Raw genomic sequence first — 57,671 nt, forward strand, 5'->3', positions numbered from 1 at the left:
GATCAAGAATTAAGTGAAGCGAAAGACATCATCCATGGGCATCTGCTCGATTACCGGGAACAATTAGAAAAAATGAAATGACGACGAAAAACTGCTGTATTCCTTATTCTTTAGTAGGAATACAGCGGTTTTTGTGTAAAATTATTGGCGTAAAGACTGGACGACATCTGGATCTGGCGTGACGTAAAGCGTCGTTTGATCCGTATAAATGACGAATCCAGGTTTCGCACCACTCGGTTTTTTGACATAGCGTAGTTCCGTGAAGTCAACGGGAACTTGGCTTGATTCCCGTGCCTTCGAGTAGTAAGCCGCGACGATTGCTGCTTCCTTCAATGTCGTCTCATCCGGTGTATCACTTTGAATGATGACATGGGATCCCGGGATATCCTTCGTGTGTAGCCATGTATCGGATCGGCGTCCAAATTTGAACGTCGCGTAATCATTTTGTTTATTATTCTTTCCGACGAAGAACGAGAGACCGGTCGAAGAACGATATTCTTCGAGTTGTGGGAGCTGTGGTTTCTTTTTCTTCTTTTGACGTTCGCGTAGATATCCTTCTTCGACGAGCTCCTCACGCATTTCCCGAATATCTTCTGGTGATGCGACATCGAGTTGGGCAAGCAAACCTTCGAAATACGCAATCTCAGCCTGATTCTTCTCAAGCTGGCGCGCGACTTCGACTTTGGCGGTTTTTAATTTGTTATACCGTTTGTAATAACGTTGTGCGTTCTCGTTCGGTGAAAAACGAGGATCAAGCGTGATCGTGATTTCAGCACCATCTGGATCATAATAATCAACGACGGTCGCTTCTTTCATTCCGCGTTCGAGCTGATAAAGGTAGGTCGTCAGTAGTTCCCCTTTATGCTTCCATTCGTCCATCCGTAACGTCGCTTCTAAATCTTTTTCGAGTTTTGATCGCTTTAAGATATTCTTATCGTACTCACTCTTGATGAACCGTTCGAGATCAGCCGCTTGTTGTTTGACACGATCGCGATTTGCTTTTTGATGGAAGAATGCGTCGAGGACTTGACCACTCGTCTCGAATGTCTTCTCATCGATGACCGATCCTTCCGTTAAGCGGACCGGTGCAAAGCGTTCCTTGCCGCCTTCCATCCGTTGCAATACATAAGGGCCGTTTAGTTCTTTTAGGACGTCCTGGAAAGCGGTAGCAAGATTCATCCGGTTCGCAAGACCTGCCCGCGTAACGACTTCCTTTGCAATTTGTGGAGACAGACCACTGAAGAGACCAAGTAGCTGTCGATCTAGTTTACCGGCGTTCCAGTCAATCCGGTGGAGTGTCTTTTCGATATCTCCCGTGAGTGGATCGACTTTATCCTGTGCCGGTGGGAGTTGATAGGTCATGCCTGGCATGATGGTTCGGAATGTATTTTGACTGAGGGGCAAGTGTTTGATTGCATCGAGAATCTTATCCTGCCCGTCCGTCAAAATGATGTTTGAGTGACGTCCCATCAACTCGACATAGATTTTTTTCGCTTCCTCATCACCGAGTTCGTTTCGGGAGCGGACACGCAGGACGATGATTCGGTCACGTTCCAGTTGTTCGATTGATTCAATGAACCCACCTTCGACATGCTTACGGAGCATCATACAAAAGAGCGGAGGTTCACTCGGGTTGCTGACTGTTTCCGATGTAATGTGCATCCGTGCATACATGGCATTCGCAGAGGCGAGCAATAATATGTTTTTTCGCTCGGCCCGGATCTGGAATACTAAATCCAATGTATAAGGTTGGTATACCTTATTGATCCGTCCTCCGACGAGCGGTTGGAGTTCTTCGACGACACGTGTCGTCATCAATCCGTCAAAAGCCATACGATTACCTTCTTTCTTGATTTCGTTCTCACTTTCTAAAGGTAACAGAAATGGCATCGTTATGGTATGATAAAGCAGTCGAGCTAAAAAAAGATGACTTGCGAACTTCCCGTCTCTACTGCTAATATGAAACAATGTGAAGTTTGTGAGATGGAGGGGTTTTGAAGTGATTTTCAAAGAGCGTGGCTTATTACTCGTATTATCTGGTCCAAGTGGTGTCGGAAAGGGAACGGTCTGTCGTGCCTTGCGCGAAGATCAGGATAACGATCTGCATTACTCGGTATCCTGTACGACGCGCCAACCGCGCGAAGGAGAAATAGATGGTGTCCACTATTTCTTTAAATCGCGTGAAGAATTCGAAGAGATGATTGCGAACAATCAACTCTTGGAATATGCTGAATTCGTAGGGAACTATTATGGAACACCAGTTGAATGGGTGAACCAGATCCTAGATGAAGGAAAAGACGTCATTCTCGAAATCGAAGTTCAAGGGGCCATGCAGGTCAAAGAACATTTTCCGGAAGCTGTCTTCTTATTCCTTGCACCTCCAAGCCTCCAGGAATTACGGAACCGCCTCGTAGGGCGTGGAACGGAATCGGAGGAAGTCATTAAGCAACGTCTTCTCGTCGCTAAAGAAGAGATCGAGATGATGGATGCGTATGACTATGTCGTGACGAACGACGAAATTCATAAAGCCTGTGATCGTATTCAAGCAATCGTCACAGCGGAACATTGCAGTCGGGAACGTGTCGCGTCCCTATATAAAAAAGCCATGGAGGTTAAGTGATATGTTATATCCATCAGTTGATAAGCTTCAAAAGAAAGTACCATCGAAATATACGATCGTTACAGTTGCCGCTAAGCGTGCGCGTCAAATCCAAGACGGGAAACGCGTGAAAGTCACGAACCCAAAATCGCATAAACCGGTCGGGAAAGCTTTAGAAGAGCTTTATTTCGAAGAAATATCCGTCACGAACCAACCGCAAGACTAATTTTGAAGCAGCCACTTGTCATCGTGGCTGTTTTTTTCAATAAGGAGGATACCTACATGTTAACCAACCGAAACATCCTACTGTGTGTCGGCGGTGGAATCGCTTCCTATAAGTCAGCTGCACTCGCTTCAAAACTCGTTCAAGCAGGCGCACATGTCCAAGTCGCGATGACGCGCAATGCCCAACAGTTCGTCGGGAAGACGACATTCGAGGCACTGACACGAAAAGCGGTCTACGACAATGTCTTCATCGAGCACGATCCTTCAAAAATCGCTCATATCGATTTAGCGGACGAAGCGGATTTGATCGTCGTCGCACCAGCGACAGCGAATTTAGTTGCAAAACTCGCACACGGAATCGCGGATGATTTCATTACGACGACGATTCTTGCAGCGACGTGTCCCGTCATCGTCGCACCAGCGATGAATGTTAACATGCTTGAACATCCTGCGACAGTCCGGAACATTGAACAATTGAAGCAGGACGGTGTCCAGGTGATTGCACCGGGAGTCGGCAATCTCGCATGTGGTTGGGTCGGAAAAGGACGTCTGCCTGAGCCTGAAGATTTGGTTGCCACATTATCGACCTTCTTTGAAGAGAAGTATCTAGCCGGACGAAAAGTCTTGATCAGTGCAGGACCGACAGTAGAACGGATCGATCCGGTTCGTTACTTAACGAATGACTCTTCAGGGAAAACAGGGATTGCGCTAGCGGAAGCGGCACGAGATGCAGGGGCTGATGTCACGCTCGTCCATGGTCCACTTCGGATCGGGTTACCGACTGGTATCGCAACGATTGCCGTTGAGTCGGGAGAAGAGATGCTCGAGGCTATGTTACGTGACTATGAGACGCAAGATATCGTCATCATGTCCGCAGCCGTTGCTGATTATCGACCATCTGTCCAATACGATCAGAAGCAGAAGAAAATCCACGGACCACTTCGAATTGAACTTGAAGAGACAACCGATATTCTGAAGACGCTTGGTGAGCAGAAACAACATCAGCTATTAGTCGGATTTGCGGCTGAGACGACCGATGTCGAGATGTTCGCGAAACAAAAGCTCGTCCGAAAGAAAGCCGATTTCATCGTCGCGAATGATGTGTCACGATCTGATATCGGATTCGTCAGTGATGAAAATGAAGTCGTCGTCTTTGGAAAGAACGATTCCGTCACGCGTTATGACCAGCAATTAAAATCGACGCTTGCGAAAACACTCATGCGTCAATTTGCAGAGGCGTTGGCATGATTGCCGAAGTCATCGTCGACGTCGCAGCAGCAACCGTCGATCGTCCGTTTGATTACGCTGTTCCGGAACTCTGGCAAGAGTTGATCGTTCCCGGGATGCGCGTTGAGGTGCCATTCGGTCCACGTGCGTTGCTTGGGATTGTCGTCGGAACGAAAGCGACGTCTGATTTGACAAACGTCAAATCAATCGTGCGTGTTCTCGATGAAACGCCAACCTATACGGAGGAATTGCTCGAGTTATCCGCTTATCTATCAGAAACGACATTGTGTTTTCAAGCGACGGCATTACTCGCGATGCTGCCTGCTGCCTTAAAGGTGAGTTATGATAAACTGGTCATGGTAGAATCAGGTCCCCTGCGGATCTATCACGGTAAGAAAATGAGTCAATTACCAACGGAAGTGCAGCAAATCGTTTTGACGGCAGCGAAGCAAGCTGAAGTGACACTTCAACCGGTCATTCGCGAAAAAAAGACATCTAAAACGGATAAACGAATCCGTCTTCTTGAGGAACAGGCAACCTTTACGAAACAAGCGAGCCAACAAGCGGCGCTTTATACCTATATCCAGGAATTCCCGAACGCCCTGTGGAGTGAAGTGAAGCAGGCAACAGGTGCAACGAGTGCGACATTGAATGCACTGGAGAAAAAGCACATCATTCAAGTCGAGACGATCGATGTGCGACGGAATCCGTATGAACATCTCGTCCAAGATATCTTTGTTCCATCCTCTTTAACAGAGAAACAACAGGAAGCTGTCTCGTCGATTACCGCTGAAGCAGAGACCGGAACGTTCTTGTTACACGGTGTAACAGGAAGCGGGAAAACGGAAGTGTATCTTGAGTCGATTCATGCCCAACTTGAACGCGGTAGACAAGCGATCTTGCTCGTTCCTGAGATTAGTCTGACACCAATGATGGTCAAACGGTTCAAACGTCGTTTTGGCGAACGTGTTGCCGTCTTGCATAGCGGATTATCGCTCGGAGAAAAATATGATGAATGGCGAAAAATTGCTCAAGGGGAAGTCGATGTCGTCGTCGGGGCACGGTCCGCCGTCTTTGCACCGCTAACGAACATCGGAATCATCATTCTCGATGAAGAACATGAAACAACCTATAAACAAGAAGAAAATCCACGCTATCACACGCGAGATGTTGCGAAGTGGCGAGCGGCCTATCATCGCTGTCCGGTTGTACTCGGTAGTGCGACGCCATTACTTGAGACGTATGCACGGGCACAAAAAGGGGTCTATCGCTATTTACCGCTTCGGGAACGCTTCGGTGGGGAATTACCGCCTGTCGACATCGTTGATATGCGTAAGGAACTGGAGCGGGGTAATCGTACGCCGTTTAGCCTCGCATTAGTCGAAGGGATCAAAGAACGCATCGAACGCGGTGAACAGACAGTCTTACTTTTGAACCGTCGCGGGTACACGACGTTCGTCTTATGTCGGGATTGTGGGGAGACGTTGCAATGTCCGCATTGTGCCGTCAATTTAACGTATCATCAGCATGAAGATCGGTTGAAGTGCCACTATTGTGGGTTTGAAGCCGCGATGCCCAAGACTTGTCCGTCCTGTGAATCGACGAAAATTCGTCAGTTCGGAACCGGTACACAAAAGATTGAGGAAGAGTTGGCGCATTTGATTCCGGAAGCGCGAATCATCCGGATGGATCAGGACACGACGTCGCGTAAAGGAGCGCATGAGAAGTTACTCGATGCCTTTGAACGCAAAGAAGGAAACATTCTGCTCGGAACACAGATGATCGCAAAAGGTCTCGACTTTCCGAACGTTACACTCGTCGGGGTGATTGCTGCCGATGCGACGCTTGGTATTCCAGATTTTCGGGCAAGTGAGCGCACGTTCCAGTTGATCACTCAAGTATCCGGTCGTGCCGGACGAGGTCAACTCGCCGGACAGTCGATCATCCAGACGTATAATCCGGAACATTACGTCATTCAAACTGCCAAACAGCATGATTTCGAAATGTTCTATAAGCGAGAGATGCAGTTGCGCAAGCTCGGCGGGCATCCACCGTTTTGGTTCCTTGGTCTGATTACAGTCTCAGCAGCGCATCCGCTCGAAGCACAAGCAGAAGCGCAGCAAATCGCTTCCGAGCTTCGTGCCTTTGAATCTGAGGATTTAGTCGTCAATGGACCGTTTGATGCACCACTCGCTCGACTGAAAAATATGTATCGGCAACAGGTCTTAATTAAACATAAAGGACAGGAGGATGTCCGGACACATCTCCGTGATATCTTATCCCGTCGTCAAAAATCAAAAACACAAGTCGCGATTGACTTGAATCCATTTGTATTCATGTGAGGTGTCTGTATGTATAAAGTAGTAGAAGTACCAAGTGATGTATTACGACAGGTGTGTGAACCTGTCACGAAATTCGATAAGAAGCTCGGTAAGATGATCGACCGGATGTTCGATACGATGTACGAATATGACGGGGTTGGTTTAGCCGCACCGCAAATCAACCAGCCGATTCGTGTAGCCGTCGTTCATACCGATGATGAGACGGGACCAATTGAGCTGATCAATCCGGAAATTATCGAAGCGGACGGTTCGCAAATCGATGATGAAGGATGTCTCAGTATGCCGGGGATCTTTGGACCAGTCGAACGGTTTGACCGTATCGTCGTCAAGTCACAGGATCGTCTCGGACGAACAATCAAAATTAAAGCGAATGGCTTTTTTGCACGAGCGATTCAACACGAGATGGATCATTTAGATGGTGTCCTGTTCACGGATAAACTCGTCGAACAAGAAAAACCGCGCGTCGTCTTCATGGGTACGCCTGAGTTTGCAGCAGGAACGCTGCGTGAAGTCATCGATGCCGGATATGATGTCGTCGGCGTCGTCTCACAACCGGATAAACCAGTCGGACGAAAACGAGAAGTCAAACCGACACCTGTAAAACTCGTCGCGATGGAACACGACATTCCTGTGTTGCAACCGAAGCATATTCGTGATGATTACCAGGACGTGCTTGATCTAAATCCAGACCTCATCATCACAGCAGCCTACGGTCAGATCGTCCCGACAGCTATTCTCGAAGCACCACGTTTTGGGGCGATTAATGTTCATGCGTCACTCTTACCGAAATATCGTGGAGGTGCACCGATTCACCAAGCGATCATTGATGGAGAAAAAGAGACAGGCGTGACAATTATGTATATGGTTGATCGGCTAGACGCAGGTGATATGTTGTCAAAAATCATCGTTCCAATCGAAGAGAACGATACAGCCGGTTCGATGTTTGAGAAGTTAGCGGACGCAGGAGCGCGCCTCTTACTTGAAACGTTACCACATCTATTAGCAGGTGAATTGACACCAGAAGCGCAAGTCGAGGAAGAAGCAACATTTGCACCAAACATTTCACGTGAGCGGGAACGACTTGATTTTACGCTACCGGGTGAGTCACTCTACGATCAAATTCGTGGGATGAATCCATTCCCGAGTACGTATACGATGCTTGGAACAGACCGATTAAAAGTCTTTTTCGCAACGAAAGTCGCAGGAACGGGACGACCGGGTGAAATCATCGCATTAGAAGCTGATGGTCCAGTCATCGCAACGGGTTCCGAGACAGCGTTGAAGTTGATTGATTTACAGCCGTCAGGAAAAAAACGAATGGATGGTGCCACGTTCATGCGGGGGATCGGTCAATCGCTTGAACTCGGACAACAAGTAGGTGAGAACGCATGAATGTACGCGACGCAGCAGTAACGACACTAATGAAAATCGGACAAGGTGGCGCTTTCTCAACAATTACGGTCCACCAAATGCTTGAAAAACGTGCCATCTCGGCGTCGGATGTCGGCTTGTTCACGGAACTCGTCTACGGGACGCTCAGTCGTGAATTGACGCTTGATTATATTTTAGAACCATATTTAGCGAAACAGAAAAAACTCGATCCATTCATGCGTCCGTTGTTACGAATGAGTGTCTATCAGTTGTTTTATCTTGACCGTGTCCCGGATCATGCCGTCATTCATGAAGCTGTTGAAATTGCCAAAAAACGTGGGAAAGTCCATGTCTCAAAAGTCGTCAATGGGGTCCTTCGGAACGTACTACGTGCAGGTATGCCTGATTTCAACGAGATTGAGCCGGTTGCAAAACGGATCAGTATTGAAACGAGTCATCCGCAATGGCTCGTCGAGCGTTGGATCGAACTGTTCGGTCCGGATGAAACGCTACGCATCTGTCAGTTGAATAATACGCCTGCACCGGTCACGGTTCGCATCAATCGGACGAAAACGACTCCGGAAGAAGCAATCGCGCTTCTGCTTGACCAAGGTGTGACGGCAAAACCATCTGCTGTTGCGCCAGACGGTCTCGAAATCGAACGTGGAAGTGTTCAAAAAACCGATTTGATTGAACGGGGATATCTTTCCTTGCAGGATGAGAGTTCAATGCTCGTCGCGCGTGCGCTCGGAGCAAAAACGTCTGATTATGTTCTCGATAGTTGTGCAGCACCTGGTGGGAAGGCAATGCATATTGCTGAAGGCTTGACGACAGGAACATTACAAGCACTTGATCTTCATCCACATAAAATTAAATTGATTGATCAGCAGGCGATGCGATTAGGTCTGACGACTGTCAAAGCAGAAGCGTTAGATGCACGCAAAGCAGGGGAACGCTTCGAAGCAGAATCGTTTGATCGGATTCTTGTCGATGCGCCTTGTTCAGGACTTGGTGTCATTCGGAGAAAGCCGGACATCAAATGGACGAAGCGTCCAGAACAACTTGAACAACTCCCGAAGATTCAACGAGATATTTTGACGTCTGTCTTACCACTCGTCAAAAAGGGTGGAACATTCGTCTATTCGACGTGTACGATAGATCCAGTGGAAAATGAAGAACAGACGGCATTCATCCTCAGTCAGGGATTTGACTTCGATGCGTCCTTTGCTACACGGATGCCAGAATCCGTCCGTCATTTAATTGGGGATCGTGCAGAACTCAAGCTGTTACCGACGACAGTCGGAACAGATGGTTTCTACATCGCGGCCTTTAAAAAACGAGAAGATTGATACGAACGGAGGACTGTCATGGAGTTAGCTCATCTGTCGACTACTGGAAAAGTCAGGACAAAAAACGAAGATACAGTGTTACTCGTCGGGGATATAGAGCGTGGACTTGCCGTTGTTGCAGATGGTATGGGTGGTCACGCTGCTGGTGATATTGCGAGTGCCATCGTTCGCGAGGTGTTCGAGACATCTTTTTCGCGTATGCCCGACCGTCCTATGGAACTATCAGAATGGATTGAACAACGCGTAGCTGAGGCGAATGATCGCATTCTTCAGTTTTCAAAAGACGAGCAGCTCGCAATCGTCGGAACGACCATTGCCTGTGTATGCTGGGTCGAGGAGTTGCTTGTCATTGGTCATGTCGGTGATAGTAGAGTGTATGCTCTTGAAGGAACGACGTTGAAGCAATTGACGGATGATCATTCATACGTCAATATGTTACGGCAAATGGGAGAACTTTCTGATGAGGAAGTCGAAAACCATCCACGCAAGAATGTCATCACACGATCGGTTGGCTCGAACGAAACGGTTGAAGTTGACATCCAAGTTAGAGATGCTCCAGATTATGATCTCGTCCTCGTCTGTAGTGACGGATTAACCGATGAAGTACCGGACGATGTTATCGAGCAAATCATCTTACAAGATGAACCGCTTGAAGAAATTGTCGGACGATTGGTGAAAGAAGCGAATGCTCGAGGAGGCGCAGATAATATTACGATTGCCGCCATCCGGTTCAAAGAAAGAAAGAGGGTCTGAATATGCGATACGGAGATCGATTAAATGACCGCTACCGCATAGAACGGCTAGTTGGAAGTGGCGGGATGGCAAATGTCTATCAAGCCTATGATGAGATTTTAAAGCGTCATGTTGCCATTAAGATTTTACGGACTGAATTCTCGCATGACGAACAGTTCATCCGTCGATTCGAACGTGAAGCACATGCTGCTACCAGCTTGAATCATCCAAACATCGTTGCCGTCTATGATGTAGGCGAAGAAGATGCCATCTATTACATCGTCATGGAGTATATCGATGGTATGACATTAAAGACATTTTGTGAAAATCAAGCATTACCTGTGCCACAAGCAGTCGATATCATCGCTCAAATTTGTGATGCGATCGATCACGCTCATGCACACCGGATCATCCATCGCGATATTAAACCGCAAAACATGTTGATCCGAGAAGACGGTACCGTCAAAGTAACGGATTTTGGAATCGCCGTAGCGATGTCGAATGCGACGCTGACGCATACGATGTCTGTCCTTGGGTCCGTTCACTATTTTTCACCAGAACAAGCTAAAGGTAAATTTGCGGATGAGAAATCAGATATCTATTCCCTCGGTGCTGTCTTATACGAACTTGTCACAGGGCAAGTACCGTTTGAAGGAGACTCACCGGTCGCGATTGCGCTGAAGCACCTCCAAGATACGCCGCGCCGTCCATCTGTCTTGAATCCAAGAGTGCCGCAAGCACTTGAAAACTGTATCATGCAGGCGCTCTCAAAAGCACCTCATGATCGACAACAGTCCGTTGCAGCTTTTAAAACAGATATGGTAACGGCATTGTCTGATGAACGAGCAAATGAAGGCATCCGTGGTGCAGAAGAGGATGAGATGGAAAAGACGATGGTCTTGGCACCAGTACAAGCGCCAGAAGAGTCAAAATCGGAACCGGAATCACCTTCTGTCACTACAGTTCAACCGAAATCATCGGAGAAGAAAAAGAAAAAACGCTGGTGGATCGTTCTCTTATTGCTTTTGTTACTTGGTGGAGCAGCTACGACGTTTGCGATGTGGCCAGATCCAAGCGTCACCGTACCATCTGTCGTCAAAATGGATGGAGACGAAGCGGAAACGAAGTTAGAGAAACTCGGGTTCGTCGTTGAAACGACAGAACGAAGTAGCGATACGGTCGATGAGGGTGACGTCATCAGTCAGACACCTCGTGAAAAAGCACAGGTGAAAAAAGGGTCGACAGTTAATTTAGTCGTCTCTACGGGAAGTGAGCCAGTCGAAGTGCCAGATGTAACAGATGAGGCTGAAAAAGAAGCGATTGCAACGTTAAAAGAAGCTGGATTCGCAAAAGTCGAAGTCGAGCGAGAGAAGTCGGATGAGATAGATCGAGGAAATGTCATCCGGCAGTCAATTTCCGCTGGAACGGAAGTAATCGCTAAAGAACAAACGATTACGATTACTGTATCTGAGGGGACATCCTCTTTCGAATTGAAAGATTTGACAAACTTATCGAGTGATGAGGCAAAAGCTTACTTGGATAAAGTTGGGTTAGACGGAACGTTCGAACAAGAATTTTCGAGTGACGTGAAGCTCGATCAAGTCATTCGTCAGTTTCCGCAAGCAGGTGCCCAAGTCGAACCAAACGACTCAGTGACCGTCTTCATCTCTAAAGGGGAGGAAGAAAAAACAGTAACAGCAACGTTCCCAGAAAAAGTCGTGTACGATGCAGTATCTGAAGAGGACGAAGATACGCCGCCTAAACAAGTTATCCGCATCGAGACGGAAGATGCGAAAGGGAAACGGACTGTCATCGAGGAATCCATTGATCAAGATGAGACGTTCGACGTGCCGGTGACAATTGATCCGGGAGAAGAAGGAAAAATTACGATCTATAAAGACGATACGGTGTATCGTTCAAAAACCATCACGTACAATCAAGCAAAAGACGCACAATGAATGTGATGAAAAAGGAGTGCATAGGATGACGGAACAGCGCATCGAAGAAAAGCGAGAAGGAACGATCATACGGTTGCAGGGCGGCTTTTATGATGTTATGACGCCAGAAGGGGAAGTCCGTTCACGAGCAAGAGGAAACTTCCGGAAACGTGGTATCAGTCCGGTAGTTGGAGACGAAGTCGTCCTTCATATCGAGAGTGAGACCGGGTATATTCTTGAAGTGAAGGAGCGTGACAATTTTTTAGTACGTCCTCCTGTCGCGAATATCGATCAAGCATTGCTTGTCGTCTCAGCAGCAGAACCTGACTTTTCAGCCCATCTGCTTGATCGGTTTCTCGTATTGATCGAAGCGAAGGAAATTCAACCCGTCATCTTGTTAACGAAGATGGATCTGCTCGATGATGTCAAGGGACCGGCTGTCCGAGACGCGATTGTTGCTTATCGGAAGATTGGCTATACGGTCATCGAGACATCGAGTGAGACGTTGACAGGTGTCGAGCAAGTCAGACCATTACTTGCAGGCAAAACAAGTGTTCTTGCCGGACAATCAGGTGTCGGAAAAAGCTCGCTGTTGAACGCACTCGAACCATCTCTTGATCTAGAAACGAGTGCCATCTCGAAATCACTCGGACGTGGGCGTCATACAACCCGTCACGTTACGTTGATGCCGCTTGCGGAAGGATTGATTGCCGATACGCCAGGGTTCTCGAATTTAGACTTTCCTTATGAAATGGAAATAGAGGATGTGCGATGGAGTTTTCCTGAATTCGTGGCTGTGCAAGACGATTGTAAATACCGGGGGTGTTTGCATTTGAATGAACCCGGTTGTGCCGTCAAGGAGGCGGTCGAGGCACAAGAAATCATGTCCTCCCGCTATGAAAATTATGGTATGTTTATAGACGAAATCAAGAATCGAGCCCGGAGGTATTGAAGATGATTAAAATTGCACCATCGATCTTATCAGCAGATTTTGCGAATCTCGAGCGTGATGTCAAAGCGGTTGAGGCGGCAGGAGCAGACTACATTCATTTCGACGTCATGGATGGTCAGTTCGTCCCGAACATCTCATTCGGTTTACCTGTGTTAAGCAGCCTACGTCAAAAGACAGATATGGTTCTTGATGTCCATTTGATGATTGATCAACCCGAACGATTCGTCGAAGATTTCGTCAAGGCAGGAGCCGACATCGTGACGTTCCATGTCGAAGCGACGAATCATGTCCATCGTGTCTTGCAACAAATCAAAGCGGCAGGTGCGAAGGCGGGGGTCGTCTTGAATCCACATACATCACTATCGACGATTGAACACATTCTTCAGGATGTCGATATGGTCTTGTTGATGACAGTCAATCCAGGTTTTGGTGGTCAGGCGTTCATCGAGAGTGTCATGCCGAAGCTCGCAACACTTGCACAAATGAAGGCAGATCGTGGTCTTACATTTGAAATCGAGATTGATGGTGGGGTCAATCCGGAAACGGCAAAGTTATGCATCGATAATGGTGCCAACGTCCTTGTCGCAGGATCAGCGATCTACAATGCATCGGATTATGCGGAAGCAATCACTAGCATTCGTCAAGGGGCTGCCGTATAATAAGAACGAGAAAACGAAATATGATGACCGCAAGGGGTGTCGCTTGAAAAGCGGCTGAGAGGAGTCTTTTGACTTTAACCCTTCGAACCTGTTCCGTTCAAACGGACGTAGGGATGTGGCGCACGCAGGCAGTACGGCGTTCGTCGTACTGCCTTTTTGCGTCCCGTTTTATTCCATGAAGGAGGAAATTATCATGAAACGGTTACAAATGATGATGGAAATTGCCATCTTCGCCAGTCTCGGAGTCGTCTTTGATTTATTGATTCCATTCAAAATGCCACAAGGGGGCTCAATCAGCTTAGCGATGCTTCCCATCTTCGTCATGGCGTTTCGCCATGGTGTCGTCGGAGGTGTCGTCACTGGAGCACTTGTCGGTACGATTCAATTGATGTTCGCCCCACAAGTTTTGACGGTCGTTCAACCACTACTCGATTATACGATTGCATATGGAGTCGTCGGATTAAGTGGGCTGTTTGCACGTCAAGTTAGACAAGCCGCGCGTAACGGACAGAAGAAACGCTTGATGACGTTTGTCCTACTTGCGACGCTTTTAGGAGCGGGACTTCGTTATATCTGTCATGTCATCAGCGGAATCGTCTTTTTTGCCGAGTATGCTGAGGGTCCAGTCATACCATATTCGTTGATTTATAATGCGACATACATGGTTCCGTCTTACGTTCTTTGTGGTGTCGTCGCAGGTCTTCTCTTCACGACTGCACCACGCTTACTTCGCTATTCAGCACGAGGTGTTTAATATGCGGGCGATTCTTGTCTGTGCGGGTCCGCAAGAAGAGGTACCTGACTTACGGACGTTTTGCCAGCCCGGTGATTTCATCGTTGGTGTTGATGGTGGTGTTCAAACGATTGAATCGTTTGGGTTGACATGCGATATGATGATTGGTGATTTTGATTCACTTGGCTATGTACCTGAAGATGCAATCGTCCATCCGGCAGAGAAAGATGAAACGGATCTCGAACTTTCCCTCCGTACCGTATCAGAGATGAAACGGGGTGAGGAGATCATCATCATTGGAGCGACAGGCGGACGACTCGACATGACCGTTCAAAATGTCTATTTGTTAAAACAATATCCTAAGGCACGACTCGTCACGAAACGAGAAGAGGTACGGTATTTGGCAGTGGGGACATATGCAGTTAAGGCAGGAAGCTATCATTATCTCTCATTCATTCCACTTGTGGCGTCGATCCTAAGCTTATCTGGAGTCAAATACCCACTCGATGCGCATTCGGTTCCTGTTGGAGGCTCATTGACCGTCAGCAATGAATGGAGTGCGTCAGAAGCGAAAGTAGAGCTCCATCAAGGAGAACTACTGATGATGCGAACACTTAAGGAATAGAACAAGCATATGAAAAGAGGCCGTGGATGATCCGCGGCCTCTTTTCATATCGTTATTCTTCGAGTTGAGAGGGAGCGACACGGATGTCGCTTTGTGCTGCTAGATGTTTTCCTTTGACGAAGAGATGATAGCTTCCCCACATGACGAGGAAGAATGGAACACCGATGTATAGGGCGATCCGTTGATCCGCTTGAAACGCAAGACTAACGAGGACGACGACGTTTAACGTCAATGAAATCAGCGGTAACACCGGATAAAGCGGTGTCTTGAATTTCAATTCGGATAGATCATGTCCGTTTCGTAAGAACTGCCGACGAAATGCGAGCTGAGACGCAGAGATGGAAATCCAACCGACCTGAGCACCGAGACCGGCTAAGGACAAGAGCCAGATAAAGACGGTATCCTCTGCGAAAAATGCTGTCAGTAGCGAAAGCATCGCAAACATCATTGTAAAGAGTAAGGCACGCATAGGTACACCACGTGCATTCACGTAAGATAATTTTTTTGAAATCATTCCTTCCTGCGACATTGCCCATAACATTCGCGTTGCAGCGTAAAGTCCTGAGTTTCCAACAGATAATAGTGCTGTCAAAACGACGATATTCATCAAATCAGCAGCATACGGGATACCAATCGCATCAAAGACCATGATGAACGGGCTACTGACTCCTCCAGCTGTCTCATATGGAATTAAGGCACCAACGATTGTAATTGATAAGACAAAGAAAATGAACGTACGCCAGACTGTATTCCGAATCGCTTTTGGAATCGATTTTTCAGGTGTGTCGGACTCCCCAGCCGCGACACCAATCAATTCGGTTCCTTGGAAAGCGAAGTTGACGGCAATCATCGTCGTCAAGACACCGAGGATTCCATTTGGAAACCAACCGCTTGCCGTAAAGTTCGCGAACAACGATGTTGGACGATCTGCTTCCATCGGTAACCAACCGAACCAAGCAGCGCCGCCGAGAACGATGAAGAAGAGAATCGCGAGTACCTTCAAACTTGAGAACCAGAATTCTGCTTCACCGAACGCTTTTGCTGAGACGGCATTCAGACCGAATAGTAAGACCGTAAAGACAGTACACCAGACGACGACCGGCACGTTTGGAAACCAACGATCCATCAAACTGCCAGCTGCCGTTATTTCGAGTGCAACCGTCACAGCCCAGCCGAGCCAATAAATCCAACCGACGGCAAAACCGATTCCTGGTCCGATGAAACGGGTCGTATAGGTCTGAAATGACCCTGAGACCGGCATATAGACCGCTAACTCTCCTAAACATAACATCGTCAGATACATGATGGTCCCACCCACGATGTAACTGAGGACCGCCCCGAGAGGTCCCGCTTGTGAAATCGTTAACCCTGACCCTAGAAATAAGCCTGTTCCGATGATCCCACCGAGTGAGATCATGAACAGGTGTCGACTCGTCATCTCTCGTTTGAGTTGCATGATGACTTCCCCCAATTCTGACAAAATAAAGTACCTTCCTATTGTAAGCGTTTTCAATAAAAGCGACAATTAGTTTATGAGAAAAATAAATGAGGGTATAAAAAAACCGGAGGGGAAGATTCCCATCCGGTGTTGCGCCTTATACGCGTTCGACTTTACCTGATTTAAGAGCTCGAGCTGAAACCCAAACCTTTTTCGGCTTACCGTCGACGAGGATACGTACTTTTTGTACGTTGACTCCCCAAGTACGTTTTGTTTTGTTCAATGCGTGTGAACGGTTGTTACCCGACTTTGGCGATTTCCCAGTAACGTAGCATTTACGTGCCATGCGTTCCGCCTCCTTTTATGTTGTTTTGCGTTCGTCCTAATAGACACTTTGCTATCTTAGCATGGTGTCAAGGCGGTTGCAACATAAAAAAAGTAGCTGACAAGAAAAAAACTTGACAGGCAACCTCGAAATTTAAAATAATGGATGAGGATGATGGTAAAAGTTCATTTGACCGCTACTATTTTTCACTTATTCATTGTATAGTCAGTACGGCGACTTTTCAATAGTAGGTCCTTATAGTAGAATTATGAGAAGAATACAATATTCAAAGGGGGCTACTCAGGTGGCGATCGAGATGAAAACGACCTATGGAAAGATTGATGTAGATAATGATGTCGTCGCGCAACTTGCGGGCGGCGCAGCAATGGAATGTTTTGGTGTCGTTGGTATGGCATCCCAATCTCAAATCAAGGATGGTCTTGCTGAACTCTTAAAACGTGAGAACTTTGCACGCGGTGTCATCGTTCGACAGGCTTCAGAGCAGGTCCATATCGATATGCATATCATCGTAAGTTATGGAACGAAAATCTCAGAGGTGGCGAATAACGTACAGAGTCGCGTGAAATACACGCTCAGTCAGGCACTAGGTCTTGACGTGACATCTGTGAACATCTTTGTCCAAGGAGTCCGCTTGACGAATGTCTAAGGCGGGAATAGAGGAGGAAACTTTAGTGAGTGTAGATCGTTTAACAGGAGCGCAGTTAGTCAAGATGATTCAAAATGGCGCGGCGAATCTCTATCAAAATGCAGATTTCGTCGATTCATTGAATGTCTTCCCTGTGCCAGATGGTGATACGGGAACGAACATGAATTTGACGATGACTTCAGGTGCAAAAGAAGCAGGTAAATCGACAGCGGATTCTGTATCGGAAGTCGCGAACGTATTTGCGCGTGGATTATTAATGGGTGCACGCGGAAACTCGGGCGTCATCTTGAGTCAATTGTTCCGTGGATTCTCAAAATCAATCGAAGGAAAAACGACGATTGATACGAAGGAATTCGCAGATGCGTTACAAAAAGGTGTCGACACAGCATACAAAGCGGTCATGAAGCCGGTCGAAGGAACAATCTTGACGGTTGCCCGTGAAACAGCTGTTGCGGCTATCGCACAATCTGAGACGACGACGGATTTCTTAGAGTTGATGCGTCAGCTCGTCGAAGCGTCGAAAGTATCACTCGACGGAACACCCGATCTTCTTCCAGTATTAAAAGAAGTAGGTGTCGTTGATTCAGGTGGTCAAGGTCTCGTCTGTATCTATGAAGGATTCCTTGCAACGCTTGAAGGAAAAGAACTGGATAAGCCGCATGCGCCTGTCATGGAAGCACTCGTCGAAGCAGAGCATCACAAAACGGCTCAAAGCTTCATGTCGACAGAAGAAATCCACTACGGCTACTGCACGGAGATCATGGTGCGTTTCCAGGATGACAAGCTCGCGAATGCACCGTTCAGCGAAGAAGACTTCCGAAACGAATTAGCGGAATTCGGTGATTCGTTGCTCGTCGTCGCGGATGAAGAACTCCTTAAAGTTCACGTTCACGTTGAAACACCAGGAGAAGTCATCACAAAAGGACAACGCTTTGGCGAACTCGTCGCTGTTAAAATTGAAAACATGCGTCAACAACATTCAACAATCCTTGAAGAAGAAGGCGCGAACCAAGTCACTCCAGTTGCTGCACCGAAGGCAAAAGCGAAAGCTGCCCTCGTGACAGTCGCAATGGGTGAAGGAATCAGTGAACTCTTCAAATCACTCGGTGTCAGTGTCGTCATCGAAGGCGGACAAACGATGAACCCGTCGACGGAAGATATCGTTAAGGCGATTGAGGATGCACACGCGGAACACGTTTATGTCTACCCGAACAACTCGAACATCATCATGGCCGCTGAACAAGCAGCATCTGTTGCTTCTTGCGGTGTGACGGTCGTGAAATCAAAAACAGTCCCACAAGGGTTGGCGGCAACAATCGTCTATAACCCGGAAGCGACTGTCGAAGAGAACGAAGCGCATATGGCAGATGCGATTGCAGCTGTTAAATCGGGTCAAGTCACATATGCTGTACGTGATACGAACATCGATGGTGTAGAAATCAAGAAAGACGATCATATGGCGATTGCTGAAAAACAAATCGTTGCTACGGACGGATCAAGTCTTGGTGCTGTTAAGAAACTCGTCGATACACTCGTCACGGAAGACGATGAGATCATCACGGTTCTTTACGGTGAAGGCGTCTCAACGGAAGAAGTCGAGTCACTCGTCGAATATATCGAATCGGTCAATCCGGATGCTGAAGTGGAAGTGCACGACGGCAAACAACCACTTTATTCGTACATTTTAAGCGTCGAATAAAACCATCATACTGAAAAAAGGCGACTAGCCTTTTCACGAATCCCACCATCTGCGATAATAGAGGTGGGATTTCGTTTGTTTCATAGAGAGGGGAAAAGAGATGAAATATCGTAGCGTCTTTGACATCATCGGACCAGTCATGGTTGGTCCATCAAGCTCGCATACAGCGGGAGCTGCACGGATTGGATTGATGGCGGGGAAATTGTTCGGGGAAACACCAACAGTCATCCATATCACGTTTTATGGGTCATTTGCTGATACGTATCGTGGACACGGCACGGACGTCGCGATCATTGGCGGTGTACTCGGATACGACACGTTTGACGACCGAATTCCACAATCGATCGATATCGCAAAATCAAAAGGGATCGAGATTCATTTTGAGACGAGTGAAGCATTGACGGATCATCCGAATACGGCACGTGTCCACTTGACGAATGGCATAGAAGAGTTTGAACTTGTCGGGATTTCAATTGGTGGGGGAACGATTGAGATCACAGAACTAAATGGTGTACCGCTTCGTTTGTCCGGTGGGGGACCGGCACTCGTCGTCTTACACCATGACCGGTTCGGTGCGATTGCTGCCGTGACGAGCATACTGGCTGATTACGAAATCAATATCGGTCACATGGAAGTCTCACGGCACGAAAAAGGAAAACAAGCACTTATGGCGATTGAAATTGATGACCGAATTACAGCAGAAGTGTTGGAAGAAATCGATCGGTTACCTCAAGTCGAGCGTGCCGTCATGATGGGAGAGTGAAGATATGTTTAAATCCGTAAAAGAACTCGTCGCTATCGCGACGGAACGAAACATTCCGATTTCGGAAGTCATGATCGAACAAGAGATGACGGTTCGTCATTTAGAGCGGGATGAAGTTTATGCGATGATGGAGCGAAACCTACAAGTCATGGAAGAGGCAGTTGCTCGTTCACTTGATGGAGAAGGTGTCCAGTCGGTGACTGGATTAACAGGCGGGGACGCTGTGTTGCTTCAGCGGTATCGTGCTTCAGGTAAAGGTTTGTCAGGAGACCTGCTACTTGATGCTGTCAGTAAGGCAATCGGGACGAACGAAGTCAACGCTGCCATGGGGAAAATTTGTGCGACACCAACGGCAGGGAGTGCCGGAGTAGTACCTGGTACGTTGTTTGCGGTCAAAGATCGCTTGAATCCGACGCGTGAGCAGATGTTACGTTTCTTGTTCACATCCGGGGCGTTCGGCTTCGTCGTTGCGAACAATGCGTCGATCTCCGGAGCAGCTGGTGGCTGTCAGGCAGAGGTCGGTTCAGCAACAGCGATGGCAGCAGCTGCGATCGTTGAGATGGCAGGCGGGACACCGGATCAATCGGCACACGCGTTTGCAATTGCGCTGAAGAACATGCTCGGACTCGTCTGTGATCCGGTCGCCGGACTCGTAGAAGTACCGTGCGTCAAACGAAATGCGATGGGTGGAGCGAATGCAGTCGTCGCTGCCGACATGGCACTCGCTGGAATCACGTCACGGATTCCGTGCGATGAAGTCATCTCAGCCATGCATGAAATTGGTCAGATGATGCCATCTGCGCTTCGCGAAACTGCAAAAGGTGGACTCGCAAATACGCCAACGGGTCGCTGGCTCGAAGCAAAAATCTTCGGAGAGTTATCGAATGAATCCATCACGTGACGTCAAGACATTAAAAGGTGTCGGACGGGATTTGGCGAAAAAACTAGAAGAGATGAATATTCTCACCGTTGCGGACGTGCTTGAGCACGTCCCGTTTCGTTATGACGATTTCGTGACGGGAAGTCTAACGGAAGCGATTCACGAAGATAAAGTCAAATTCACGGGACAAGTCCAGTCTGAACCACTTGTGCGCTATTACGGAAAAGGAAAAAATCGCTTGACCTTCCGCTTGCTCGTCGAAGAACGGTATAGTGTGACCGTAACGATGTTCAACCGAGCATTTTACAAAGACCAACTGCAACTCGGAGCAGAAGTGACGGTTAGTGGCAAATGGGATTTACACCGGATGACAATTTCTGCGACGGAATTGCAATTTGGAGCGATTGAGGGTGAATTGACACCGGTTTACTCGTTACGTGGCGATATGCGCATGAAGACGTTCCGTCGTGTCGTTGACTTAGCGTTTAAAGAGACGGAGACGTTAGGTGAGCGGATTCCTGACAGCATTCGCAAGACATACCGGTTGCAAGACCGGATGACGATGCTAAAGGCACTTCATTTCCCGACAAATCGAAAAGAGTTAACGGCAGCTCGTCGGAGTTATGTGTATGAGGAATGCCTTTATTTTCAGCTGAAGTTACAGGCATTACGTCTTGGACGAAGAAAAGGTCAAGGGATTGCCTTGCCTCTGCATGAAGCGGATATAGCGAATTTCATCCAGAGTCTACCGTTTCCACTGACAGGCGCGCAACAGCGCGTGACAAAAGAAATTTTAGACGACATCGGACGTGGCGAACGGATGAATCGATTGTTGCAAGGGGATGTTGGAAGCGGAAAGACTGTCATCGCAGCGATTGCACTATTTGCGACGGTTCGTGCTGGAAAACAAGGCGCTTTGATGGTACCGACAGAAATTTTAGCGGAACAGCATGCGGCGTCGCTCGCTCCATTGCTTGAACCACTTGGGATTCGCGTCGGTCTACTGACGAGTTCCGTTAAAGGAAAAGCACGCGTGCACTTACTAGAAGCGCTTGTAACGGGAGAGATTGACGTCTTAGTCGGAACACATGCATTGATTCAAGATACGGTTCAGTTCAAGGCATTACATCTCGTCATCACCGATGAACAACATCGATTCGGTGTCGAACAGCGGAAACGTCTGCGGGCAAAAGCAGAACAAGCAGATGTATTATATATGACAGCAACACCGATTCCGCGTACGCTTGCGATATCGGTTTTCGGCGATATGGATGTTTCGATCATCGATGAGATGCCGGCGGGACGAAAGGAAATCGAGACCTACTGGGCGAAACCGCAACAGATGGAGCGCGTCTTCGGGTTCGTCGAGAAAGAATTGTCGCAAGGACGACAAGCCTACGTCATCACGCCATTGATCGAGGAATCCGAATCACTTGAGGTTCAAAATGCAATTGAATTACATGCAATACTGACCGAGCGGTTCGAACCGTATCAAGTCGGTTTGATGCATGGGCGCCTGACGTCTTCCGAAAAAGATGATGTCATGCAGGCGTTCAAGGAAAACGCCGTTCAAATCCTTGTTTCGACGACAGTCGTTGAGGTCGGGGTGAACGTGCCGAACGCATCGATCATCGTCATTCATGACGCGGAACGTTTCGGACTCGCCCAACTCCACCAGTTGAGAGGGCGCGTTGGACGAGGGGACGCCCAGTCTTACTGTATTCTGATTGCTGATCCATCTTCAGACACGGGGAAGGAACGCATCAAAACGATGACGGAGACGAACGACGGCTTTAAATTAGCGGAGAAAGATTTAAAGTTGCGTGGTGCTGGTAATTTCTTCGGAACCGAACAGAGTGGGTTACCGCGATTCGTCTTGACCGATCCAGCACTCGACATTCAAGTCATGGAAACGGCACGACAGGATGCGGTCCGATTACTGCGATCGGATGCCTTTTGGCAAGCGCCAGAATATAGTATCTTACGTGAATTTATCGAACGGCAAGGGCTGCTTGAAGGAGAAAGAATCGAATAATACTTGAAAGTGAACAACAAGGGATATATACTACTGTTAGTACCAGGTAATAATAGTGGTCATCCTTCTTGTGGGAGGAACATACATGCGGGTACCTAAAAAAGAGAGACAACAAGAGTTATTACAGACAATCGAGCAAAATCCGTTCATAACGGATGAAGCGCTGGCGACACGATTTCGTGTCAGTATCCAAACGATTCGTCTGGACCGGATGGAATTAAAGATTCCGGAATTACGGGAGCGAATTAAGCACGTCGCGACCGAACGCCTGGATGATGTGCGTACGTTGACTGAAAATGAAGTCATTGGTGATATGATTGACCTGAAACTCGATACATCTGCCATCTCGATCCTTGAGATTTTGCCGGAACATGCGTTTAGTCGGAATGCGATCGCCCGCGGACATATTTTGTTCGCACAGGCGAACTCGCTTGCGATTGCGCTCATCGACGATGAACTTGCGTTGACGACACGTGCGAACGTCCAGTTCACACGTTCCGTCCATGTCGGGGAACGCGTCGTTGCCAAGGCATTCGTCAGTTCGCATCGTCAAGATGGACGTTCTGACATCACGGTAGAGAGTTATGTCGGTGAAGAATGTGTCTTCATTGGTGAATTTACGGTGTATCGAAGTAGTAAGGAGGAATCAAAATGATTTTAGCAGTTGACGCTATGGGGGGCGACCACGCACCTCGTGCCATCGTAGAAGGGGTCGTTGCCTACTTGGCAGAACGTCCAAACGAAAACATCGATATCCGATTAGTCGGAGATGAGTTGAAGTTACGCTCATACAAAATCGAGGATCCGCGCGTGACGATTGTCCACGCGGCATCCGTCATCACCGGAGAAGATGAACCGGTACGTGCGATTCGCCGCAAGAAAGATAGCTCACTCGTTGTGGCTGCAAACCTGGTGAAATCGGGAGAGGCAGATGCCTTGATTTCAGCAGGCAACACGGGAGCGCTCATGACTGCCGGATTGTTCGTCATCGGTCGTATCGAAGGAGTTGACCGTCCTGCACTGGCCCCGACCTTCCCGACACGTAATGGGAAAGGTGTCGTCATCTTAGATGTTGGCGCCAACCCGGATGCGAAGGCAGAGCATTTGCTCGATTATGCCATCATGGGTTCTGTCTACGCAGAACAAGTTCGCGGCATCACGCGTCCGAAAGTCGGACTCCTCAATATCGGATCAGAAGCCGGTAAAGGGAATGCACTGACGAAGGAAACGTATCCGTTACTTGAGACAGCCCCGATTCATTTCGTTGGGAACGTCGAGGCGAGAGAAGCGATGAGCGGTGACGTCGATGTCATCGTCACGGAAGGTTTTGCCGGTAATACGTTACTTAAAAGTACTGAAGGTGCAGCAAGCATGATCATGGGCGTGATGAAGGAACAATTCATGAGCTCATGGACATCAAAGCTCGCCGCTCTCGTACTAAAACCGAAGTTGAAAAAAATGAAGCAGTTGCTCGCCTATGAAGAATATGGCGGAGCTGGATTATTTGGGATTGCGGCTCCGGTCATCAAGGCACATGGTTCAAGTAATGCCTATGCGTTTAGCCGGGCGCTTGCTCAGGCGGAAAAGATGGTCGAACAAGAAGTCGTTTCCAAAATCGTTCAGGCGAAAGCAACTGAAGCACGTTAAGAAGGAGTGAGACGAGATGGGGAAAACAGTTTGGATGTTTCCGGGACAAGGATCACAAACCCCTGGAATGGGACAGACGCTCATCACGCAAGAAGAGACACGCCAATCACTCGCTGACCTCGGAACGCGAATTGGTCTGGATCTGACGACGCTGATGACGACAGGAACGAAGGACGAATTGAAAGCGACAGATATCGCTCAACCAGCCATCGTCGCACATAGTGCGCTACTCGCACAGCAGTATGCATCACAAGGACATACACCTGATTTCGTACTCGGACATAGTGTCGGAGAGTACAGCGCGCTAGTCGCAGCTTCTGTCATCACACCGTCTGAAGCCGTCTATCTCGTCCGCGAACGCGGAAAACTCATGAATCAAGTCACAGGTGGGACGATGGCGGCGGTCATCGGCATGAATGATGTCGAAGCAGCGCATCACGCGGTCGAATCAATTGCGGCAACGGGAGAAATCGTTCAAATCGCTAACTACAACTGTCCTGGACAATTCGTCATCTCAGGACAAATCGCAGCGGTTGAATCTGCCACAGCGAAGTTAAAAGAACTTGGGGCAAAACGTGTGTTACCACTCGATGTTTCGGGTGCGTTCCACTCGTCGCTCATGACACCATTCGCACCACGATTCGAAGACATTCTCGTCTCGTCACCGTTTGAAGCGGCGAAGACGAAGTTCATCTCGAACGTCGACAGTGCGTTCCACGATCAACCTGATGAATTGATTCGTTTGCTCGTTCAGCAGTTGTACTCACCTGTTCGATTCGAATCATGTGTCGAGCGTCTGATCGAAGAAGGTGCTGATACATTCATCGAGTTTGGTCCGTCGTCTCCGCTTAGCGGTCTCGTGAAAAGAATCAAAAAAGATGCGAAAATCATCAGCATCACGACACTTGAGCAATTGGAAGCGGAGGGAATTCGTTGAGTAAAGTAGCACTCGTCACGGGCGCATCGCGTGGAATCGGCGCTGCCATCGCTAAGCGATTGGCAACAGACGGTTTCCGTGTCGTCGTCAACTATGCAGGAAGTACGGACAAGGCGGAAGCTGTCGTCCGTGAGATCAAAGAAGCAGGCGGTGAAGCACTCGCGATTCAAGCGAATGTGGCTGAAGCAGATGCTGTTAAGCAAATGATCAAACAGACAATTGATACGTTCGGTCAACTGGATTGTGTCGTCAACAATGCCGGAATTACGCGTGATGGCTTATTGATGCGCATGAAGGAAGCGGATTTTGATGCTGTCATCGATACGAACCTCAAAGGGGCGTTCCTTGTCACACAAGCGGCGACGCGTCCGTTGTTAAAAACAAGCGGTCGTATCATCAATATCGCGTCGGTCGTCGGGATTTCCGGCAATCCGGGACAAGCCAACTATGTCGCAGCGAAAGCGGGACTGATCGGGCTGACGAAATCCGTCGCACGGGAACTCGCTAGTAAAGGCGTCACAGTCAATGCGATCTGTCCGGGATTCATCGAAACGGACATGACGGATGAATTGACGGAAGAACAGCGGAACCTGTCACTTGGGCAAATTCCGTTGAAACGCTTCGGTCAAACAGACGATATCGCATCACTCGTCAGTTTCATCGCTTCAGATGAAGCCCGTTACATCACCGGTCAAACACTTGCCGTTGATGGCGGCATGACGATGTAACAGAAGTAACGGTAGTACTTTGCCAAATCGGCAATCATCTTATATACTCAACTCATGGAGGGATTTTAAAATGACAAAAGAACAAATCTTAGTAGACGTACAAGAAGCAATCGCAGAAAAATTAGGAAAAGAACAAAGTGAAATCACACTCGATAAATCGTTCAAAGACGACCTCGGTGCTGACTCTCTAGAAGTTATGGAACTCGTCATGGACTTAGAAGACAAGTTCGAAATCACGATCGAAGATGAGCAAGCAGAAAACTTGAAGACTGTCGGCGATGTCGTTAGCTACATCGAAACACAAGTCTGATCATTGAAGCTGACCCACCGCAGTTTGCGGTGGGCTTTAGCTGTTTAGGAGGAACTATGACGAATCAAAAAGGACGTCGCGTCCGAAAAGGACCCTATGTAAAACGGCGTAAAGATGCGCGAACGCTCGCTCAAATCGAGCAGAAATTCGAAGCGTTACAAGAGCGTCTTAACATCACGTTTTCTAATGTCGAGCTATTAAAACAAGCCTTCACACACTCTTCGTTCGTCAATGAACAACGCGAGTCTGAAGGAGATAACGAACGCCTTGAATTTTTAGGGGATGCGGTCCTAGAATTGACGGTATCACGCTATCTATTCGAACACTACCCGGAACGTTCCGAGGGGGAATTAACGAAATTGCGAGCGGCGATCGTCTGCGAACCGTCACTCGTTCAATTTGCGAATCACTATCAGTTTTCCGATATGATTCTGTTAGGTAAGGGGGAAGAACTGACCGGTGGTCGGAATCGTCCAGCCTTGCTTGCGGATGTCTTCGAATCCTTCATTGGAGCCTTGTATCTCGATCAAGGTATCGAAGCAGCCGAACGATTCCTCGCCGAAGCGGTTTTTCCGAAAGTGGCGACAGGCTTCTTCGAAGAGCAGACGGATTTTAAGAGTCAATTACAAGAAGCCATTCAACGTGTCGGTCTAGGTGTCATTGAGTATGAAATCATCGAAGAACGTGGTCCAGCGCATAGTCGGGAGTTCATCTCACGTGTCCAAGTTGCTGATGAACTCGAAGGTATCGGGACAGGGCGGTCGAAAAAAGAGGCAGAACAACAAGCAGCAAAACAAGCTTTACTTGAATTAAAGAAACAGTTTTAAGCAACAAAAAGCCGATCATCTCTCACGCGCTTGAGAGATGATCGGCTTTTATCGTGTGGTGCTTACTCGATTAAACGGTCTTAAGGGATTTCAACTCGTCGACGATTGCGTCGACTTCTGCGAGTGATAGCGAGTCTCGCATCATGACGAACTCATAAATCTCTTTTAAGTCTTCGTTTTTTGAGCCATCGAACTGGTCTGCTTTAATGACCCCTTTGTTGATGATGTTCAATTTATCTAAGATCGCTTCAATCATTTGTTCAATCGTCATCGTGTTATTCGCTCCTCTTCTTCTTGTTTCGCGTGATACTACCTTAAAACCTATCATGTTGCTAGCGTTTCGGCTATGGTAAACTGAAAGAAATTCAAAAGAAATTTAAACATACGGGTGATCAAGATGTACTTAAAACGAATTGAAATCAATGGCTTCAAATCTTTTGCTAGTCGAACTGAACTAGAATTCCTTCCAGGCGTCACGGCAGTCGTTGGACCGAACGGAAGTGGAAAATCAAATATATCGGATGCTGTTCGCTGGGTACTCGGGGAACAATCGGCGAAATCGCTACGTGGAGCAAAAATGGAAGATGTCATTTTTGCTGGTAGTCTGTCCGAACATCGGAAACAATTTGCTGAGGTGACGCTCGTCTTAGACAATGAGTCGGGAACGGTCGCGTTACCTTATCAAGAGATCAGCGTCACGCGGCGTGTCAGTCGCAATGGAGATAGCGATTATTTTTTAAATAAAAAACCGTGTCGTCTGAAGGACGTTCTCGACCTATTCATGGACACAGGTCTGTCCCGTGACGCGTTTGCGATCATCGGACAAGGACGAGTCGAACAAGTCATCTCAGGGAAACCAGAAGAACGTCGTGCTGTCATTGAGGAAGCGGCAGGCGTTTTGAAATATCGTCACCGGAAGAAACAAGCAGAACGAAAACTAAGTGATACGGAAACGAATCTATCGCGTGTCGATGATATTTTATATGAGCTTGGTGGTCGAATCGAGCCGTTACGCGAACAAGCGGCACTTGCAAAAGAGTATCTCGTCGCTCGCGAACGTCATGACGAATTAGAGAGAGGTATTCTCGCACAAGAGATCACGACGTATCAGACGGAACTCGAAACATTGGCGCGTGATATCGAACAATGTGAAGAACGACTTACGTCTCAAAAGACAACCTATGAAGAGACCGTCGTGTCCCGGGAAAAACAAGAATCGGAGCTTGAAGAAGAACGACAACAAGAAAACGCATTACAGGAGCAACTCCGATATGTTTCGACGCGACTCGTTGAGATCCAAGGCGCCCTTAACCTAGCGAAAGAGCGTGAGAAGCACGGCACCGAGACGAAGGAGCGACTTGAGCAAGAAGTCGCCGTCGTCGAAGAACGTGTCAAGGAACTGGAACTTGAACTAACCGCTTTGCAAGAACGCCAAGCAGAGGTCGATCAGGAAGTGACACGCATCACGGCTGAGCGAGAACGTGCTGATCAAGCGCTGACACAAACAGATCGTGACTTTGATAAAGAAGCCGAAGTGTTACGTTCGGAAGCTTTTGAAGTGGCAAGCCGGTTGGCTGCGACGAATAATGCTTTCAATCGAGCGAAGCAAGATCTCGTACAGGCGGAAGAACAGCAACGCTCCTTTACGGCAGATAGTGGTTCGAAGCAGTCAATTCGTCGCCAGCTAGAAGAAGACGTCGCTCGACTCGAAGCGGACGTTGCTTCGATTCGGACGAAGCTAGATCAAGCAACCGAGGAAGAGACAGCGGCACTTACGGCGAGAAACGAACAACAACACGTCTTACGTCAAGTCGAACAATCCGTTGCTGATTTAGAGCGCCGTCGCCATAAGACGGAAGACCGGATTGAATTCCTCGAATCCGTCAAAGCGGATTATAGTGGTTACTTCGGTGCGGTTAAGACGATCTTGAAACAACGGGATCATCATCCGGGAATCCACGGTGCGGTCGCAGAATTGATTTCGGTACCGGCGCGCTTTGAAGCAGCAATCGAGACAGCGCTCGGTGGAGCGATGCAGAATATCGTCGTCGATACCGATGCGACCGGTCGCCGTTTGATTCAAGAACTCAGACGATTAAATGCTGGACGAGCAACATTCATGCCGCTCGCATCGCTACAAGCACGTGAAGTCAACCGTTCGGTACAAGAACAAGTCGGCGGGATGTCTGGATTCGTCGGGATCGCGAGTGATCTCGTGACGACAGACGAGACGTTGACAAAGTTAAAAATGAACTTACTCGGGACGACACTTGTCGTCGAGTCGCTTGAACAGGCGAACCAAATTGCCCGTTCGACAGGTCATCGTTATCGTCTCGTCACGCTTGAAGGTGACGTTGTCAACGTCGGTGGAACGATGACCGGCGGAAGTCGTAAAAAAGGTACACCATTGTTCAGTCAATCGCGTGAGCTCGAAGAGTTAAAAGAGGGATTGACACGTGGGCAAGCTGTCATTCGGGAGCAGATACGCCGCTTAGAAGATCTTCGAGAGGTAATTCAGACGCTCGATGCTACTGCGCGAGCGCGCACGGAAACGATCCAAGCATTACAAGGACAATTGGAACAATCGCGCGATACGTTAGCGGATGCAAATCGTCATCTCGCTGTCACGAAGTCTGAATTATCGGTTGAAGATCGACAAATGGCACGCGTGCTTGAACAAGAACAGGAAGCACGCCGGATCATCGAGACGTCCGAAGTCGAGATTGCGAAATGGACAGCGCGTCAAACAGAGCTCAGACAAGCCCTTGATCGTCTTAAAGATGCTCAAGCCCGTGGTGCCGTCACGATGGACGAACTGAAGAAGGAACAGGCTGAGGCGGTTCTCGAAGAGCGGACGATTCAAATGAAACAAGCGCAGCTTACTCAAGATATCGAACGTCTGACGGAACAGGTGAGTCACGCGAAACTCGAACGAGGACATAAACGACGTGACTTACGTCATGTTCTCGAAGGGTTCGATGAAGCGAAAATCGATGCTCTACACGCAGAACAGCGTGAACAGGAGCAAAAACAACAACAAGTCGAAGCTGATCTCGTCGCAATCGGACAACGGATTCAAATAAAAGCGGAATCTCTGCGATTGATCCGGATTCGCGAAGCGAAAACGAAGGACGACCAACAAACGACGAAACAGACGCTTGAGCAACTGCGTCTTTCGCAAGGGAAAACGAGTACACGTCTTGAAACAAGACAAGAAATGCTCGATGAGATGGGGTTACTGCTCGAGTTGATTGCACCGCTCGATCTATCATATGAAGAAGCGAAAGAAGAAATTCATCTGCTTAAACGCCAACTCGAAGAGATCGGCATCGTCAACATCGGTGCGATTGAGGAATTCGCGGAAGTCGATGAACGGTTTACGTTCCTGTCGGCGCAACGAGATGACCTTGTCGCTGCTAAAACGGATCTCTATGGCGTCATCGAAGAGATGGACCGAGAAGTCATTCGGTTGTTCCGTCAAACGTATGATGCTGTCCGTGAGCATTTCCGGGAAACATTCCGCGAGTTGTTCGGTGGCGGAGAAGCCGATCTAGTCCTCGTTGATCCGAGTGACCTGTTGACGAGTGGAATTGATATCGTTGCGAAGCCACCCGGTAAAAAGCTACAGAATCTGTCGCTCTTGTCAGGTGGAGAACGTGCCTTGACGGCAATCGCTTTATTATTTGCGATTTTAAAGACACGTCCGGTACCATTCTGCGTTCTCGATGAGGTCGAAGCGGCGCTTGACGAAGCGAACGTCGCTCGATTTGGAGAGTTCGTCCATCAATTGGCGCGCGATACACAGTTCGTCATCATCACCCATCGTAAAGGGACGATGGAGGCGGCAGACGTTCTATATGGCGTCACGATGCAGCAAAACGGGATATCTGAAGTGTTATCCGTTAAACTAGAAGAGGCACGACGTACATTAAGTGAAGAACCAAAGGAGATTAAACAATGAGTTTCTTTAAAAAACTGAAAGACCGCTTGACGACTTCGACCCAAGAAGTCACGACGAAATTCACGGAAGGTTTGACAAAGACACGTGACGGACTAGCGAGTGCCGTCAATGATCTCGTCTACCGCTTCCGCGAAGTCGATGAAGATTTCTTTGAAGAGTTAGAAGAAGTCTTAATCCAAGCCGACGTCGGTGTAACGACGACGATGGATTTAGTCGAGGAGTTAAAAACAGAAGTCAAACGCCGTAACGTCAAAGATCCAAAACAAGTCCGAGACGTCCTCGTCGAAGTCGTCGCGAACATGTTAGTCGAAGAGGAAGAGACAGCACTCGATCTCGATCATGAGCTGAACGTCATTCTTTTCGTTGGTGTCAACGGTGTCGGGAAGACGACGACAATCGGGAAACTTGCGAATCGATTAAAACAAGAAGGTAAGAGTGTCATGTTAGCGGCAGGAGATACGTTCCGTGCGGGTGCGATTGATCAACTGCAGGTCTGGGGCGAACGCTCTGGTGTACCGGTCATCCGTCAAGGGGAAGGATCAGACCCAGCTGCTGTCGTCTACGACGCCGTTCAAGCAGCGAAAGCACGTAAAGTCGACGTCTTGATTTGTGATACAGCAGGACGCCTTCAAAATAAGGTCAATTTGATGAACGAGCTTGAAAAAGTCAAACGCGTCATCGAACGTGAAATTCCAGGAGCGCCACATGAAGTGATACTGGCACTTGACGCGACGACAGGACAAAATGCGATGGTGCAAGCAAAAGCCTTTAAACAAGCGACGAACGTCAGTGGGATCGTCTTGACGAAGCTTGACGGAACAGCAAAAGGTGGGATTGTTCTTGCCATCAAGAACGAGCTGAATCTACCGGTCAAGTTCGTCGGTCTCGGTGAAAAAATCGATGATTTACAACCATTTGATGCAGAACAATTCGTATATGGACTGTTTGGTGATGTCTTTGAAGAAAGAGAAAACGTCGACACGGAAGAAAGCGCAGAATAAGCGACGTTTCATGTAAAGAAAAAAACTTGACAACACACTGTGAGGGCTGTACTATACTATCTGTAAAGGAATTTCACTTAACATTGCGGAGGTGCTCGGATGACACTTGATAAAACGAACCGGATGAACTATCTGATTGACTTTTATCAGGAGCTTTTGACACCAAAACAACGGAACTATATGTCACTCTATTACTTAGATGACTTTTCCTTAGGTGAGATCGCCGATGAGTTTGAAGTCAGCCGACAAGCAGTCTACGACAACATAAAACGCACGGAAGCCATGCTTGAGCAATATGAGGAACGATTATCGCTGTTTAAGAAACATGAGCGGCGAAAACAGTTACTCGATCAGCTAAAGCAATGCGACCTTCCGGGTGAAGCCCTAGTGATCATTGAGACATTGGAGCAATTAGAGTAGGAGGCATTCTTAATGGCATTCGAAGGATTATCGGAACGGCTTCAAGCCAGTCTCGCTAAAATGCGAGGTAAAGGTAAGATTTCTGAAGCAGACGTCAAAGAGATGATGCGCGAAGTTCGCTTAGCGCTACTCGAAGCCGACGTCAACTTCAAGGTCGTCAAACAATTCGTAAATGATGTAAAGGAACGTGCTGTCGGACAGGATGTCATGACGTCTTTGACGCCAGGACAACAAGTCGTTAAGATCGTCCATGACGAATTGACGAATCTGATGGGTACGGAAGTATCACCATTGACGCTTGCGAACCGTCCTCCGACCGTCATTATGATGACAGGTCTGCAAGGGGCAGGTAAAACAACGACAACTGGTAAACTAGCCAATCATTTACGTAAAAAACATAATCGTAGTCCTTTGCTTGTTGCAGCGGATATTTATCGTCCGGCAGCAATCAAACAATTAGAGACACTCGGAAAACAATTGGAGTTACCGGTCTTCTCAATGGGAGATCAGGTCAGTCCGCAAGAAATCGTTACCGGTGCACTCGATTATGCAAAAGAGCATCATCACGATATCGTGTTGATCGATACGGCAGGTCGCCTACATGTCGACGAGGAACTGATGCAGGAACTCGTTGATGTTAAGGAAATCGCCAAACCGCATGAAATCTTCCTTGTCGTCGATTCGATGACGGGTCAGGATGCCGTCAACGTCGCAGAGAGTTTCAACGAGAAACTTGGCGTGACGGGGGTCGTTCTGACGAAGCTCGACGGAGATACGCGAGGTGGTGCAGCACTCTCCATCAAGGCAGTCACCGGAGCACCGATTAAATTCGTCGGTCTTGGAGAGAAGCTCGATGCCATCGAACCATTCTATCCCGAGCGGATGGCGTCTCGGATTTTAGGCATGGGAGACATGCTGACGCTGATTGAAAAAGCAGAGTCACAAATGGACGCTACGCGTGCCAAAGAGTTAGAAAGCAAAATGCGCGATGCATCGTTTACATTCGATGATTTCATCGAGCAGTTGCAGCAGGTCAAACAGATGGGTCCACTCGACGAACTGTTGGGAATGATCCCTGGGGCAGGAAAAGGGAAGATGAAGGGGTTGAAAAACGCCCAAATCGATGAGAAGCAACTCGTGTATGTCGAAGCGATTATCCAATCGATGACGAAGCGAGAGCGGACTGAACCCGAAATCTTGAATGCGAGTCGCCGGAAGCGGATTGCCCGTGGTAGTGGACGTAGTATTCAAGAAGTCAACCGTCTCATTAAACAGTTTGAAGACATGCGGAAAATGATGAAACAATTTTCCGGACAGATGGGCAAAGGGAAAAAGAAAGGCTTTGGCCTTCCATTCTTTTAAAAGTCTTTTCTCTTTTGCTGTAACGTTGTATACTAATGAAGTTGTCAATTTGACTAAACGAAAAAATTATTTATTATTTGGAGGGACTTACGAATGGCAGTTAAAATTCGTCTTAAGCGCATGGGCGCAAAAAAATCACCTTTCTACCGTGTGGTAGTAGCAGACTCACGTGCACCACGTGATGGTCGTTTCATCGAGCAAATCGGATACTACAATCCAGTTGCTAAACCAGAAGCAGAAGTTAAAATCAACGAAGAGCTAGCTCTTAAATGGCTCTCTGAAGGTGCTAAACCTTCGGACACAGTTCGTAACCTCTTCTCACAAGCTGGTATCATGGAGAAATTCCACAACGCGAAACTCGCGAAGTAAGACGTTAGGAGGTGAGCGAAAGCTTACCTCCTTTTTTTAATTCAAGAAAGGAAGTGAAACGAATGGAATGGTTGGAAATTGCAAAAATCGCCAACACGCACGGTCTAAAAGGGGAATTAAAGCTACTAGCAAGCACGGATTTCCCGGAAGAACGCTTTAAGGTCGGGAAAGAAGTCTTTCTTGGCTCTGAAGGCACATATACGCCGGTGACGATCAGTGGTTACCGGAAACATAAACAATTCATTATGGTGACGCTCAAAGGAATGCATCATATCAATGACGTCGAGAAGTACAAAGGATTGAAACTCTATGTCCACGCAGAAGACTTGCAGGACTTAGACGAACATGAATTTTACTATCACGAAATCATCGGCTGCACGGTCTACGACGGTGAGACGAAAATCGGTGTCGTATCCGACATTCTCGAGACGGGTGCAAATGATGTCTGGACGATCAAACGGGACGGAAAGAAAGATGTCTTGATTCCCTATATCGAACAAGTCGTCGCTTCCGTTGACGTGGAGCAAAAACGCATCCAAATCACACCGCTTCCAGGATTGATCGAGGAATGAACATTCGTGTGTTGACGCTGTTTCCAGAGATGTTTTCAGCGCTCGATCATTCGATTGTCAAGCGAGCACAGGACGAGGAACGCGTCATGCTTGAAACGATTAATTTTCGTGACTTCTCGACGAATCGTCATGGCAAGGTCGATGATTATCCATATGGTGGCGGAGCGGGGATGCTGTTGACACCGCAACCCGTTTTTGATGCGATCGCGAGTCTACCGGAACGGAAGCGACGAATTATCGTCATGACACCGACAGGAAAACGATTTTCGCAACGGATGGCAGAAGAGTGGGCAAAAGAAGAAGAACTGGTCTTTTTATGCGGTCACTATGAAGGGTTTGATCAACGAATCCATGATCAGCTTGTGACGGATGAGGTTTCGCTCGGAGACTTCGTCTTAACAGGGGGAGAACTTGCTGCGATGACGATGATCGATGCCGTCGTTCGTCTCTTACCAGACGTGCTCGGTGCGTCCGCGAGTCACGAAGATGATTCGTTCTCGACGGGTCTTCTCGAGTATCCACATTATACACGTCCAGCTGAATATGCTGGACACCGGGTACCAGACGTCTTGTTATCAGGCAATCATGCGCGCATTGCACAGTGGCGACGTGAACAGTCGCTGAAACGGACATATGAGCGTCGCCCCGATCTTCTCGTTGATGCACCGTTAACAGAAGAAGACCAGCGTTATTTAGACTCGATTTCAGGATTGTCAAACGACTGAATCTATGATAAGTTAAAACATGTGGCAAAAGCCACCCATTAACGATGTTCCGCTGTCGGATGCTTGAAGCAAATGAAGATAAGAACATTGGTGAAAAAAGGAGAAATCATTCATGAACACACAACAATTGTTCCGTGAACTTACACAAGAACAAATCAAGTCAGACGTCCCTGCGTTCCGTCCTGGGGATACAGTCCGTGTACACGTTAAAGTCGTCGAGGGTACGCGTGAGCGGATCCAGCTTTTCGAAGGCGTAGTCATCAAACGTCACGGTGGCGGCATCAGTGAAACATTCACAGTCCGTAAAATTTCTTACGGAGTTGGCGTTGAGCGTGCTTTCCCGCTCCACTCACCACGTGTTGCACAAATCGAAGTCGTTCGCTACGGTAAAGTCCGTCGTGCGAAACTTTACTACCTCCGTAACCTTCGTGGTAAAGCGGCGCGTATTAAAGAAATTCGTCGTTAATCATGTGAAAAAGTGGCTTGTCTCCGGACAAGCTTCTTTTTTTTGCAGTTTATGCGTATACTAGTCCTTAGGAAGAAATTGCGTTAATCAAGGGAGTGGAATTCGTGAAGGAGTTATTCAGTTGGGTAAAGGCGCTCGTTGTAGCGCTCGTCATCGCGTTCATCATTCGAACGTTCCTGTTCGTACCCGTCATCGTTGATGGGGAATCGATGATGCCAACCTTACACAATGCGGATCGAATGATCGTCAATAAGATCCCATACTATTTTAATGAACCAGAAAGAGGCGATATCGTCGTCTTCCATGCAACAGAAACACGAGACTACATCAAACGTGTCATCGCTGTTCCGGGAGATACGATGTATTACAAAGACGATACATTGTATGTCAACGATAAGAAAGTCGCCGAACCGTACTTGAAAGAATACAAAGCTCAGATGAGTGGTGTACCGTTGACGGAAGACTTCACGCTTGAAGAGCGAACGGGAGAAACGACCGTTCCAAAAGGAAAAGTCTTCGTCATGGGAGACAACCGTCAAAATTCAAAAGATAGTCGCGATATCGGTTTTGTGGATGAGGATCAAATCGTCGGAACGACGAACTTCGTTTTCTACCCATTCAACGACTTGCGCTCTGTCGATTAAAATGAAAGAAGATGAGATGCTTACCGTGAAAAGTAAGCACCTCATCTTCTTTTCTTGTCTGAAGTTGCGTATACTAGGGAGTGGATGTTTTTTCGGGTATCGTATGATCAGCAAGAAGTCCAGGAATATATGAACGAGGTGAAGGAAATGACGATTCAATGGTTCCCCGGTCACATGGCCAAAGCACGTCGGGAAGTCACAGAAAAATTAAAGTTGATTGATGTGGTCATCGAACTTGTCGATGCACGTCTTCCGATGTCGAGTCGTAATCCGATGGTCGAACAGATAACAGCAGGTAAGCCGCGACTGATCGTCCTCAATAAGGCAGACATGGCGGATAAACGATTGACGGAACAATGGATGAACGCATTACGAGCAGATGGTGTTGATGTCGTCGCGGTTGATGCGAAGCATAACAAGGGATTGAATCAAATCCATGAAGGTGCGTTACGTTTAATGAAAGAAAAACATGCACGGATGCGAGAAAAAGGTCGGAATCCGAGTGCGATTCGTGCCTTGATCATCGGTATTCCAAACGTCGGGAAATCGACGCTCATTAATCGACTCGCTGGTCGGAACATCGCGATCACTGGTGACCGTCCTGGTGTGACGAAACGCCAGCAGTGGATCAAGATGAAGACAGGTGAGATGGAATTACTCGATACACCAGGTATCCTCTGGCCGAAGTTCGACGATCAAGTCGTCGGCTACCGTCTAGCGGCTACCGGTGCCATCAAGGATGATATCTTAAACATCGACGATATCGCGCTATTTGCTCTTCGTGAGCTAAAGACGCGGTATCCGGAACAGTTACGTGAACGTTATCGACTCGACGAAGTATCTGGAGAAGCGGTCGATGTACTCGAAGCAATTGGTAAAAAACGTGGCTTCGTCTCAGGTGGGTATGTCGATTTCGAGCGGACGAGCGAAATGCTACTGCATGAGCTCCGGACGGAAAAGCTTGGACGTGTGACGCTTGAAACGGTCGAAGAGTGGGAAACGAATGAATAACGGACTTGGACATCTTTTGATGTCCAAGTTTTTTTCAAAGGAGCAGGATGTATGAAAATAGCAGAATTAAAACAACGATTGTACCAGGCAACACTAGAAGAATTTATTCAATTGAAGCAGGAACTTGCGACAGATGCGCGAAAAGGGGTGCATACACTGTTTCGTCAGACAGAACGACGATTCGCGCTCGAGGAGCAACAACGAATGGATTTTAAGGAACGGCTTGCATTCGAGGAACAGTATCGTCAGCAAGGATACGTGCGAATTGCCGGGGTTGACGAAGTCGGACGAGGGCCGCTGGCTGGTCCCGTCGTTGCAGCAGCTGTCATCTTACCAGACGGTTTCTATCATCCGGGATTAACGGATTCGAAACAGATGAGTAAAACACAACGACAAGCAGCACTGAAGCATCTACAAGAAGTGGCTGAGATTGCTGTTGGAATCATCGAACCGGCTGAAATTGACGAAATCAACATCTATCAAGCGTCGAAACAGGCGATGCAAAACGCTGTCCGTCAATTGCAACCAGATGCCTTACTCGTTGATGCGATGACACTCGAAGGCGATACACCACAACTCTCACTCATCAAAGGAGATGCGCGAAGTGTCTCGATCGCAGCAGCAAGTGTCGTTGCGAAAGAGACACGCGATGCAATGATGGAAGAATATGCGATCAACTATCCGGGATACGGATTTGAATCACACGCAGGTTACGGAACACCGACGCATTTGCAGGCACTCGATACACTAGGTGTGACACCGATTCATCGAAAAACATTCCGCCCTGTCAAAGAACGCCTCTAGGAGGAAACGATCATGCAAATCGAACATCGTGCCTTACTACCATTTAAAATCATCGATCATGCGAACCTACCATTACGTGAAGGTGCGAACATCGTCGGTAAAGTATTAAAGCTTCTACCGGACGGATTGATGGAGCTACAAGTCGGTCAACGTGTTTTGACGGCAGGAACGACTGCTGAACTAAAAGAAGGCAATATGTATCGTTTTCAAGTCGTTTCAGCAGAGGGGCAACCAGTCCTAAAAATCATATCGACCGAGACGGTTCCGCAAAAGTCAGCTTTACCACAGCTACTCGATTCCTTTTTACAACGCCAGACTGTACCGACTGCGGAAACACGGGAACTACTAAGGCAACTCGGTCAACCAGTGACGGAGGGAGAAGCAAAGCAGTTAAAGCATGCCCTTACGGAACTCGTTCAATTGGCAAAGGGGGACGAGACAGGTCGAACGCTTGATCGAAAGACAAGCGATCAAATTTTAGCGCAACAACTCGTTCAAGCAACGAATGAAGCCGGTAAAGGAGTATATTTATTTCAATTACCTCAGTTTGGACCGTTTGAAGATGTCGACCTCATGATGGAAGCACCGTTCGAACGGACGTTTGATCCGAATCATGCCCGAGTCGTCTTGTATTTGCAATTACCAAGGCTTGGCGAGGTTGCTGTTGACGTCTTGATTGCAGATCGTAACGTTTCGATTTCTGTATTCCATCCAAATGCGCACGTCGATACGTTCATGCAAGCCTATACGCCTCAGATTCAAGCACGACTCGAGGAACAGGGCTATGCCTTGACGCGATTCGATTGGGTCGAACAGACGAAAGAGCGCGTACCGCATGACATCTCGACGCGCAACGGAAGGGTGGATCTTCATATATGAAAAAAGCGATTGCCTTATCTTACGAAGAACAGATGCATGCCCCAAAAGTCGTCGCTAAGGGATCGGAACATATCGCGGAACGAATTCTGGAAGAAGCATTAAAACATGATATTCCAATTAGACAGGACGAGACGTTGATGACGTTACTTGATGCTGTTCAAGTATCAGAACAGATTCCAGAAGAATTATATGGTGTCATCGCCGAGTTATTTGCCTTTTTATATCGTCTCGATCAAGATGAAATTCTGAAAAAATAAAGCTTTCGGTCGATAACGATAGACAGCGCTTCCAATTTTAACTACAATGAAAGAGCCGAAACTAAAGGGGTTAAGGGGGATTTTTTCATGAATGTACATGAGTATCAGGCAAAAGAATTACTTCGTTCGTACGGTGTACCCGTACCAAACGGAATCGCAGCCTTCACCGTCGAAGAGGCGGTTGATGCATCAGAACAATTGTCAGGCCCGATTAAAGTCGTTAAAGCTCAAATTCACGCGGGGGGACGCGGTAAAGCAGGTGGCGTCAAGCTTGCAAAATCGCAAGAAGAAGTGAAGGAATATGCGACGGAGTTACTCGGCAAAACGCTCGTCACGCACCAAACAGGTCCAGAAGGAAAAGTCGTTCAACGTCTTCTCGTCGAAGAAGGTTGTGCGATTGACAAAGAATACTATCTTGGAATCGTACTTGATCGTGTGACAGGTCGTGTCGTCATCATGGGTTCAAGTGAAGGTGGTATGGACATCGAAGAGGTGGCGGAAGCGACACCAGAAAAAATCATTAAAGAAGTCGTCGATCCTGCAGTCGGTCTTCAAGGGTTCCAAGCGCGTAAACTTGCGTTCGCAATGGGCGTTCCAGTGAAGCTCGTCAACAAGTTCGTCGGTATGGTCACAAAACTCTATAATTTCTTCGTCGACAAGGATTGTTCGATTGCAGAAATCAACCCACTCGTTACGACGAAGGATGGCGAAGTCATCGCACTCGATGCGAAGTTGAACTTCGATTCAAACGCATTGTATCGTCATGCGGATATCGTAGCGTTACGTGACGAAACAGAAGAAGATCCACGTGAAGTCGAAGCGTCGAAGAGTGATTTGAACTATATCGCGCTTGATGGGAATATCGGCTGTCTCGTCAATGGTGCTGGTCTTGCCATGGCGACGATGGATATCATCAAACACTTCAGTGGTGATCCTGCGAACTTCCTTGATGTCGGTGGTGGTGCGACGAAGGAGAAAGTAACAGAAGCCTTCAAACTGATTTTATCAGACGAGAACGTTAAAGGGATTTTCGTCAACATCTTCGGTGGAATCATGAAATGTGATGTCATTGCAGAAGGTATCGTTGCGGCGACAAAAGAAGTCGGACTCGAACTTCCACTCGTCGTTCGTCTTGAAGGTACGAACGTTGATGCAGGGAAACAAATTCTCAAAGATTCAGGTCTAGCGATTACAGCAGCTACATCAATGGCAGACGGCGCAGAAAAAATCGCTGCGCTCGTGAAGTAAGGGGGAGCTAAAGATGAGTATTTGGGTGAACGAATCGACGAAAGTTATTATTCAGGGGATTACAGGTAACCAAGGAATGTTCCATGGTGAACAGATGATCGACTACGGAACAAACCTCGTAGGCGGTGTTACACCAGGAAAAGGCGGTACGGAAGTACTCGGTGGTGTTCCTGTTTTTGATACGGTCGCACAAGCGGTCGAAAAAACGGGTGCGAACGCATCTATCATCTACGTACCACCAGCATTCGCAGCGGATGCAATCATGGAAGCAGCAGATGCGAACATCGCACTGATTATCTGTATCACAGAAGGTATTCCAGTTCTTGATATGGTCAAAGTAAAACGTTACCTCGATGGCAAGCCAGTTCGTCTCATCGGACCGAACTGTCCAGGCGTCATCACTCCAGGTGTTGCGAAGCTTGGTATCATGCCAGGATATATCCATACACCAGGTCATGTCGGAATCGTCTCGCGTTCTGGGACATTGACATATGAGGCTGTCCATCAATTGACGACAGCAGGTATTGGTCAATCGACAGCTGTCGGTATCGGGGGAGATCCGGTCAACGGAACAGACTTCATCGATACGCTCAAAGCGTTCAATGAAGATCCAGAAACAAAAGCAGTCATCATGCTTGGCGAAATCGGTGGAACAGCGGAAGAAGAAGCTGCTGAATGGGTCAAAGCGAACATGACGAAGCCAGTTATCGGCTTCATCGGCGGTCAAACGGCTCCAGCTGGTAAACGGATGGGTCACGCAGGTGCGATTATCTCTGGTGGTAAAGGTACAGCTGCTGAAAAAATCAAGACACTTCGTGCGAACGGAATTGAAGTAGCAGAAACACCAGCAATCATTGGTGAGACGTTAATCCGTGTCATTAAAGAAGCAGGTATCTATGACGAGTGTGTAACGAACAGCACAGTCAAATAATTCAAAAAAAAGAAGCTGTCCTGATCAAATCAGGACGGCTTTCTTCTATATAATAAGGAGCGTTGATCTAATGAAACGTGAACTGTATGTCCGCTTCGCGATGTGTCAGGTACCATACACGATCGTCCAGTTGATTGAGCAATTCGGCATCGTTCCAAGTCATGAACTGCCTGTTTCCAAACGTCTTCGAAATCGTTATGAACAAGCGCTACTTCTAGAGCAGATCGAGCAGTCGATTTTAGTTAAAGGGGATCCGCTGTTTCCGGCGATGTTACTTACGATCCCTCAACCTGTCTATGCCCTCTTTTATCGCGGTGATCCCTCTCACCTGACTCTTCCGCGCGTCAGTATCATTGGTAGCCGAACTCCTTCACCGCAACATCTTTCCCGGATGCGTTTCCTGCAATCCTTCTTTCATCCAGATCTCGTCACCGTCTCCGGTGGAGCTTATGGTATTGATGCCCTCGTTCATCGCCTTTCCTTAAAACATCAACAGAAAACAATTGCTGTTCTCGCTGGAGGACTTGATCGACTTTATCCTACTTCCCATTCCACTCTTTTTGAGCGGATCCTCTCACACGGTCTTCTTCTCTCCGAATACCCACCCGGAACACCGATTCAAAAAATTCAATTTTTAGAACGAAACCGAATCATTGCTGGGTTATCCTCATCGTTGATTATCGTTGAAGCAGCAAAACGAAGTGGTACGATGAACACAGCAAGTCACGCCCTCGATCAAGGGAAAGATGTCTATTGTCTACCCGGTTGCCCGACTGAATCGTTCTTTACAGGAACGAATCAATTGATCGCAGAAGGAGCGATTCCACTCCTTGATCCGGAAGAAGTTTCAAAAAGTATTCGGCTGAACGTTGACAAATGGGAATCGAGACTACTATGATAAGTGAGATTAAAATACGAGTACGCCTCTAATAGGGAGCGATTGCAATGGCAAAATATCTAGTAATCGTCGAGTCACCCGCTAAGGCAAAAACCATTAAACGTTATCTCGGATCCAACTATACCGTGAAAGCGTCGATGGGGCACGTCATTGACTTGCCGAAAAGCCAAATGGGAGTCGACGTCGAACATGACTATGAACCGAAATATATCACGATTCGTGGTAAAGGTCCGGTCTTAAAAGAACTCAAGACAGCTGCGAAAAAAGCACAAAAAATCTATCTCGCAGCCGACCCCGACCGTGAGGGGGAAGCGATCGCATGGCATTTAGCAAAAGCACTAGGCGTTGATGAGTCAACGGAATGCCGCGTAGTCTTCAATGAAATCACGAAGGATGCTATCAAGGATTCGTTCAAGCGACCACGCAAGCTCAACTATGATCTTGTCGATGCACAGCAAGCACGTCGTATCTTGGACCGCCTTGTCGGTTACAGCATGAGTCCGTTATTATGGAAAAAGATTAAAAAAGGATTGTCTGCAGGACGCGTTCAATCCGTTGCTGTCAAGATGATCATCGATCGGGAGCAAGAAATTAATGCGTTCATGCCAGAAGAATACTGGACGATCAAACTAGAACTTGATGCAAACGGTGAAAAGCTCGAAGCGAACTTCTATGGAGTTGATGGTAAGAAACGTGAACTTCATTCGCAAGAAGAAGTCGATCAAATCTTGAATCAACTCTCGGAAGACTTCACGGTCGATTCGGTCACGAAAAAAGAACGGAAGCGAAATCCAGCGCTACCTTTTACGACAAGTTCCTTGCAACAGGAAGCGGCGCGTAAACTAAACTTCCGGGCGAAGAAGACGATGATGATTGCGCAACAGCTATACGAAGGAATTGAGATCGGAAAAGAAGGAACGGTCGGTTTGATCACGTACATGCGTACCGATTCGACCCGGACGTCTGAAACAGCGAATCTTGAAGCGCATGGTTTCATCGAACAAGCTTACGGAAAAGAATATATCGCAAGTGAGAAACGCAAAGAGAAGAAATCAGCAAACTCTCAGGATGCGCACGAAGCAGTTCGTCCGACTTCAACGATGCGCGAGCCTCAACTCGTCAAATCGTATCTCTCACGTGATCAGTTCCGCCTATACAAATTGATCTGGGAACGATTCGTCGCGAGTCAGATGGCGCCGGCGATTCTCGATACCGTTAAAATTGATCTCCTATCGAACGACGTCACATTCCGTGCGAACGGATCGACGGTTAAATTCCCAGGCTTCATGAAAGTCTACATCGAAGATACAGATGACGAAGCAGTCACCGACGTCAAAGAAGGATTACTTCCTCCACTTGATGAAGGGGAAGAACTGAAGCAGTCAGCGATTGAACCGAAACAACACTTCACACAGCCGCCACCACGTTATACGGAGGCACGTCTTGTCCGGGCAATGGAAGAACTCGGGATTGGTCGTCCGTCGACATACGCACCAACGCTAGACACGATTCAAAAGCGTGGCTACGTGACGCTCGAAGAGAAGAAATTCTTACCGACAGAACTTGGCGAACTTGTCATCGACATGATCAGTGATTATTTCCAAGAGTTCATCACCGTTCAGTTCACGGCAGACATGGAAGCGTTACTCGATGCGATCGAAAAAGGTGACATGCAGTGGACGGAAGTCGTCGATCCAATTTACAAATCGTTTGCGAAGCGTCTGACGCGAGCAGAAGCAGAGATTGAGAAGATTGAAATCAAGGATGAACCCGCCGGTGAAGATTGTGAAGTCTGTGGTCATGCTATGGTCATCAAAATGGGACGTTATGGTAAGTTCATGGCGTGCTCGAACTTCCCAGAATGTCGCAACACGAAACCAATCCAAGTTGAGATTGGTGTGAAGTGTCCGACATGTGGAACAGGTGACATCGTTGAACGACGGAGTAAAAAAGGTCGTTTGTTCTACGGATGCTCGAACTATCCAGAGTGTGAGTTCGTCTCATGGGATAAACCGGTCGAAGAACCATGTCCGGTTTGTAGCAGTATGATGGTACAAAAGAAAATCAAGAACGGTGTGAAAGTAGAATGTACATCTTGTGGACATCATGAAACACGCATCGATCAGGAGCAAGAGGAGGAATGACCGTTGAAACGTGTAACGGTAATCGGCGCGGGACTTGCAGGTTCTGAAGCAGCATGGCAACTTGCAAAACGCGGCGTACAAGTAGACTTATATGAAATGCGGCCTGTCAAGCAGACACCCGCGCACCATACAGACCAATTCGCTGAACTCGTCTGTTCGAATTCACTTCGAGCAAACCAGTTAACGAATGCAGTCGGTGTTTTAAAGGAAGAGATGCGTCAGCTCGATTCCTTAATCATGAAAGCAGCAGACTTAGCAAGTGTCCCAGCAGGTGGCGCACTTGCCGTCGACCGACATGACTTTGCAGGATACGTGACGGAAACGTTGAAAAACCATCCGAACGTCACGGTCCATCATGAAGAAATCGAAGCGATTCCAGATGGTCCAACGATCGTCGCGACTGGTCCACTGACGAGTGCTGCGTTATCGGAATCACTCAAACAATTCACAGGTGAAGACTATCTGTACTTCTTCGATGCAGCGGCACCAATTCTCGATGGGGACACGATCGATCGTGAGAAGGTGTACTTGAAATCACGTTACGATAAGGGTGAAGCAGCCTACTTGAATTGCCCAATGACGGAAGAAGAATTCCAACTCTTCTATGATGAATTAATCAATGCCGAAGTCGTGCCACTCAAGGAATTCGAAAAAGAGATTTACTTCGAAGGATGTATGCCATTTGAAGTTCTCGCTTCACGTGGACCGAAAACATTATTGTTTGGACCAATGAAGCCAGTTGGACTCGAAGATCCGAAGACAGGTAAACGACCTTATGCTGTTGTCCAGTTACGTCAGGACAATTCAGCCGGAACATTATTCAACCTTGTTGGATTCCAAACGCATTTAAAATGGGGCGAACAAAAACGAATCATCCGACTGATTCCTGGTCTTGAGAATGCAGAAATCGTCCGTTATGGCGTTATGCATCGTAATACGTTCGTTAACTCACCAAACTTGTTAAAACCAACGTATCAGACACGTACACGTGACGACTTGTTCTTTGCTGGACAAATGACAGGTGTTGAAGGATATGTCGAGTCTGCAGCGTCAGGTTTGACAGCAGGGATCAACGCGGCGCGTCTCATTAATGAGGCAGAACCGGTTGCGTTCCCACAAGAGACGATGATGGGTGCGATGTCGCACTATATCACGACGACGGAAGGGAAGAACTTCCAGCCAATGAATGCCAACTTCGGATTGGTGCCAGCACTCGTTGGTCACCCAGTTCGAATGAAAAAACCAGAGAAGTATGCGCTCTATGCAGAGCGAGCACTTGAAGCAATCAAAGATTTTACGGATATGTGATTTTTGATGGGGAGAAAGGCGTGATTCAGCGCTCTTTCTCCCCATTTCTTAATTTGTCACAAAAGCGCGATAATTTCGTTAATTTTTCGGTTTTTGGTCTATTGTCAGACTACTTGGTCTGTGCTATGCTAAGGGCGATTCGAGAATGAAATGGTCAGAAGGGGGCGCATTCATGGAGATAGACACTGCTTTTGAGCGACTGCTAGAAGAGTTCATGCGGTATGTTCATATTGAACGTCAATTATCTCCGAATACAGGTCGCTCTTATGATCAAACACTTCGACAATACGCCGCTTTTTGCCGCGATCATCAGTTACGATCGATTGAATTGGCAAGTGCACGGCGTTATTTGTATGCTCTTTACGATCAGGAGCTGGCGCGGGCAACGATTGCACAAAAAGTTTCCTGCCTCAAACAATTTGGTCGTTTTTTGACACGTGACACCGATGAACCGAATCCATTTGATGGATTAAAAGCACCAAAACGACAACAAGGACTTCCGACATTCCTCGTTCCTACGGAATATGAACGTTTCCTCGATGCTTTTCGATCGAGTGATACGCTCGGTAACCGGAATGTAGCGCTAGTGGAACTTTTATATGCGACGGGGATGCGGGTCAGCGAGATCGTTCAACTGGATCTTCGTGACCTCGCGTCTGACAACTCTTACGTTCATGTGTATGGAAAAGGTGGGAAAGAGCGCATCGCGCCAATTGGAACCTTTGCAAAAGAAGCATTAGAACAATACTTACCATCACGAGATCCAGTCGCGGGTCATGAACAAGCGTTATTCTTGTCTCATTCAGGGCGTCGATTAACGACGGATGCGATTCGAAAGATCATGAAAAAAGGGGAGCAGCTCGTTGGGAAACATGTGACACCACATGCACTTCGTCATAGTTTCGCTACTGATTTACTGGAGAGAGGCGCCGATTTGCGAGTCGTCCAAGAGTTACTCGGTCATGCATCGCTGTCGACGACCGGACAGTATACACACGTAACGACGGAACGATTGCGACATGTTTATCAACAAGCACATCCTCGTGCCTAAGGGAGGAAACACTCATGTTTCATGCAACGACGATTTTTGCGATTCAACATAACGGACAATCCGCGATGAGCGGGGACGGACAGGTGACTTTCGGAAACCAAGTCATCATGAAGAAAAGTGCGAAAAAAGTACGGCGCCTCTATGGTGGCAAAGTCATTGCCGGATTTGCAGGAAGTGTTGCAGATGCGTTTACACTCTTTGAGAAATTCGAAGCAAAGCTCGAAATGTATAACGGGAACTTACAACGGGCAGCAGTTGAACTAGCAAAGGAATGGCGTGGAGATAAGATGTTGCGTCAATTAGAAGCACTCTTACTTGTCATGGATGGTACACATCTATTGCTCGTATCCGGAAACGGTGAAGTCATTGAACCGGACGACGGTATTCTTGCCATCGGTTCAGGTGGTAACTATGCGCTTGCTGCAGGTCGTGCGTTAGCTCGACATGCTAGTCATCTCACAGCAGAAGAAATTGCCCGAGCAGCGCTTGAAACGGCTGGGGAACTCTGTGTCTTTACGAACGATCAAATCATCCTAGAAACGATCGGAGGCAACGACCATGCATGAATTGACGCCAAGACAAATCGTCGAGAAGTTGAATGAACATGTCATCGGGCAAGCAGACGCAAAACGAGCGGTGGCGATTGCTTTACGAAATCGATACCGTCGACAGTTGCTCGATGCGTCGATGCGAGATGAAGTCACACCAAAGAACATTCTGATGATCGGACCGACGGGTGTCGGAAAGACAGAGATTGCACGACGGCTTGCAAAACTCGTCCGGGCACCGTTTGTCAAGATCGAAGCGACGAAGTTCACTGAGGTAGGGTATGTCGGTCGTGACGTGGAATCCATGGTGCGGGATCTGGTGGAAGCTTCTCTCCGTCTTGTCAAAGATGAGAAAAAAGAAGCACTCAAAGATCGAGCGGAAGCAGTAGCGAATGAGCGAATCGTTGATGCGTTGTCTGGCAAAAAAGCGTCATCTGGTCTTGGGGGCGGAACGAATCCATTTGAAATGTTGTTCGGTGGCAACCAAAAGCAACAAGAGCCGGATACATCGGAAGCGACAGCAGATCGTTCGCTACTCCGACAGCAATTGCTGACCGGTCAACTTGAAGATCGGATGATCGAAGTCGATGTTGAAGAACGGCAAGTTGATTTGTTCTCAGGGCAACAAGGCATGGAAGGACTCGCGAATCTTCAGGATATGCTCGGACAAGTCATGCCGAAGAAAACGAAGAAGCGTCAACTCACGGTCAAGGAAGCACGTCCAATCTTAACGGCAGAAGAAGCGGAACGACTGCTTGACTTGAACGAAGTCCATGACGAAGCAGTACGTCGTGCAGAACAAATGGGCATTATCTTCGTCGATGAGATCGATAAGATTGCGACAAAAGGACATGATTCAGCTGGTGTTTCACGGGAAGGTGTTCAGCGGGATATCTTGCCGATCGTTGAAGGATCAACAATCGTCACGAAATATGGACCAGTCAAGACGGATCATATCTTATTTATCGCTGCGGGTGCCTTCCACATGGCAAAACCATCTGATCTGATTCCTGAACTCCAAGGTCGTTTCCCGATTCGTGTCGAACTCGACAGTTTGACAGAAGATGACTTTGTGAAAATTTTGACTGAACCGAATCAAGCATTACTCAAACAATATAAAGCATTACTAGGGGCAGAACACGTTCATGTCACCTTTACAGAAGAAGCCATTCGTGAAATCGCACGGATTGCTGCACAAGTGAACGATGAGACGGATAATATCGGAGCGCGACGATTGTATACGATCATGGAGCGTGTCCTCGAAGAATTATCCTTTGAAGCAGCAGACATGCCGGAAACGGATGTGACGATCACGCCACAATACGTGACGGATCGAGTTGGAAAAGTAGCAGATGATCGTGACTTAAGTCAGTTCATCTTATAAAGTGGAGGAAGAAAAAATGAATTTATTGGCGAAAACGCGGAAGCTGAATACGATGTTACAACAGGAAGCGAGCACACATGTTGATTTCAAGGTCATGGCTGACCGTCTCAGTGAAGTCATGGAATCAAACACGTTCATCGTAAGTCGGCGCGGTAAGTTACTGGGTATCGCAATCAAGCAACAAATCGAAAATGACCGGGTCCGTGGTTTCTTAGAAGAACGTCAATTCCCGGAAGATTATACGAAAAAATTATTTAACGTCACTGAAACGACAGCAAACATTGCCATCGATAGCGAACATACGGCATTCCCAGTCGACAACCGTGATACGTTCGAAACGTCGAAAACGACGATCGTACCCATTATCGGTGGTGGAGAACGACTTGGTACGCTTGTCCTTGGTCGTATGGTCGAAGACTTCAACGAAGAAGACCTTGTGCTTGCTGAGTACGGTGCGACAGTCGTTGGAATGGAAATCCTTCGTGAGAAGGCACATGAGGCAGAAGACAAGGCACGTAAGAAAGCAGTTGTCCAGATGGCAATCAATTCATTGTCTTATTCTGAACTCGAAGCGATTGAACATATCTTCGAAGAACTCGAAGGAAATGAAGGGTTACTCGTCGCTTCAAAGATTGCGGATCGCGTTGGTATCACTCGTTCCGTTATCGTCAACGCGCTTCGTAAGCTCGAAAGTGCTGGTGTCATCGAGTCACGTTCACTCGGAATGAAAGGAACGTACATTAAAATCTTGAACGACAACTTCCTTTATGAATTAGAACGAATTAAATCGAACTAAAAAATAATGATGAGATACAGGGGGATTTTCATTAGTGATTCCAACGTCTGTATCTGATGAACGATTCTTTTCCATGGTGAGAAGAATCGTTTTTTTTTATGGAGTTTTAGTGAAGTGGAATACCAATAAAAGGGGTGGATAAAAAAGTTAAAAGAGAAGGGACTATTTTTATATTTATTCAAAGAAATTACAATTTGGTGTTTTTTTCAATCCGCATTAGATGTATAATCAATTCTGTTGCTTATGAACGAAATATTTTAAATCTTTCTTTAGACATTTTATGTAAATAATAAATTAGTTCATTTTTATTAATTAAACATTTTTCTTTTAGTAGATGCATAGGTAATATTTATCATTTTTGAACAAAATGGTAATTAAAGGTGAAAAATCAACATCTCATTACCCTTTTTTTAAAATTTATCCTTTTCAAACATTGACCTATTTGTTTCAATTATTTCAGATATGTTACTAATGACTTACTAGTTTTAATATTCTTCAATTCCAAACTATTCATATATGGAGGGCGGATACATGGATTGGTTAGGCTCCGATTATTCTTTACTTACCAAAGCAGTCAATCGTACTGTAGATTCTCAAAAAGTAATATCTAAAAATATCGCGAATGTTGATACACCTGGATACAAAGCACAGCGTTTAGTGTTTTCGGATGTACTAGACTCTCAAATGAAAATGAGTCTAAAGCGTCATGCTCAGATTGATGCACAAGGTTCAATCGTTGAGCAATCGACTTCTATGCGCAACGATGGAAATGGTGTCGATATCGATTTCGAGATGTCTGAATTATCACGCAATCAGATCAAGTATGAGGCATTAGTAGAACAGTTGAATCGTAAATTCTCAGGGATCCAATCAGTAATTAGAGGAGGCAGATAAAAGTGAGTATGTTCGGTGGATTTCATACTTCTGCATCAGGATTAACTGCACAACGTCTTCGGCTCGATACGGTCTCAGCAAATATCGCAAATGCTCAAACGACACGGGGGGAACTTGTAGATGGTCAGTGGCAACCCTATGCTCGTAAATTAGCGGTTCTTAAAGAAACAGCTAATGGTGTGACGGTTAGTGAACTTCGAAAAGATGAAGAGCCTTTTAAATTAGAATACAACCCAAGTCATCCTGATGCCGACGAGCTTGGGTATGTCAAAATGCCGAATGTCGATATTTTAAAAGAAATGGTTGATATGATGGGTGCGACACGATCTTATGAAGCAAACGTGACAGCTCTTAACGCGACGAAAGCAATGCTCGTTAAAGCGATGGAGATCGGTAAGTAAGAATGAAGGGATGATGTATGACCATGGCAATTCAAGCGATTCAAGGATTACAACCAATTCTTCAAAATCAAATGACTCCTAAAACCACACCAAGTGATTTTAGCGAAGTGTTAAGTCAAGCAATGAATGGATTAAACGCTACACAAAGCGCTTCATCTCAAGCACGAGTAGATTTGGCGACGGGTAAGTCGACAGATCTACATAATATTATGATTAAAACAGAAGAAGCATCTCTCTCTATGCAACTCGCCATTGAGGTCCGGAATAAGGGCATCGAAGCATACCAAGAAATGATGCGTATGCAACTGTGAATGTTAAGGAAAGCGTGGGAGATGTTGAATGAACGAAGGATTAAAAGCAAGATGGAACACCATTAATACAACGTGGAAATCATGGTCACTCGCTAAAAAGGCGACGATTCTTGGAAGTATTATCGTCGTTTTAGCAGCATTGATCGTCGCTATTCTCTGGTTGTCGAAACCAACGATGACACCCCTTTATTCAAAATTATCACCACAAGAAGCCGGACAAGTGACGGAAAAACTAAACGAGGATGGTATTCCATCTGAAGTCGTTAGTGAAGCTAATGGCGTGACAATTCTTGTTCCGGAGGCGAATGTCGAGAATTTAAAAGTCGAATTAGCATCGGCTGGTATTCCAAAGTCTGGTCAAATTGATTATTCCTTCTTTAGTGAAAATGCGGGATTCGGAACAACGGATAAAGAAATGAATATTTTGGAACGGGATACGATGCAGACGGAGCTTGAAAACTTGATTACGCAAGTCAACGGAATTGAATCTGCGAAAGTCATGATCACTCTTCCTGAAAAAAGCGTCTTTTTATCTGACGAAAAAGAATCTTCGACGGTGTCTGTTGTCTTGACATCAAGCGCAGGAAGTAACTTGAATAACCAAACGGTTCAAGGTCTATATCATTTGATTGCAAAGAGTATTCCAAATCTCAAGGAAGAAAACATTACGATCATGGATCAGTACTTTACGTACTACGAACCGGGTAATGCGACACAAACGGCCGGTGGTACAGATCCGATGGCGCTTAAGAAAACAACGGAGAATGATTTACGTAAACAAATCCAACAAATGCTTTCTGTTGTTCTTGGACCACAAAAAGCACTCGTATCGGTCACAGCCGATGTAGATGTTACGAAACGTCAAGAAGAACAAAAGCTAGTGGAACCAGTAGATCCAGATAAAATCCAAGGAATCGTCACTTCGGCAGAAAAAGTAGCTGAAGCATACACAGGTGCAGCGAACCAAGGAACTGCCGGAACTGGTGAAAATGAAACAATCAATTTCCCGACAGGAAATGGTCAAGCTGGAGATACGAGCGATAAAACACACGACATTATTAACTATGAAGTAAATCGAATCACGAAACAGATTTCTGGGGCACCGTATGAAATTCGTGACTTAGGAATTCAAATCATAGTAGAACCACCAAAGGGTCAGACTCAAATTGACCCACAGTTACAAACAGACTTGCAGACGATGATGTATTCCATCATCCGAACATCCATTACGAAAAAAGATGCTAAAACGACGTTAACAGATGCGGAATTAACGAACAAAGTAGTTGTCATGTCCCGACCGTTTGCCAACACGACAACGAAACAGACGGCTACTTCAGAAGCAATCCCTATGTGGGTTTGGTTTGCATTAGGTGCAGCAGCCTTAGTCATCATAGGTATGATTTTCTTCATGGTTCGTAAACGTAAAAAAGACGAAGAAGAGAGCTTAGAGGAATGGACTCCAATTGAAACAGAAATTCCGGAGCTATCAACTGAAGATAATAGCAATGAAGCTCAAAAACGAAAACAATTGGAAAAATTAGCAGCGTCAAATCCAGACGAATTTGCAAAACTGCTTAGAACTTGGTTAGCGGAGGATTGATCCTATGAAGAAATTAGAGATGAATAGTCGTGAAAAGGCTGCCGTCCTAATGATTTCATTAGGTCCAGAAGTCGCGGCAAATGTATATAAGCATTTAAGTGAAGAAGAGATGGAATGGTTGACGTTACAAATTTCAAGTATGAAACGGATTGATCCTGAAGATAAAGCGGGTGTTCTCGATGAATTCCATGATTTAGCGATGGCACAAAACTATATCACGCAAGGTGGTATCGGTTTTGCAAAATCCGTTTTAGAAAAAGCGGTTGGTGAAGAGAAGGCGATGGAACTCATCCATCGCCTCACGTCAACACTTCAAGTACGTCCATTTGAATTTGCACGAAAAGCAGACTCAAAACAATTATTAAATTTCATTCAAAACGAACATCCTCAAACGATTGCTTTAGTGCTGGCTCATTTGGATCCAGCGAAGTCAGGGCAAATCCTTTCTGAGCTTCCGGCAGAGGCACAGTCGGATGTAGCAAGACGAATTGCTACGATGGATCGAATGAATCCAGAAATCATTAGCGAGGTTGAATTGATTTTAGAACGGAATCTGTCTCAAGCAGGAATGCAAGATTATGCTCAGTCAGGCGGAATTGAAGCGGTCGTTCAAGTGTTAAATGGTGTTGACCGAACGACTGAACGAACGATTTTGGATACGCTTGAAATTCAAGATCCTGAATTAGCTGAGGAAATCAAAAAGCGGATGTTCGTATTTGAGGATATCGTCACATTGGATGCACGTGCGATTCAACGTATCATTCGTGAAGTTTCAAATGAGGATCTCCTTTTAGCATTGAAAGTATCATCTGATGACGTTAAAGACATGGTGTACCGGAACATGTCTCAGCGGATGGTCGAGTCGTTCAAGGAAGATATGGAGTTCATGGGTCCAGTTCGATTACGCGACGTAGAAGAAGCGCAAAGTCGAATCGTCGGTATCATTCGTCGTTTAGAAGATATGGGTGAGATCGTCGTCGCACGCGGTGGAGGAGATGATATCGTTGTCTAACGTCATTAAACGACAGAGTGTCCTGTCTAAATCACAGCGTTTGATTCATCAACCAGTAGCTTCGTCTGAAAACGTTGATCATGACAGTAATCTCGTTACGATTTCCTATGAAGAAGAATGGTTAGAACGTCAGAATCAATTGACACTTTTAGAAAAACGATTGATGGAAGAACAAGAATTAAGACTAGAGCAATTTGAACAAGAAAAGGTAAGAACGCTCGAGGCGGCAACGCTGCAAGGGTATGAAGCAGGATTTGTTGAAGGGCAATCTAGTGGCTTAGCAACGTATGATAAGGCAATGACAGACTTAAATGCATTAAGTGAGAAATTAGAGCAACGTTTTCAAGAGAAACTCATGATGATGGAACATGATCTATGTGTAGCTGCTCTTCAAACGACGCATTTATTCCTAGAAAATCTATTAGATTCCGATGAAGAGACATTGTACAAAATGATTCATAAACTACTGATTCAGTTTAGAGATCGTGAGAAGGTGTTTATCTATGCCTCACCTCAAGATTTTGAACGTTTAGTCATGATGGAAGATAAGATTCAATCCATTCTTGGGGCAACAGTCAGTGTTCAACTTCGGTTAGATCCAGAATTGTCCCCACGTGATTTTAGAATCGATTCTGAAAATGGTGCTATTACTGGTGGTTTACACTCCAGTTTTAAAAATCTTGAGAAAAAGATTTTTGAGGTGTTGACGGATGTATAAAGTTCAACATTTGCAAGAAGCGATTCAAGACATTAAATTTGATGATCTTCTTCGACATTCAGGAAAAGTTGTCCAAGTAATCGGGTTGATGATCGAATCGAGAGGACCAACGGCTGTATCAATTGGAGAACGCTGTTTTATTCAATTGAACGCGCATCATGAAATTGAAGCAGAGGTCGTTGGCTTTAAAGAGGGGCATGTTTTACTTATGCCTTATGGTGAAACGACGGCAATCGCTCCAGGGTCTATCGTTATTGCTTCAGGCAAACCGTTACATGTTCCTGTAGGGGAAGAATTGATCGGTCAAGTGTTAGATGGACTAGGAAGACCGTTAGACGGTGAAAATCTGGATCATTTAAAAACAACATCAATTGTTAGGAAGCCACCAAGCCCGTTAAGTCGTCCACGCATTAGTGAAGTACTCTCTACTGGCATACGAGCGATTGATACGTTGTTAACAGTAGGTGAAGGACAGCGTGTTGGGTTATTTGCGGGATCGGGTGTCGGGAAGTCAACACTTCTAGGAATGATTGCAAAACGATCGACTGCGGATATCAACGTGATTGCTTTAATTGGAGAGCGTGGACGTGAAGTTAAAGAGTTCATCGAAGCTGAATTAGGCGAGGAAGGAATGAGTCGGTCGATCATCGTTGTTGCAACAAGTGATCAATCGCCCTTAGTCCGACTTAAAGGAGCTTACACTGCGACGGCGATTGCTGAGTACTTTCGAGATCAAGGGAAAAATGTTGTCCTTATGATGGACTCCGTTACACGATTCGCAATGGCACAACGTGAAATCGGACTAGCAACAGGTGAACCTCCCGCTTCAAAAGGATATACACCAAGTGTCTTTGCACTACTTCCGCAACTTTTAGAGCGAAGCGGTAAGACTGAACAAGGTTCTATTACCGCGTTCTACACTGTCTTGGTTGATGGGGATGATATGAATGAACCGATTGCAGATGCTGTACGTGGAATTTTGGATGGTCACTTTGTACTGGATCGGAATTTGGCGAACAAAGGACAATATCCTGCGATTCATGTATTACGCTCCATCAGTCGTGTCATGAATCAAATCACTTCAGAAGAGCATAAACAAAAGGCCATCGTTTTTCGTCAGCTTCTTTCTACTTATTTAGATGCGGAAGATTTGATTAACATTGGAGCGTATAAAAGCGGAACAAATCCAGAAATCGATCGGGCTATTCAAATTTACCCTCAACTCATCGAATTTCTAAAACAGTCTGTCCATGAAGTGAGTGATTTAGATGCTGCAATTGAAAGGCTATTTCAGATTATTCCATAAGGAGAGCGGACATGCGAACGATATACGAACGAATAATTCCGCTCGCTGAAGCGGAAAAGGATCGAGTCTCGAAAGAAACAGCTGAAAAAAAGATGCGATATGAAGACGAGATGCAAAAGCTTTACCATTTGTTGATTCGTTATGAAACATTTTTAAAAGAACAAAATCAGATTGGAAGAATCGAGTTGGTTGATTCGCAATATCGTGAAAGAGCTAGAGATGTTGTAAAACAACAAATCGAGAGACAACAGTTGTTTGTGACACAAGCTAAAAATGTATATGAAAAGGCTCAGTCGGATTTGAAAGAAGCCATGATTGAAGAGAAAAAATTCACCAAACTGCAAGAAAATCATTTTTTTGAAGTAAGGCGAGAACTTGCGATATTAGAACAAAATCAACTAGATGAGCTATCTCTTCTACACTTTAAAAGAGGTCAAATGATATGAGTGAACAAAAAACATCAAAGCAGTGGATATTACCTTTAGTGATCATCCCGTTTATCATCATCTTGCTGACAGCATACTTCGTGTTGAATTATGCGAACGGAAGACCATTATTATCTTTACCGTTCGATACAGAAAAAACAGCAAAATCTACTGCTACCTCTAATGACCAAGAGTTGGTCAAACGTTTAAAAGTAGCAAACAGCGAAATCAAGAAATTACGCAATGAAAAAGAAGAACAAAAGCAAACGTTGCAAGTGAAAGAACAAGAAATCACAAAACTAATTTCAGAACGGGATCAGTTGAAAAAAGCATCAGCTCCTGCTGCTTCAACTACTTCTGCGAGTGAGAAGAAAACTAAGAAAACACCAGTATCTGATGTATATGCTGAAATGTCACCTAAAGAAGCTGCGTTAATCTTTAATGAGCTCAGCCCAACTGAAGTGGTTTCGATCATCGAGAACATCGATGCAGAACAGCAAGCTGCAATCATTGCCAAAATGGATGCAAAAAAAGCAGCAGCATTAACTCAACTATTAGCTTCGGAATAGAGGTGAGGACATGAATATTTCAGATCTTCAAATGAATCCGGTACAAGGAACAGCGATAGGTACCGATGAGATGGGGAACGCAACAGATGCAGCCGGTAAATTTGCGACGCTTTTGCAATTTCTAACGAAGAATGACTTGACTGTAAATCAAGGAATTCCGGATGTATCACTAAAAGATTCGGAACGTGTAGATGTAGATGGAAAATCTGAAAAGGCTGTATTGCTTCAAAATATCCAGTCGCTTATGGATCACCCAGAAATGATTTTAGAAGTGCTGGAGCAACCTGAAGTTAGTAGCCTTCCAATTCACTCGGTGAAGCATCGAGAGATTGTTCAGATTTTAAAGGCGATTCAAGAAGGAAATATCGAATCTGCTGTTCAGCTACTCGATCAATCATCCATCACTCCCGCTCAAATCAATACATTGATAGGAAATGTATTGCAGAAACAGAATCAGCAATTGAAGCCAGAAGCAAATCCTGTGCAGAGTATCGGGACGTCTCCAGTAGAAGAAAACATGGAGAATTTGATTCTACCCGTCAAAAATGAGCTGACTTCGTCAAAAGAGAAGTTGATGGAAACGGGTCAGAATAAAATGGCGAATGTCGTTCAGAAACAAAGTCAAGAGCCATCCTCGGCATTAGAACAA

At 46.6% G+C, this 57,671-nt stretch carries 60 protein-coding genes, 1 pseudogene and 1 riboswitch (2 of these 62 running past the window's edge); of the genes and pseudogenes, 57 read left to right on the forward strand and 4 right to left on the reverse strand.

Annotated features, from left to right (window positions below):
* Positions 1 to 81, forward strand: partial view of an FUSC family protein gene (locus ACV3PA_RS08160; protein WP_053453825.1) — the end only. The gene continues 831 nt to the left of window position 1, outside the view; only the last 81 of its 912 coding nucleotides appear in the window; its start codon lies beyond the left edge, outside the window; it ends in the stop codon at positions 79 to 81.
* Positions 82 to 141: 60 nt separating this feature from the next.
* Here the strand turns inward: ACV3PA_RS08160 and ACV3PA_RS08165 are convergent, their stop codons facing one another.
* Positions 142 to 1,833, reverse strand: a complete 1,692-nt coding sequence (locus ACV3PA_RS08165) for an Rqc2 family fibronectin-binding protein (protein ID WP_456124431.1) — start codon at positions 1,831 to 1,833, stop codon at positions 142 to 144.
* Between the two features lie 169 nt (positions 1,834 to 2,002).
* On the opposite strand from ACV3PA_RS08165, the gene gmk reads away from it, so the two are divergent.
* The 13 genes and pseudogenes from gmk (at position 2,003) to ACV3PA_RS08230 (ending at position 14,751) form a co-directional block, all read left to right on the forward strand.
* Positions 2,003 to 2,620 (forward strand): guanylate kinase, encoded by a 618-nt coding sequence (gene gmk / locus ACV3PA_RS08170; RefSeq protein ID WP_197484513.1) that lies wholly within the window; start codon positions 2,003 to 2,005, stop codon positions 2,618 to 2,620.
* 1 nt (position 2,621) lies between these two features.
* Positions 2,622 to 2,825: a DNA-directed RNA polymerase subunit omega gene (gene rpoZ, locus ACV3PA_RS08175; protein WP_053453822.1), complete on the forward strand. Its 204-nt coding sequence runs from the start codon at positions 2,622 to 2,624 to the stop codon at positions 2,823 to 2,825.
* A gap of 56 nt (positions 2,826 to 2,881) precedes the next feature.
* Positions 2,882 to 4,072, forward strand: a complete 1,191-nt coding sequence (coaBC, locus tag ACV3PA_RS08180; protein ID WP_053453821.1) for a bifunctional phosphopantothenoylcysteine decarboxylase/phosphopantothenate--cysteine ligase CoaBC — start codon at positions 2,882 to 2,884, stop codon at positions 4,070 to 4,072.
* Positions 4,069 to 6,393: a primosomal protein N' gene (gene priA, locus ACV3PA_RS08185; protein WP_456124432.1), complete on the forward strand. Its 2,325-nt coding sequence runs from the start codon at positions 4,069 to 4,071 to the stop codon at positions 6,391 to 6,393. Before coaBC ends, priA begins: the two co-directional genes overlap by 4 nt.
* Before the next feature lie 9 nt (positions 6,394 to 6,402).
* Positions 6,403 to 6,840: pseudogene (gene def / locus ACV3PA_RS08190) on the forward strand (peptide deformylase); the annotation flags it as partial.
* Positions 6,841 to 6,864: 24 nt separating this feature from the next.
* On the forward strand, positions 6,865 to 7,785 hold the full coding sequence (gene fmt, locus ACV3PA_RS08195; RefSeq protein WP_456125957.1) for a methionyl-tRNA formyltransferase: 921 nt from the start codon (positions 6,865 to 6,867) through the stop codon (positions 7,783 to 7,785).
* Positions 7,782 to 9,113: a 16S rRNA (cytosine(967)-C(5))-methyltransferase RsmB gene (gene rsmB, locus ACV3PA_RS08200; protein WP_456124433.1), complete on the forward strand. Its 1,332-nt coding sequence runs from the start codon at positions 7,782 to 7,784 to the stop codon at positions 9,111 to 9,113. Before fmt ends, rsmB begins: the two co-directional genes overlap by 4 nt.
* Positions 9,114 to 9,131: 18 nt before the next feature.
* Positions 9,132 to 9,866: a Stp1/IreP family PP2C-type Ser/Thr phosphatase gene (locus tag ACV3PA_RS08205; protein ID WP_053453818.1), complete on the forward strand. Its 735-nt coding sequence runs from the start codon at positions 9,132 to 9,134 to the stop codon at positions 9,864 to 9,866.
* Positions 9,867 to 9,868: 2 nt separating this feature from the next.
* Positions 9,869 to 11,803: a Stk1 family PASTA domain-containing Ser/Thr kinase gene (gene pknB / locus ACV3PA_RS08210; RefSeq protein WP_053453817.1), complete on the forward strand. Its 1,935-nt coding sequence runs from the start codon at positions 9,869 to 9,871 to the stop codon at positions 11,801 to 11,803.
* A gap of 25 nt (positions 11,804 to 11,828) precedes the next feature.
* Positions 11,829 to 12,734 (forward strand): ribosome small subunit-dependent GTPase A, encoded by a 906-nt coding sequence (rsgA, locus tag ACV3PA_RS08215; protein ID WP_456124434.1) that lies wholly within the window; start codon positions 11,829 to 11,831, stop codon positions 12,732 to 12,734.
* A 2-nt stretch (positions 12,735 to 12,736) separates the two neighbouring features.
* Positions 12,737 to 13,393 (forward strand): ribulose-phosphate 3-epimerase, encoded by a 657-nt coding sequence (gene rpe / locus ACV3PA_RS08220; RefSeq protein WP_456124435.1) that lies wholly within the window; start codon positions 12,737 to 12,739, stop codon positions 13,391 to 13,393.
* A gap of 22 nt (positions 13,394 to 13,415) precedes the next feature.
* Positions 13,416 to 13,524: riboswitch (TPP riboswitch) on the forward strand.
* A gap of 62 nt (positions 13,525 to 13,586) precedes the next feature.
* On the forward strand, positions 13,587 to 14,147 hold the full coding sequence (thiT, locus tag ACV3PA_RS08225; protein ID WP_053453814.1) for an energy-coupled thiamine transporter ThiT: 561 nt from the start codon (positions 13,587 to 13,589) through the stop codon (positions 14,145 to 14,147).
* A gap of 1 nt (position 14,148) precedes the next feature.
* Positions 14,149 to 14,751, forward strand: coding sequence for a thiamine diphosphokinase (locus ACV3PA_RS08230; RefSeq protein ID WP_053453813.1), 603 nt, complete (start codon positions 14,149 to 14,151; stop codon positions 14,749 to 14,751).
* A 52-nt stretch (positions 14,752 to 14,803) separates the two neighbouring features.
* Here ACV3PA_RS08230 and ACV3PA_RS08235 read toward each other — a convergent pair whose 3' ends face one another.
* Together ACV3PA_RS08235 and rpmB are read right to left on the reverse strand one after the other, a co-directional pair.
* Positions 14,804 to 16,207: an amino acid permease gene (locus ACV3PA_RS08235; protein ID WP_053454552.1), complete on the reverse strand. Its 1,404-nt coding sequence runs from the start codon at positions 16,205 to 16,207 to the stop codon at positions 14,804 to 14,806.
* A gap of 139 nt (positions 16,208 to 16,346) precedes the next feature.
* Positions 16,347 to 16,535 carry a 50S ribosomal protein L28 gene (rpmB, locus tag ACV3PA_RS08240; RefSeq protein ID WP_023468758.1) on the reverse strand — a complete coding sequence of 63 codons (189 nt, stop codon included), beginning with the start codon at positions 16,533 to 16,535 and terminating at the stop codon, positions 16,347 to 16,349.
* Positions 16,536 to 16,818: 283 nt separating this feature from the next.
* Between rpmB and ACV3PA_RS08245 the strand changes: the two genes are divergently transcribed.
* The 11 genes from ACV3PA_RS08245 (at position 16,819) to rnc (ending at position 27,007) form a co-directional block, all read left to right on the forward strand.
* Positions 16,819 to 17,181 carry an Asp23/Gls24 family envelope stress response protein gene (locus tag ACV3PA_RS08245; protein ID WP_023468757.1) on the forward strand — a complete coding sequence of 121 codons (363 nt, stop codon included), beginning with the start codon at positions 16,819 to 16,821 and terminating at the stop codon, positions 17,179 to 17,181.
* Between the two features lie 25 nt (positions 17,182 to 17,206).
* Positions 17,207 to 18,880 (forward strand): DAK2 domain-containing protein, encoded by a 1,674-nt coding sequence (locus ACV3PA_RS08250; RefSeq protein WP_456124436.1) that lies wholly within the window; start codon positions 17,207 to 17,209, stop codon positions 18,878 to 18,880.
* Positions 18,881 to 18,980: 100 nt separating this feature from the next.
* A complete protein-coding gene (gene sdaAB / locus ACV3PA_RS08255; RefSeq protein WP_053453811.1) occupies positions 18,981 to 19,643 on the forward strand; it encodes an L-serine ammonia-lyase, iron-sulfur-dependent subunit beta in 663 nt (220 codons plus the stop codon).
* Positions 19,644 to 19,647: 4 nt separating this feature from the next.
* The gene (gene sdaAA, locus ACV3PA_RS08260; protein WP_053453810.1) at positions 19,648 to 20,544 is read left to right on the forward strand and encodes an L-serine ammonia-lyase, iron-sulfur-dependent, subunit alpha; all 897 of its coding nucleotides are present in this window, start codon (positions 19,648 to 19,650) and stop codon (positions 20,542 to 20,544) included.
* Positions 20,528 to 22,558 carry an ATP-dependent DNA helicase RecG gene (gene recG, locus ACV3PA_RS08265; RefSeq protein ID WP_456124437.1) on the forward strand — a complete coding sequence of 677 codons (2,031 nt, stop codon included), beginning with the start codon at positions 20,528 to 20,530 and terminating at the stop codon, positions 22,556 to 22,558. The genes sdaAA and recG overlap by 17 nt, the downstream gene beginning before the upstream one ends.
* Positions 22,559 to 22,643: 85 nt before the next feature.
* Complete coding sequence (fapR, locus tag ACV3PA_RS08270; RefSeq protein WP_023468752.1) at positions 22,644 to 23,213, forward strand: transcription factor FapR; 570 nt, start codon at positions 22,644 to 22,646, stop codon at positions 23,211 to 23,213.
* Positions 23,210 to 24,205, forward strand: a complete 996-nt coding sequence (plsX, locus tag ACV3PA_RS08275; RefSeq protein WP_456124438.1) for a phosphate acyltransferase PlsX — start codon at positions 23,210 to 23,212, stop codon at positions 24,203 to 24,205. Before fapR ends, plsX begins: the two co-directional genes overlap by 4 nt.
* Positions 24,206 to 24,221: 16 nt before the next feature.
* Positions 24,222 to 25,142 (forward strand): ACP S-malonyltransferase, encoded by a 921-nt coding sequence (fabD, locus tag ACV3PA_RS08280; RefSeq protein ID WP_456124439.1) that lies wholly within the window; start codon positions 24,222 to 24,224, stop codon positions 25,140 to 25,142.
* Positions 25,139 to 25,870, forward strand: coding sequence for a 3-oxoacyl-[acyl-carrier-protein] reductase (gene fabG, locus ACV3PA_RS08285; RefSeq protein WP_035396763.1), 732 nt, complete (start codon positions 25,139 to 25,141; stop codon positions 25,868 to 25,870). The genes fabD and fabG overlap by 4 nt, the downstream gene beginning before the upstream one ends.
* 70 nt (positions 25,871 to 25,940) lie before the next feature.
* Complete coding sequence (acpP, locus tag ACV3PA_RS08290; RefSeq protein WP_053453806.1) at positions 25,941 to 26,180, forward strand: acyl carrier protein; 240 nt, start codon at positions 25,941 to 25,943, stop codon at positions 26,178 to 26,180.
* A gap of 56 nt (positions 26,181 to 26,236) precedes the next feature.
* A complete protein-coding gene (gene rnc, locus ACV3PA_RS08295; RefSeq protein WP_023468747.1) occupies positions 26,237 to 27,007 on the forward strand; it encodes a ribonuclease III in 771 nt (256 codons plus the stop codon).
* 70 nt (positions 27,008 to 27,077) lie between these two features.
* Here rnc and ACV3PA_RS08300 read toward each other — a convergent pair whose 3' ends face one another.
* The gene (locus ACV3PA_RS08300) at positions 27,078 to 27,278 is read right to left on the reverse strand and encodes a DUF1128 family protein (RefSeq protein WP_029342093.1); all 201 of its coding nucleotides are present in this window, start codon (positions 27,276 to 27,278) and stop codon (positions 27,078 to 27,080) included.
* Positions 27,279 to 27,404: 126 nt separating this feature from the next.
* Here ACV3PA_RS08300 and smc point away from each other — a divergent pair, with 126 nt between their 5' ends.
* From smc to ACV3PA_RS08460, 32 genes are all read left to right on the forward strand, one after another.
* Complete coding sequence (smc, locus tag ACV3PA_RS08305; RefSeq protein ID WP_456124440.1) at positions 27,405 to 30,968, forward strand: chromosome segregation protein SMC; 3,564 nt, start codon at positions 27,405 to 27,407, stop codon at positions 30,966 to 30,968.
* Entirely contained in the window at positions 30,965 to 31,969 is a 1,005-nt protein-coding gene (gene ftsY / locus ACV3PA_RS08310; RefSeq protein WP_053453804.1) for a signal recognition particle-docking protein FtsY, read from the forward strand. The genes smc and ftsY overlap by 4 nt, the downstream gene beginning before the upstream one ends.
* A gap of 99 nt (positions 31,970 to 32,068) precedes the next feature.
* Positions 32,069 to 32,389, forward strand: a complete 321-nt coding sequence (locus tag ACV3PA_RS08315) for a putative DNA-binding protein (protein WP_023468743.1) — start codon at positions 32,069 to 32,071, stop codon at positions 32,387 to 32,389.
* A gap of 12 nt (positions 32,390 to 32,401) precedes the next feature.
* Positions 32,402 to 33,751, forward strand: coding sequence for a signal recognition particle protein (gene ffh, locus ACV3PA_RS08320; protein ID WP_053453803.1), 1,350 nt, complete (start codon positions 32,402 to 32,404; stop codon positions 33,749 to 33,751).
* A gap of 93 nt (positions 33,752 to 33,844) precedes the next feature.
* Positions 33,845 to 34,120: a 30S ribosomal protein S16 gene (gene rpsP / locus ACV3PA_RS08325; RefSeq protein WP_023468741.1), complete on the forward strand. Its 276-nt coding sequence runs from the start codon at positions 33,845 to 33,847 to the stop codon at positions 34,118 to 34,120.
* Positions 34,121 to 34,182: 62 nt separating this feature from the next.
* Positions 34,183 to 34,692: a ribosome maturation factor RimM gene (gene rimM / locus ACV3PA_RS08330; RefSeq protein ID WP_053453802.1), complete on the forward strand. Its 510-nt coding sequence runs from the start codon at positions 34,183 to 34,185 to the stop codon at positions 34,690 to 34,692.
* Positions 34,689 to 35,417: a tRNA (guanosine(37)-N1)-methyltransferase TrmD gene (trmD, locus tag ACV3PA_RS08335; RefSeq protein ID WP_053453801.1), complete on the forward strand. Its 729-nt coding sequence runs from the start codon at positions 34,689 to 34,691 to the stop codon at positions 35,415 to 35,417. The genes rimM and trmD overlap by 4 nt, the downstream gene beginning before the upstream one ends.
* 112 nt (positions 35,418 to 35,529) lie before the next feature.
* The gene (gene rplS / locus ACV3PA_RS08340; protein ID WP_023468738.1) at positions 35,530 to 35,883 is read left to right on the forward strand and encodes a 50S ribosomal protein L19; all 354 of its coding nucleotides are present in this window, start codon (positions 35,530 to 35,532) and stop codon (positions 35,881 to 35,883) included.
* 104 nt (positions 35,884 to 35,987) lie between these two features.
* Positions 35,988 to 36,527 carry a signal peptidase I gene (gene lepB / locus ACV3PA_RS08345; protein WP_053453800.1) on the forward strand — a complete coding sequence of 180 codons (540 nt, stop codon included), beginning with the start codon at positions 35,988 to 35,990 and terminating at the stop codon, positions 36,525 to 36,527.
* A gap of 147 nt (positions 36,528 to 36,674) precedes the next feature.
* On the forward strand, positions 36,675 to 37,538 hold the full coding sequence (gene ylqF, locus ACV3PA_RS08350) for a ribosome biogenesis GTPase YlqF (RefSeq protein WP_050677486.1): 864 nt from the start codon (positions 36,675 to 36,677) through the stop codon (positions 37,536 to 37,538).
* A 51-nt stretch (positions 37,539 to 37,589) separates the two neighbouring features.
* The gene (locus tag ACV3PA_RS08355) at positions 37,590 to 38,342 is read left to right on the forward strand and encodes a ribonuclease HII (RefSeq protein ID WP_053453799.1); all 753 of its coding nucleotides are present in this window, start codon (positions 37,590 to 37,592) and stop codon (positions 38,340 to 38,342) included.
* Positions 38,343 to 38,354: 12 nt separating this feature from the next.
* Positions 38,355 to 39,221, forward strand: a complete 867-nt coding sequence (locus tag ACV3PA_RS08360; RefSeq protein ID WP_053453798.1) for a flagellar hook-length control protein FliK — start codon at positions 38,355 to 38,357, stop codon at positions 39,219 to 39,221.
* Positions 39,218 to 39,478, forward strand: coding sequence for an EscU/YscU/HrcU family type III secretion system export apparatus switch protein (locus ACV3PA_RS08365; RefSeq protein WP_023468733.1), 261 nt, complete (start codon positions 39,218 to 39,220; stop codon positions 39,476 to 39,478). The genes ACV3PA_RS08360 and ACV3PA_RS08365 overlap by 4 nt, the downstream gene beginning before the upstream one ends.
* Positions 39,479 to 39,565: 87 nt before the next feature.
* The gene (gene sucC, locus ACV3PA_RS08370) at positions 39,566 to 40,726 is read left to right on the forward strand and encodes an ADP-forming succinate--CoA ligase subunit beta (protein ID WP_050677483.1); all 1,161 of its coding nucleotides are present in this window, start codon (positions 39,566 to 39,568) and stop codon (positions 40,724 to 40,726) included.
* A gap of 13 nt (positions 40,727 to 40,739) precedes the next feature.
* Positions 40,740 to 41,657, forward strand: coding sequence for a succinate--CoA ligase subunit alpha (gene sucD / locus ACV3PA_RS08375; protein ID WP_053453797.1), 918 nt, complete (start codon positions 40,740 to 40,742; stop codon positions 41,655 to 41,657).
* 70 nt (positions 41,658 to 41,727) lie between these two features.
* Positions 41,728 to 42,555, forward strand: a complete 828-nt coding sequence (dprA, locus tag ACV3PA_RS08380; protein ID WP_053453796.1) for a DNA-processing protein DprA — start codon at positions 41,728 to 41,730, stop codon at positions 42,553 to 42,555.
* 47 nt (positions 42,556 to 42,602) lie between these two features.
* Positions 42,603 to 44,699, forward strand: coding sequence for a type I DNA topoisomerase (gene topA, locus ACV3PA_RS08385; protein ID WP_053453795.1), 2,097 nt, complete (start codon positions 42,603 to 42,605; stop codon positions 44,697 to 44,699).
* 3 nt (positions 44,700 to 44,702) lie between these two features.
* Positions 44,703 to 46,007 carry an FADH(2)-oxidizing methylenetetrahydrofolate--tRNA-(uracil(54)-C(5))-methyltransferase TrmFO gene (gene trmFO / locus ACV3PA_RS08390; RefSeq protein WP_456124441.1) on the forward strand — a complete coding sequence of 435 codons (1,305 nt, stop codon included), beginning with the start codon at positions 44,703 to 44,705 and terminating at the stop codon, positions 46,005 to 46,007.
* Between the two features lie 172 nt (positions 46,008 to 46,179).
* Positions 46,180 to 47,058 (forward strand): tyrosine recombinase XerC, encoded by an 879-nt coding sequence (locus tag ACV3PA_RS08395; protein ID WP_456124442.1) that lies wholly within the window; start codon positions 46,180 to 46,182, stop codon positions 47,056 to 47,058.
* A 14-nt stretch (positions 47,059 to 47,072) separates the two neighbouring features.
* Positions 47,073 to 47,624 carry an ATP-dependent protease subunit HslV gene (hslV, locus tag ACV3PA_RS08400; RefSeq protein WP_023468727.1) on the forward strand — a complete coding sequence of 184 codons (552 nt, stop codon included), beginning with the start codon at positions 47,073 to 47,075 and terminating at the stop codon, positions 47,622 to 47,624.
* Positions 47,617 to 48,990 (forward strand): ATP-dependent protease ATPase subunit HslU, encoded by a 1,374-nt coding sequence (gene hslU / locus ACV3PA_RS08405; RefSeq protein WP_035406964.1) that lies wholly within the window; start codon positions 47,617 to 47,619, stop codon positions 48,988 to 48,990. The genes hslV and hslU overlap by 8 nt, the downstream gene beginning before the upstream one ends.
* 16 nt (positions 48,991 to 49,006) lie before the next feature.
* The gene (gene codY, locus ACV3PA_RS08410) at positions 49,007 to 49,786 is read left to right on the forward strand and encodes a GTP-sensing pleiotropic transcriptional regulator CodY (RefSeq protein ID WP_023468725.1); all 780 of its coding nucleotides are present in this window, start codon (positions 49,007 to 49,009) and stop codon (positions 49,784 to 49,786) included.
* 531 nt (positions 49,787 to 50,317) lie between these two features.
* The gene (gene flgB / locus ACV3PA_RS08415; protein WP_456124443.1) at positions 50,318 to 50,680 is read left to right on the forward strand and encodes a flagellar basal body rod protein FlgB; all 363 of its coding nucleotides are present in this window, start codon (positions 50,318 to 50,320) and stop codon (positions 50,678 to 50,680) included.
* 2 nt (positions 50,681 to 50,682) lie between these two features.
* Entirely contained in the window at positions 50,683 to 51,081 is a 399-nt protein-coding gene (gene flgC, locus ACV3PA_RS08420; protein ID WP_023468723.1) for a flagellar basal body rod protein FlgC, read from the forward strand.
* A gap of 23 nt (positions 51,082 to 51,104) precedes the next feature.
* Positions 51,105 to 51,392, forward strand: coding sequence for a flagellar hook-basal body complex protein FliE (gene fliE, locus ACV3PA_RS08425; RefSeq protein ID WP_035396905.1), 288 nt, complete (start codon positions 51,105 to 51,107; stop codon positions 51,390 to 51,392).
* A 28-nt stretch (positions 51,393 to 51,420) separates the two neighbouring features.
* Positions 51,421 to 52,992: a flagellar basal-body MS-ring/collar protein FliF gene (fliF, locus tag ACV3PA_RS08430; RefSeq protein ID WP_053453792.1), complete on the forward strand. Its 1,572-nt coding sequence runs from the start codon at positions 51,421 to 51,423 to the stop codon at positions 52,990 to 52,992.
* A gap of 4 nt (positions 52,993 to 52,996) precedes the next feature.
* Positions 52,997 to 54,004 (forward strand): flagellar motor switch protein FliG, encoded by a 1,008-nt coding sequence (gene fliG / locus ACV3PA_RS08435; protein ID WP_023468720.1) that lies wholly within the window; start codon positions 52,997 to 52,999, stop codon positions 54,002 to 54,004.
* A complete protein-coding gene (locus tag ACV3PA_RS08440) occupies positions 53,997 to 54,722 on the forward strand; it encodes a FliH/SctL family protein (RefSeq protein WP_456124444.1) in 726 nt (241 codons plus the stop codon). The genes fliG and ACV3PA_RS08440 overlap by 8 nt, the downstream gene beginning before the upstream one ends.
* A complete protein-coding gene (gene fliI / locus ACV3PA_RS08445; RefSeq protein ID WP_053453790.1) occupies positions 54,715 to 56,028 on the forward strand; it encodes a flagellar protein export ATPase FliI in 1,314 nt (437 codons plus the stop codon). The genes ACV3PA_RS08440 and fliI overlap by 8 nt, the downstream gene beginning before the upstream one ends.
* Positions 56,029 to 56,039: 11 nt before the next feature.
* The gene (locus ACV3PA_RS08450) at positions 56,040 to 56,474 is read left to right on the forward strand and encodes a flagellar export protein FliJ (RefSeq protein WP_053453789.1); all 435 of its coding nucleotides are present in this window, start codon (positions 56,040 to 56,042) and stop codon (positions 56,472 to 56,474) included.
* Complete coding sequence (locus tag ACV3PA_RS08455) at positions 56,471 to 57,022, forward strand: MotE family protein (protein WP_456124445.1); 552 nt, start codon at positions 56,471 to 56,473, stop codon at positions 57,020 to 57,022. Before ACV3PA_RS08450 ends, ACV3PA_RS08455 begins: the two co-directional genes overlap by 4 nt.
* A gap of 10 nt (positions 57,023 to 57,032) precedes the next feature.
* A protein-coding gene (locus ACV3PA_RS08460) for a flagellar hook-length control protein FliK (protein ID WP_053453787.1) crosses the window boundary here: on the forward strand, positions 57,033 to 57,671 show its 5' portion. Its footprint extends 498 nt past the window's final position; 639 of the gene's 1,137 nt are visible here — the first part of the coding sequence; the start codon lies at positions 57,033 to 57,035; its stop codon lies off the right edge, out of view.

The sequence above is a fragment of the Exiguobacterium sp. EA-TM-5 genome (genome assembly GCF_053878415.1).

Excerpts from the sequence above, each read along its gene's own strand:
- fliG (WP_023468720.1), top strand. The coding sequence starts at position 52,997 with ATGAAGAAATTAGAGATGAATAGTCGTGAAAAGGCTGCCGTCCTAATG.
- rpmB (WP_023468758.1), bottom strand. The coding sequence starts at position 16,535 with ATGGCACGTAAATGCTACGTTACTGGGAAATCGCCAAAGTCGGGTAAC.
- ACV3PA_RS08315 (WP_023468743.1), top strand. The coding sequence starts at position 32,069 with ATGACACTTGATAAAACGAACCGGATGAACTATCTGATTGACTTTTAT.
- fliE (WP_035396905.1), top strand. The coding sequence starts at position 51,105 with ATGGCAATTCAAGCGATTCAAGGATTACAACCAATTCTTCAAAATCAA.
- smc (WP_456124440.1), top strand. The coding sequence starts at position 27,405 with ATGTACTTAAAACGAATTGAAATCAATGGCTTCAAATCTTTTGCTAGT.
- ACV3PA_RS08230 (WP_053453813.1), top strand. The coding sequence starts at position 14,149 with ATGCGGGCGATTCTTGTCTGTGCGGGTCCGCAAGAAGAGGTACCTGAC.
- ACV3PA_RS08450 (WP_053453789.1), top strand. The coding sequence starts at position 56,040 with ATGCGAACGATATACGAACGAATAATTCCGCTCGCTGAAGCGGAAAAG.
- acpP (WP_053453806.1), top strand. The coding sequence starts at position 25,941 with ATGACAAAAGAACAAATCTTAGTAGACGTACAAGAAGCAATCGCAGAA.
- rplS (WP_023468738.1), top strand. The coding sequence starts at position 35,530 with ATGAACACACAACAATTGTTCCGTGAACTTACACAAGAACAAATCAAG.
- ACV3PA_RS08205 (WP_053453818.1), top strand. The coding sequence starts at position 9,132 with ATGGAGTTAGCTCATCTGTCGACTACTGGAAAAGTCAGGACAAAAAAC.
- ftsY (WP_053453804.1), top strand. The coding sequence starts at position 30,965 with ATGAGTTTCTTTAAAAAACTGAAAGACCGCTTGACGACTTCGACCCAA.
- plsX (WP_456124438.1), top strand. The coding sequence starts at position 23,210 with ATGATTTTAGCAGTTGACGCTATGGGGGGCGACCACGCACCTCGTGCC.
- sucC (WP_050677483.1), top strand. The coding sequence starts at position 39,566 with ATGAATGTACATGAGTATCAGGCAAAAGAATTACTTCGTTCGTACGGT.
- ylqF (WP_050677486.1), top strand. The coding sequence starts at position 36,675 with ATGACGATTCAATGGTTCCCCGGTCACATGGCCAAAGCACGTCGGGAA.
- priA (WP_456124432.1), top strand. The coding sequence starts at position 4,069 with ATGATTGCCGAAGTCATCGTCGACGTCGCAGCAGCAACCGTCGATCGT.
- fliF (WP_053453792.1), top strand. The coding sequence starts at position 51,421 with ATGAACGAAGGATTAAAAGCAAGATGGAACACCATTAATACAACGTGG.
- rsgA (WP_456124434.1), top strand. The coding sequence starts at position 11,829 with ATGACGGAACAGCGCATCGAAGAAAAGCGAGAAGGAACGATCATACGG.
- codY (WP_023468725.1), top strand. The coding sequence starts at position 49,007 with ATGAATTTATTGGCGAAAACGCGGAAGCTGAATACGATGTTACAACAG.
- flgB (WP_456124443.1), top strand. The coding sequence starts at position 50,318 with ATGGATTGGTTAGGCTCCGATTATTCTTTACTTACCAAAGCAGTCAAT.
- ACV3PA_RS08395 (WP_456124442.1), top strand. The coding sequence starts at position 46,180 with ATGGAGATAGACACTGCTTTTGAGCGACTGCTAGAAGAGTTCATGCGG.
- recG (WP_456124437.1), top strand. The coding sequence starts at position 20,528 with ATGAATCCATCACGTGACGTCAAGACATTAAAAGGTGTCGGACGGGAT.
- sdaAA (WP_053453810.1), top strand. The coding sequence starts at position 19,648 with ATGTTTAAATCCGTAAAAGAACTCGTCGCTATCGCGACGGAACGAAAC.
- ACV3PA_RS08455 (WP_456124445.1), top strand. The coding sequence starts at position 56,471 with ATGAGTGAACAAAAAACATCAAAGCAGTGGATATTACCTTTAGTGATC.
- rpsP (WP_023468741.1), top strand. The coding sequence starts at position 33,845 with ATGGCAGTTAAAATTCGTCTTAAGCGCATGGGCGCAAAAAAATCACCT.
- trmD (WP_053453801.1), top strand. The coding sequence starts at position 34,689 with ATGAACATTCGTGTGTTGACGCTGTTTCCAGAGATGTTTTCAGCGCTC.
- rimM (WP_053453802.1), top strand. The coding sequence starts at position 34,183 with ATGGAATGGTTGGAAATTGCAAAAATCGCCAACACGCACGGTCTAAAA.
- sdaAB (WP_053453811.1), top strand. The coding sequence starts at position 18,981 with ATGAAATATCGTAGCGTCTTTGACATCATCGGACCAGTCATGGTTGGT.
- rsmB (WP_456124433.1), top strand. The coding sequence starts at position 7,782 with ATGAATGTACGCGACGCAGCAGTAACGACACTAATGAAAATCGGACAA.
- ACV3PA_RS08300 (WP_029342093.1), bottom strand. The coding sequence starts at position 27,278 with ATGACGATTGAACAAATGATTGAAGCGATCTTAGATAAATTGAACATC.
- fabD (WP_456124439.1), top strand. The coding sequence starts at position 24,222 with ATGGGGAAAACAGTTTGGATGTTTCCGGGACAAGGATCACAAACCCCT.
- ACV3PA_RS08165 (WP_456124431.1), bottom strand. The coding sequence starts at position 1,833 with ATGGCTTTTGACGGATTGATGACGACACGTGTCGTCGAAGAACTCCAA.
- coaBC (WP_053453821.1), top strand. The coding sequence starts at position 2,882 with ATGTTAACCAACCGAAACATCCTACTGTGTGTCGGCGGTGGAATCGCT.
- ffh (WP_053453803.1), top strand. The coding sequence starts at position 32,402 with ATGGCATTCGAAGGATTATCGGAACGGCTTCAAGCCAGTCTCGCTAAA.
- topA (WP_053453795.1), top strand. The coding sequence starts at position 42,603 with ATGGCAAAATATCTAGTAATCGTCGAGTCACCCGCTAAGGCAAAAACC.
- dprA (WP_053453796.1), top strand. The coding sequence starts at position 41,728 with ATGAAACGTGAACTGTATGTCCGCTTCGCGATGTGTCAGGTACCATAC.
- hslV (WP_023468727.1), top strand. The coding sequence starts at position 47,073 with ATGTTTCATGCAACGACGATTTTTGCGATTCAACATAACGGACAATCC.
- ACV3PA_RS08235 (WP_053454552.1), bottom strand. The coding sequence starts at position 16,207 with ATGCAACTCAAACGAGAGATGACGAGTCGACACCTGTTCATGATCTCA.
- ACV3PA_RS08365 (WP_023468733.1), top strand. The coding sequence starts at position 39,218 with ATGAAAAAAGCGATTGCCTTATCTTACGAAGAACAGATGCATGCCCCA.
- rpe (WP_456124435.1), top strand. The coding sequence starts at position 12,737 with ATGATTAAAATTGCACCATCGATCTTATCAGCAGATTTTGCGAATCTC.
- pknB (WP_053453817.1), top strand. The coding sequence starts at position 9,869 with ATGCGATACGGAGATCGATTAAATGACCGCTACCGCATAGAACGGCTA.
- fliI (WP_053453790.1), top strand. The coding sequence starts at position 54,715 with ATGTATAAAGTTCAACATTTGCAAGAAGCGATTCAAGACATTAAATTT.
- rnc (WP_023468747.1), top strand. The coding sequence starts at position 26,237 with ATGACGAATCAAAAAGGACGTCGCGTCCGAAAAGGACCCTATGTAAAA.
- ACV3PA_RS08355 (WP_053453799.1), top strand. The coding sequence starts at position 37,590 with ATGAAAATAGCAGAATTAAAACAACGATTGTACCAGGCAACACTAGAA.
- hslU (WP_035406964.1), top strand. The coding sequence starts at position 47,617 with ATGCATGAATTGACGCCAAGACAAATCGTCGAGAAGTTGAATGAACAT.
- thiT (WP_053453814.1), top strand. The coding sequence starts at position 13,587 with ATGAAACGGTTACAAATGATGATGGAAATTGCCATCTTCGCCAGTCTC.
- ACV3PA_RS08360 (WP_053453798.1), top strand. The coding sequence starts at position 38,355 with ATGCAAATCGAACATCGTGCCTTACTACCATTTAAAATCATCGATCAT.
- rpoZ (WP_053453822.1), top strand. The coding sequence starts at position 2,622 with ATGTTATATCCATCAGTTGATAAGCTTCAAAAGAAAGTACCATCGAAA.
- fapR (WP_023468752.1), top strand. The coding sequence starts at position 22,644 with ATGCGGGTACCTAAAAAAGAGAGACAACAAGAGTTATTACAGACAATC.
- fmt (WP_456125957.1), top strand. The coding sequence starts at position 6,865 with ATGGGTACGCCTGAGTTTGCAGCAGGAACGCTGCGTGAAGTCATCGAT.
- sucD (WP_053453797.1), top strand. The coding sequence starts at position 40,740 with ATGAGTATTTGGGTGAACGAATCGACGAAAGTTATTATTCAGGGGATT.